At 72.1% G+C, this 46,783-nt stretch carries 43 protein-coding genes; 19 read left to right on the top strand and 24 right to left on the bottom strand.

Features of this window, described 5'->3' with window-relative positions:
- From ACWEGE_RS28655 to ACWEGE_RS28630, 6 genes are all read right to left on the bottom strand, one after another.
- The coding region (locus ACWEGE_RS28655) for a DUF5134 domain-containing protein (protein ID WP_449663545.1) at positions 1 to 588 on the bottom strand (588 nt) is incomplete at its 3' end.
- Positions 589 to 669: 81 nt separating this feature from the next.
- The gene (locus ACWEGE_RS28650) at positions 670 to 1,839 is read right to left on the bottom strand and encodes a lipid-transfer protein (protein WP_449663544.1); all 1,170 of its coding nucleotides are present in this window, start codon (positions 1,837 to 1,839) and stop codon (positions 670 to 672) included.
- The gene (locus ACWEGE_RS28645; protein WP_354852774.1) at positions 1,836 to 2,222 is read right to left on the bottom strand and encodes a MaoC family dehydratase; all 387 of its coding nucleotides are present in this window, start codon (positions 2,220 to 2,222) and stop codon (positions 1,836 to 1,838) included. Before ACWEGE_RS28645 ends, ACWEGE_RS28650 begins: the two co-directional genes overlap by 4 nt.
- Positions 2,219 to 3,127 carry a bifunctional MaoC family dehydratase N-terminal/OB-fold nucleic acid binding domain-containing protein gene (locus ACWEGE_RS28640; RefSeq protein ID WP_449663543.1) on the bottom strand — a complete coding sequence of 303 codons (909 nt, stop codon included), beginning with the start codon at positions 3,125 to 3,127 and terminating at the stop codon, positions 2,219 to 2,221. Before ACWEGE_RS28640 ends, ACWEGE_RS28645 begins: the two co-directional genes overlap by 4 nt.
- Positions 3,124 to 4,278 carry an acyl-CoA dehydrogenase family protein gene (locus tag ACWEGE_RS28635; RefSeq protein WP_449663542.1) on the bottom strand — a complete coding sequence of 385 codons (1,155 nt, stop codon included), beginning with the start codon at positions 4,276 to 4,278 and terminating at the stop codon, positions 3,124 to 3,126. The genes ACWEGE_RS28640 and ACWEGE_RS28635 overlap by 4 nt, the downstream gene beginning before the upstream one ends.
- 5 nt (positions 4,279 to 4,283) lie before the next feature.
- A complete protein-coding gene (locus tag ACWEGE_RS28630) occupies positions 4,284 to 5,333 on the bottom strand; it encodes an acyl-CoA dehydrogenase family protein (protein WP_449663541.1) in 1,050 nt (349 codons plus the stop codon).
- An 87-nt stretch (positions 5,334 to 5,420) separates the two neighbouring features.
- On the opposite strand from ACWEGE_RS28630, the gene ACWEGE_RS28625 reads away from it, so the two are divergent.
- A complete protein-coding gene (locus ACWEGE_RS28625) occupies positions 5,421 to 6,272 on the top strand; it encodes an alpha/beta fold hydrolase (RefSeq protein ID WP_449663540.1) in 852 nt (283 codons plus the stop codon).
- Positions 6,272 to 6,769: a nitroreductase family deazaflavin-dependent oxidoreductase gene (locus ACWEGE_RS28620; protein WP_449663539.1), complete on the top strand. Its 498-nt coding sequence runs from the start codon at positions 6,272 to 6,274 to the stop codon at positions 6,767 to 6,769. The genes ACWEGE_RS28625 and ACWEGE_RS28620 overlap by 1 nt, the downstream gene beginning before the upstream one ends.
- On the opposite strand, the gene ACWEGE_RS28615 is transcribed toward ACWEGE_RS28620, so the two are convergent.
- The gene (locus ACWEGE_RS28615) at positions 6,753 to 8,138 is read right to left on the bottom strand and encodes a WS/DGAT/MGAT family O-acyltransferase (RefSeq protein WP_449663538.1); all 1,386 of its coding nucleotides are present in this window, start codon (positions 8,136 to 8,138) and stop codon (positions 6,753 to 6,755) included. The genes ACWEGE_RS28620 and ACWEGE_RS28615 overlap by 17 nt on opposite strands.
- 64 nt (positions 8,139 to 8,202) lie before the next feature.
- Here ACWEGE_RS28615 and ACWEGE_RS28610 point away from each other — a divergent pair, with 64 nt between their 5' ends.
- Genes ACWEGE_RS28610 through ACWEGE_RS28600 form a run of 3 tightly spaced genes read left to right on the top strand, consistent with a single transcriptional unit; the run spans position 8,203 to position 10,502 of the window.
- Positions 8,203 to 9,438 carry an alpha/beta hydrolase gene (locus ACWEGE_RS28610; protein WP_449663537.1) on the top strand — a complete coding sequence of 412 codons (1,236 nt, stop codon included), beginning with the start codon at positions 8,203 to 8,205 and terminating at the stop codon, positions 9,436 to 9,438.
- Between the two features lie 56 nt (positions 9,439 to 9,494).
- On the top strand, positions 9,495 to 9,725 hold the full coding sequence (locus tag ACWEGE_RS28605) for a hypothetical protein (protein ID WP_449663536.1): 231 nt from the start codon (positions 9,495 to 9,497) through the stop codon (positions 9,723 to 9,725).
- Positions 9,726 to 9,743: 18 nt separating this feature from the next.
- Positions 9,744 to 10,502: a hypothetical protein gene (locus ACWEGE_RS28600; RefSeq protein ID WP_449663535.1), complete on the top strand. Its 759-nt coding sequence runs from the start codon at positions 9,744 to 9,746 to the stop codon at positions 10,500 to 10,502.
- A gap of 57 nt (positions 10,503 to 10,559) precedes the next feature.
- Here the strand turns inward: ACWEGE_RS28600 and ACWEGE_RS28595 are convergent, their stop codons facing one another.
- The 3 genes from ACWEGE_RS28595 to ACWEGE_RS28585 all read right to left on the bottom strand — a co-directional run bounded on the left by ACWEGE_RS28595 (position 10,560) and on the right by ACWEGE_RS28585 (position 16,978).
- On the bottom strand, positions 10,560 to 11,720 hold the full coding sequence (locus tag ACWEGE_RS28595; protein ID WP_449663534.1) for an SWIM zinc finger family protein: 1,161 nt from the start codon (positions 11,718 to 11,720) through the stop codon (positions 10,560 to 10,562).
- A complete protein-coding gene (locus ACWEGE_RS28590) occupies positions 11,720 to 14,758 on the bottom strand; it encodes a DEAD/DEAH box helicase (protein ID WP_449663533.1) in 3,039 nt (1,012 codons plus the stop codon). The genes ACWEGE_RS28595 and ACWEGE_RS28590 overlap by 1 nt, the downstream gene beginning before the upstream one ends.
- Before the next feature lie 165 nt (positions 14,759 to 14,923).
- Entirely contained in the window at positions 14,924 to 16,978 is a 2,055-nt protein-coding gene (locus ACWEGE_RS28585) for an acyl-CoA dehydrogenase family protein (RefSeq protein ID WP_449663532.1), read from the bottom strand.
- Between the two features lie 147 nt (positions 16,979 to 17,125).
- On the opposite strand from ACWEGE_RS28585, the gene kstR reads away from it, so the two are divergent.
- A complete protein-coding gene (gene kstR / locus ACWEGE_RS28580) occupies positions 17,126 to 17,746 on the top strand; it encodes a cholesterol catabolism transcriptional regulator KstR (protein ID WP_167441729.1) in 621 nt (206 codons plus the stop codon).
- Between the two features lie 420 nt (positions 17,747 to 18,166).
- Here the strand turns inward: kstR and ACWEGE_RS28575 are convergent, their stop codons facing one another.
- Positions 18,167 to 18,997, bottom strand: coding sequence for an LLM class F420-dependent oxidoreductase (locus tag ACWEGE_RS28575; RefSeq protein WP_449663531.1), 831 nt, complete (start codon positions 18,995 to 18,997; stop codon positions 18,167 to 18,169).
- 77 nt (positions 18,998 to 19,074) lie between these two features.
- On the opposite strand from ACWEGE_RS28575, the gene ACWEGE_RS28570 reads away from it, so the two are divergent.
- Together ACWEGE_RS28570 and ACWEGE_RS28565 are read left to right on the top strand one after the other, a co-directional pair.
- Positions 19,075 to 19,764 (top strand): class I SAM-dependent methyltransferase, encoded by a 690-nt coding sequence (locus tag ACWEGE_RS28570; protein ID WP_449663530.1) that lies wholly within the window; start codon positions 19,075 to 19,077, stop codon positions 19,762 to 19,764.
- Positions 19,761 to 20,546, top strand: coding sequence for a hypothetical protein (locus tag ACWEGE_RS28565; RefSeq protein ID WP_449663528.1), 786 nt, complete (start codon positions 19,761 to 19,763; stop codon positions 20,544 to 20,546). The genes ACWEGE_RS28570 and ACWEGE_RS28565 overlap by 4 nt, the downstream gene beginning before the upstream one ends.
- Before the next feature lie 28 nt (positions 20,547 to 20,574).
- On the opposite strand, the gene icmF is transcribed toward ACWEGE_RS28565, so the two are convergent.
- Positions 20,575 to 23,808: a fused isobutyryl-CoA mutase/GTPase IcmF gene (gene icmF, locus ACWEGE_RS28560; RefSeq protein WP_449663527.1), complete on the bottom strand. Its 3,234-nt coding sequence runs from the start codon at positions 23,806 to 23,808 to the stop codon at positions 20,575 to 20,577.
- A 137-nt stretch (positions 23,809 to 23,945) separates the two neighbouring features.
- Here icmF and ACWEGE_RS28555 point away from each other — a divergent pair, with 137 nt between their 5' ends.
- Genes ACWEGE_RS28555 through ACWEGE_RS28545 form a run of 3 tightly spaced genes read left to right on the top strand, consistent with a single transcriptional unit; the run spans position 23,946 to position 25,343 of the window.
- The gene (locus tag ACWEGE_RS28555; protein ID WP_449663526.1) at positions 23,946 to 24,275 is read left to right on the top strand and encodes an ArsR/SmtB family transcription factor; all 330 of its coding nucleotides are present in this window, start codon (positions 23,946 to 23,948) and stop codon (positions 24,273 to 24,275) included.
- A complete protein-coding gene (locus tag ACWEGE_RS28550; protein WP_449663525.1) occupies positions 24,268 to 24,708 on the top strand; it encodes an SRPBCC family protein in 441 nt (146 codons plus the stop codon). Before ACWEGE_RS28555 ends, ACWEGE_RS28550 begins: the two co-directional genes overlap by 8 nt.
- Positions 24,705 to 25,343, top strand: coding sequence for a DUF899 domain-containing protein (locus ACWEGE_RS28545; RefSeq protein ID WP_449663524.1), 639 nt, complete (start codon positions 24,705 to 24,707; stop codon positions 25,341 to 25,343). Before ACWEGE_RS28550 ends, ACWEGE_RS28545 begins: the two co-directional genes overlap by 4 nt.
- Before the next feature lie 42 nt (positions 25,344 to 25,385).
- On the opposite strand, the gene ACWEGE_RS28540 is transcribed toward ACWEGE_RS28545, so the two are convergent.
- From ACWEGE_RS28540 to ACWEGE_RS28525, 4 genes are read right to left on the bottom strand one after another with little or no spacing between them, the layout of a single operon-like run.
- On the bottom strand, positions 25,386 to 25,997 hold the full coding sequence (locus tag ACWEGE_RS28540; protein WP_033261921.1) for a GTP-binding protein: 612 nt from the start codon (positions 25,995 to 25,997) through the stop codon (positions 25,386 to 25,388).
- Positions 25,978 to 26,694, bottom strand: coding sequence for a DUF742 domain-containing protein (locus tag ACWEGE_RS28535; RefSeq protein ID WP_449663523.1), 717 nt, complete (start codon positions 26,692 to 26,694; stop codon positions 25,978 to 25,980). Before ACWEGE_RS28535 ends, ACWEGE_RS28540 begins: the two co-directional genes overlap by 20 nt.
- Before the next feature lie 7 nt (positions 26,695 to 26,701).
- The gene (locus ACWEGE_RS28530) at positions 26,702 to 27,154 is read right to left on the bottom strand and encodes a roadblock/LC7 domain-containing protein (protein WP_004561253.1); all 453 of its coding nucleotides are present in this window, start codon (positions 27,152 to 27,154) and stop codon (positions 26,702 to 26,704) included.
- Positions 27,151 to 31,191, bottom strand: coding sequence for a nitrate- and nitrite sensing domain-containing protein (locus ACWEGE_RS28525; protein WP_449663646.1), 4,041 nt, complete (start codon positions 31,189 to 31,191; stop codon positions 27,151 to 27,153). Before ACWEGE_RS28525 ends, ACWEGE_RS28530 begins: the two co-directional genes overlap by 4 nt.
- A 1,029-nt stretch (positions 31,192 to 32,220) precedes the next feature.
- On the opposite strand from ACWEGE_RS28525, the gene ACWEGE_RS28520 reads away from it, so the two are divergent.
- Positions 32,221 to 32,658 (top strand): DUF485 domain-containing protein, encoded by a 438-nt coding sequence (locus tag ACWEGE_RS28520; RefSeq protein WP_449663522.1) that lies wholly within the window; start codon positions 32,221 to 32,223, stop codon positions 32,656 to 32,658.
- Positions 32,655 to 34,247, top strand: a complete 1,593-nt coding sequence (locus ACWEGE_RS28515; RefSeq protein ID WP_449663521.1) for a solute symporter family protein — start codon at positions 32,655 to 32,657, stop codon at positions 34,245 to 34,247. The genes ACWEGE_RS28520 and ACWEGE_RS28515 overlap by 4 nt, the downstream gene beginning before the upstream one ends.
- Before the next feature lie 19 nt (positions 34,248 to 34,266).
- On the opposite strand, the gene ACWEGE_RS28510 is transcribed toward ACWEGE_RS28515, so the two are convergent.
- Entirely contained in the window at positions 34,267 to 34,827 is a 561-nt protein-coding gene (locus ACWEGE_RS28510; RefSeq protein WP_449663520.1) for a TetR/AcrR family transcriptional regulator, read from the bottom strand.
- Positions 34,828 to 34,962: 135 nt separating this feature from the next.
- Between ACWEGE_RS28510 and ACWEGE_RS28505 the strand changes: the two genes are divergently transcribed.
- Positions 34,963 to 36,387, top strand: coding sequence for an MFS transporter (locus tag ACWEGE_RS28505; RefSeq protein WP_449663519.1), 1,425 nt, complete (start codon positions 34,963 to 34,965; stop codon positions 36,385 to 36,387).
- On the opposite strand, the gene ACWEGE_RS28500 is transcribed toward ACWEGE_RS28505, so the two are convergent.
- The 5 genes from ACWEGE_RS28500 to ACWEGE_RS28480 form a co-directional block, all read right to left on the bottom strand.
- Complete coding sequence (locus ACWEGE_RS28500) at positions 36,365 to 36,706, bottom strand: DUF3817 domain-containing protein (protein ID WP_449663645.1); 342 nt, start codon at positions 36,704 to 36,706, stop codon at positions 36,365 to 36,367. The genes ACWEGE_RS28505 and ACWEGE_RS28500 overlap by 23 nt on opposite strands.
- A gap of 26 nt (positions 36,707 to 36,732) precedes the next feature.
- A complete protein-coding gene (locus ACWEGE_RS28495; protein ID WP_449663518.1) occupies positions 36,733 to 37,125 on the bottom strand; it encodes a hypothetical protein in 393 nt (130 codons plus the stop codon).
- A gap of 65 nt (positions 37,126 to 37,190) precedes the next feature.
- Positions 37,191 to 38,105 (bottom strand): lytic transglycosylase domain-containing protein, encoded by a 915-nt coding sequence (locus tag ACWEGE_RS28490; RefSeq protein ID WP_449663517.1) that lies wholly within the window; start codon positions 38,103 to 38,105, stop codon positions 37,191 to 37,193.
- Between the two features lie 124 nt (positions 38,106 to 38,229).
- Positions 38,230 to 38,712 carry a hypothetical protein gene (locus tag ACWEGE_RS28485; RefSeq protein ID WP_013224355.1) on the bottom strand — a complete coding sequence of 161 codons (483 nt, stop codon included), beginning with the start codon at positions 38,710 to 38,712 and terminating at the stop codon, positions 38,230 to 38,232.
- A 360-nt stretch (positions 38,713 to 39,072) separates the two neighbouring features.
- Entirely contained in the window at positions 39,073 to 39,240 is a 168-nt protein-coding gene (locus tag ACWEGE_RS28480) for a hypothetical protein (protein WP_410588771.1), read from the bottom strand.
- A 101-nt stretch (positions 39,241 to 39,341) separates the two neighbouring features.
- Here ACWEGE_RS28480 and ACWEGE_RS28475 point away from each other — a divergent pair, with 101 nt between their 5' ends.
- Both ACWEGE_RS28475 and ACWEGE_RS28470 read left to right on the top strand, forming a co-directional pair.
- On the top strand, positions 39,342 to 40,115 hold the full coding sequence (locus ACWEGE_RS28475) for a crotonase/enoyl-CoA hydratase family protein (protein WP_449663516.1): 774 nt from the start codon (positions 39,342 to 39,344) through the stop codon (positions 40,113 to 40,115).
- Positions 40,116 to 40,329: 214 nt separating this feature from the next.
- A complete protein-coding gene (locus ACWEGE_RS28470; protein WP_449663515.1) occupies positions 40,330 to 40,860 on the top strand; it encodes a GNAT family N-acetyltransferase in 531 nt (176 codons plus the stop codon).
- On the opposite strand, the gene ACWEGE_RS28465 is transcribed toward ACWEGE_RS28470, so the two are convergent.
- Together ACWEGE_RS28465 and ACWEGE_RS28460 are read right to left on the bottom strand one after the other, a co-directional pair.
- On the bottom strand, positions 40,857 to 41,993 hold the full coding sequence (locus tag ACWEGE_RS28465) for a CaiB/BaiF CoA transferase family protein (RefSeq protein WP_449663514.1): 1,137 nt from the start codon (positions 41,991 to 41,993) through the stop codon (positions 40,857 to 40,859). The genes ACWEGE_RS28470 and ACWEGE_RS28465 overlap by 4 nt on opposite strands.
- 11 nt (positions 41,994 to 42,004) lie before the next feature.
- Entirely contained in the window at positions 42,005 to 43,156 is a 1,152-nt protein-coding gene (locus tag ACWEGE_RS28460) for an acyl-CoA dehydrogenase family protein (protein ID WP_449663513.1), read from the bottom strand.
- A 103-nt stretch (positions 43,157 to 43,259) separates the two neighbouring features.
- Between ACWEGE_RS28460 and ACWEGE_RS28455 the strand changes: the two genes are divergently transcribed.
- From ACWEGE_RS28455 to ACWEGE_RS28445, 3 genes are all read left to right on the top strand, one after another.
- Positions 43,260 to 43,877 (top strand): TetR/AcrR family transcriptional regulator, encoded by a 618-nt coding sequence (locus tag ACWEGE_RS28455; RefSeq protein WP_449663512.1) that lies wholly within the window; start codon positions 43,260 to 43,262, stop codon positions 43,875 to 43,877.
- Between the two features lie 84 nt (positions 43,878 to 43,961).
- Complete coding sequence (locus ACWEGE_RS28450; protein ID WP_449663511.1) at positions 43,962 to 44,867, top strand: hypothetical protein; 906 nt, start codon at positions 43,962 to 43,964, stop codon at positions 44,865 to 44,867.
- Between the two features lie 102 nt (positions 44,868 to 44,969).
- Entirely contained in the window at positions 44,970 to 46,580 is a 1,611-nt protein-coding gene (locus ACWEGE_RS28445; protein ID WP_449663510.1) for a succinic semialdehyde dehydrogenase, read from the top strand.
- Positions 46,581 to 46,783: the final 203 nt, after the last annotated feature.

Raw genomic sequence — 46,783 nt, 5'->3', positions numbered from 1 at the left:
CGAGCCGGCCCCACCCGAACCCGCCGCCACCGAGCCCGGGCCACAGCGAACCGCAGCCGAGCCGGAGCCAACCGCGGCCGCCGCCACCGAGCCCGGGCCAGAGCGAACCGCAGCCGAACCGGCGCCACCCGAACCCGCAGCCACCGAGCCCCGCACCACCAGCACCCCCGACCAAGCCGCGTCGACCACGAAGTACCCCGCCGCGACCACCGCCACCAGCGGCAACGCCAGCCGCGCGTCCATCGCCGGCATCGTCAGCCACGGCCCGTGGTCGCCGGCGTGGGGCATGGCCGTCACCATGTACAGCATCGCCGCCGCCGACAAGGCGTGGTGGGCGCAGGTGCGGTTGCGCCACCAGGCCACCGCGAACCAGCCCGTCGTCAGGAGCAGCACCGCCTGCCAGCCCGCCGCCGGGATCGGGCCGCCGACCGGGGAGAACATCGCCACCATCGCCACCACCAGCAGCAGCTCCGCCAGGTCGCCGTGGCGGACGCCGCGCCCGAGCCGCGCGTAATCCAGGCGGACCAGGCGCAGCACGCACGGCAGCACCAGCGCCGCGAACACTGCCGTGAGCACCCAGCCGGCCATCGGTCTCACTCTCCGTCGTGGTTCGTGTCTCCACCGTGACACCCACGACGGCCGGGCACCAGCCATCAATGAGGTGACGCCTCAGTCACCCGTCAGGACCAGTCCGCTGGTCGGCACGCCCGTCCCCGCCGTGACCAGCACCCGCGAAGCGCCCGCGACCTGGTTGGCCGCCGTCCCGCGGAGCTGCCGGACGCCCTCCGCGATGCCGTTCATACCGTGGATGTACGCCTCGCCGAGCTGGCCGCCGTGCGGGTTGAGCGGCAACGCGCCGTCGAGCTCCAGCGCCCCGTCGGCGATGAAGTCCTTCGCCTCCCCGCGGCCGCAGAAACCCAGCTCCTCCAGCTGCATCAGCACGTACGGCGTGAAGTGGTCGTACAGCACCGCGACGTCCACATCGGACGGGGCAAGCCCCGACTGGCCCCACAGCTGCCGTCCCACGACCCCCATCTCCGGCAGCGCGGCCAGGTCGTCGCGGTAGTAGCTGGTCATCACGTACTGGTCCGGCCCGCTCCCCTGCGCCGCCGCCGCGATCACCGCCGGCGGCCGCGCCAGATCACGTGCCCGCGAAACGCTCGTCACGACCAGCGCGACGCCGCCGTCGCTCTCCTGGCAGCAGTCGAGCAGGTGCAGCGGCTCGGCCACCCAGCGCGACGCCTGGTGCTCCTCGAGGGTGATGGGCCGCCCGTGGAACCACGCGTTCGGGTTGGTCGCCGCGTGCTTGCGGTCGATCACCGCGACCCGCCCGAAGTCTTCGCTCGTCGCGCCGTAGTCGTGCAGGTAACGCCGCGCGACCATGGCCACCGTCGCCGCCGGGGTCGCGATGCCCATCGGGTAGTGGAACGCGTTGTCCACGCCCGAGGAGTTCACCTGCCCGGCCGCCGCGGACGACACCTGGCCGAAGCGGTGCCCGGACCGCTCGTTGAACGCCCGGTACGCGACGACGACGTCCGCGACGCCGGTCGCCACCGCCATCGCGGCCTGCTGCACGGTCGCCGCCGCGGCCCCGCCGCCGTAGTGGATGCGGCTGAAGAACTTCAGTTCCGGGATCCCCAGCTCGCGCGCCACCGCGATCTCCGCGTTGCCGTCCATGGTGAACGACACCAGTCCATCCACATCGGACGGCGTCAGCCCGGCGTCGGCCAGCGCGTGGGAGATGCATTCGGCGGCCAGCCGCAGTTCGCTGCGCCCGGAGTCCTTCGAGAACTCCGTCGCGCCGATCCCGGCGATCGCCGCCTTGCCCGAGAGCGTCACGGCAGGGTCACCTCCACCGTCCCGGCGACGTGCTCCCCGAGACTGTCCACACCGGACACCGAGACGACGACGTCACGTCCCGAAGCCGAAACCACCCGGCCGGTGAACGTCAGCGTGTCGTAGGCGTAGCAGGGCACGCCCAGCCGGATCTTGATCGACCGGATCAGCGCTTCCGGCCCGGCCCACTCCGAGACGAACCGCTGGACCAGGCCGGTGTCGGTGAGGATGTTGAGGAAGATGTCCTTCGAGCCGCGGGCCACCGCCGAATCCCGGTCGTGGTGGACGTCCTGGAAGTCGCGGGTGGCCAGCGCGGTGCTGACCACGAACGTCGGCGTCGCCTCGATCGTCAGCGGCGGCAGCTCGGTCCCTTCGGCGACGGTCATCGGGCCACCTTCCACGCGGGCAGGGTCAGGTCGTCGTCCACGCGGACGAACGCCGCCACCACCGGCAGTCCGATGTGGACTTCCTCCGGCGCGGCGTCCAGCAGCTCGGCCATCACGCGCACGCCCTCCTCCAGTTCCACCAGGGCCACCACGAACGGCAGCTGCTTGCCCGGCACCGCCGGGTGGTGGTGCACGACGTAGGAATACACGGTTCCCCGGCCGCTCGCGACGACGTAGTCGGGCTTGGTGTCCAGCGAGCCGTCGGGCGGCATCGGCCCAGGCGGGTGCCGCAGTGTTTCGCCCCAGCGCTGGATCCGCAGCTCGCCCTCGCGCAGGCCGTCCCAGAAGAACTCCGTGTCCCGGCTGACCACCGGCCGCAGCACCGGTGCCGGCGGCGGCTTCGGGGCGGGCGGACGGAACTTGAGCACCCGGAACATCATCTCCGCGACGGCCTCGTCGCCGACGTACCAGGTCGTCCGCGTCGTCACGAACCAGCCTTCGCCCAAGGCGGTCTTCTTCGGCCCGACGACGCCGTCCAGCCGGGTCGTCGCCGCGACCTGCTCGCCCGGCCGGAGGTAGCGGTGGTAGGTCTGCTCCGAGTTCGTGGCCACCACGGAGGTGAACCCGGCCTCGTCGAGCACCGCCATCATCGCGCCGAGCGGGTCGTCGTCGGCCCGCGCACCGTGCAGGCCCTTCATCGTCCACACCTGGGCCATCGCCGGCGGCGCGACCAGTCCCTTGTGGACACTCCCGGCGGCGAACTCCGGATCGGTGTAGACCGGGTTGGCGTCCCCGATCGCCTCGACCCAGTTGTGCACCATCGCCTGGTTGACCGGATCCCGCGCCAGGCTCGGCGCGGATTCGCCCTTCGCGGCGATGGCGTCGGCGGCTTCCCGGACGTTCATCGTGGCACCCTCGGCAGACCCAGGCCGATCGAGGCGATCAGCTCCCGTTGGATTTCGCTGACGCCCCCGCCGAAGGTCAGCACGATGTTGCGCTTCGCGGTGAGGTCCAGCCATTCGGCCAGCTCGGCGGTGTCCGGATCGGCCAGGTCGCCGTGGCGGCCGACGACCTCCTCCAGGTTCCGGCCGATCCGCTGGATGGCCTCGGAGCTGAACACCTTGGTCGCCGACGCGTCGGCCACGCCCACCGGCGCGCTCGCCGAGGACACCGCGACCTGCCAGTTCAGCAGCTCGTTGACCCGGGTGACGGCCAGCGCCTCGGCCAGCACGGCCCGCACGTCGGCGAGGTCGAGCAGGCCGTGCGCGGCCGCCCAGGCGCGGACGCGGTCGTACAGGCCGCCGATCCGCCCGGCCGGCCCGAGCATCACGCGCTCGTGGTTCAGCTGCGTCGTGATCAGCCGCCAACCGGCGTTTTCTTCGCCCACCAGGCGGTTCGCCGGCACCCGGACGTCCGAGTAGTAGGTCGCGTTGACGTGGTGGGCGCCGTCGCAGGTGATGATCGGTGTCCACGAGTAGCCGGGGTCGCTCGTGTCGACGATGAGGATCGAGATGCCCTTGTGCTTGGGCGCGTCCGGCGCGGTGCGCACGGCGAGCCAGACGTAGTCGGCGTCGTGGCCGCCGGTGGTGAAGATCTTCTGGCCGTTGACGACGTACTCGTCGCCGTCGCGCACCGCCGTCGTCCGCAGGGACGCGAGGTCGGTGCCCGCTTCCGGTTCGCTGTAGCCGATCGCGAAGTGGATCTCCCCGGCGAGGATCTTCGGCAGGAAGAAGGCTTTCTGCTCCTCGGTGCCGAACTGCTGCAGGGTCGGCCCGACCGTCTGCAGCGTGACCGACGGCAGCTGGACGTCGGCGCGGGCGGCCTCGTCGACGAACAGGTGCTGTTCGATCCCGCCGAAGCCCTGGCCGCCGTATTCGACCGGCCAGCCGACGCCGAGCCGTCCGTCGCGGCCCATCCGGCGGACGATCTCGCGGAACACCGGCCCGTGCCGCTCGCGCCGCATCGCCCGGCGCTCCTCGGGGCTGACCAGCCCGGCGAAGTACTCGCGCAGCTCGGCACGCAGCTGCCGTTGCGCGGTGGTCAGTTCGACGTGCATCCGGCTCACCCCGCCACTCGTTCGCCGAGCCGGCCGAGCCGGTGCGCGGCCCCGCCGAGCGTCCGGCCCAGGTCCTTGACCGCCGACGAATACCGGTGCAGCGGATAGGTTTCGTCGACGCCGACGCCGCCGTGCAGGTGGTGGCAGGTCGCCAGCGCCTGCGGGGCCTGCGCGGTGAACCAGTAGGCGGCGACGTCCAGCTCGGCGTCGGCGTCGAGCCCCGCGGCCAGCCGCCACACCGCGGACGTCGCGGCGAGGTGGACGGTCCGCGCGGCCACGTAGACGTCGGCGATCTGACCCGCCACGGCCTGGAAGGCCGACAGGGGCCGGCCGAACTGGGTCCGCTCGCCGACGTGCTTCACGGTCAGCGCGAGCGCTCCGGCCAGCAGGCCGTCGCCGAGGGCGAGGGCACCGGCCAGCGCGAACCGGTGCAGCGCCGCGACCGCGCCGCGGTCGAACAGGAGGTCCGTTTCCTCGACCGCGACGTCGTCGAGCCGGACGGTGAACTCCGGCGTCCCGGCGGAAGTGGGGGTCGGGACGAGCGTGACGCCCTCGGCCTGCGGGTCGACGAGGTAGACGGCGCTGCCGTGCGCGGTGCTCACCGGCGTCAGGATCCGGGTCGCTTCGGCGGCGTACGGGACAGCGGTCTTCACGCCGCTGATCAGCCATTTCCCGTCAGCGGGTCGCGCGGTCACGGCCGGCTCGGCGGCCAGTGGCGCGGACGGCTCGTGCAGGGCCGCGGTGAGCAGCGCGTCCCCGGCCGCCACGGGCGGCAGCAGTTCCGCGCGCTGGGCGGGGGTGCCGAGCGACTCGATCGGCAGGACGCCGAGGGCGAGCGCGGCGTAGGCGGGCACCGGCGCGGCGGCCCGGCCGACCTCGGTCAGGACCTGGGCGACCTCGGCGACGCCGAGGCCGTCGCCCTCCAGCTCGGGGGGCAGCGCCAAGGCGAGGAGGCCGGACGCCGCCAGGGCGCGCCAGGGGTCGTCCGGCGACCCGAGCACCTTCGCGGCGAGGCCGGCGATCTCGGTCTGCGTTTCGTCAAGGGCGAAGTCCACGCCTGTCCTCCGGATCGGGCGCAATATTGAAACCTGTTCTAGTCTTAACCGGAAAGGGCGGGCACGGCAACCCCCGGGGGTGGCGCGATGGCGGGGAGACGGCGGCGGATCACCGTGCCGCCGACCGCGGGCGTGCCCGAGCCGGTCCCCGTGGAGCTGCCGGGCCGCGGCCGGACCGTGGTCACCGACGTCGGCCCCCGGGACGCGCCGGCCATCGTCCTGCTGCATTCGGTGGCCTGCACCGGCCTGCTGACCTGGTATCCGGCCCTCGCGCGGCTGGCGCGGCAGCACCGCGTCGTCGTGTTCGACCAGCGCTGGCACGGCCGGGGCATCCGCTCGCCGGAGTTCCGGCTCGCCGATTGCGCGGAAGACGTCACCGCGGTCGCGGACGCGCTGGGCGTCGGCCGGTTCGCGATCGCCGGCTACTCGATGGGCGGGCTGGTGGCGCAGCTGGCGGCCCGCGCGGAACCAGAACGTGTTACCGGGCTGGTGCTGTGCTCGACCGCCGGCCACTTCGGCCGCGGGGTCCGGCAGCGCGTCGCCCTCGAAGTCTTCGGCCGGACGCTGCGGCGGCTGCGCGAGCACGTGCCGCCGCCGGTCCTGCCCGCCGCGCTCCCCCGCGAACGCGTCGCCGACCACCGGTGGGGACTGCGGGAGTTCCGGTCGACCCGGCCGTGGGAGATCGCGGTCGCCGTCGACGAGATCGGGCGGTTCGACTCGAGGCCGTGGCTGCACACGCTGCGGCAGCCGGCCGCGGTCGTGGTGACCACACGGGACCGGTTCATCGCGCCCGCCCACCAGCGGTCGCTGGCCCGCCGGATCCCCGGCGCGGCCACCTACGAGGTCGCGGCCGGGCACGCCGCCTGCGTGCTGGCCGCCGACCGCTGGGTGCCCGCCCTGCTCGCCGCGGTCGGCTCCCTCCGAGGAAGGACTCCATGATGGGACGCTTCAGCCTGCCGGACGCCAGGCCCGACGGCCTCGACTCGCCGGTCACCGCGAAGGCCATGAAGTACCTGGCAAAGGCGCAGGTGGCGGTCTTCCGGCTGACCGGCGGCCGCGTCGGCGGCAAGTGGCGGGTCGGGGCCGGGTTCCGCAAACCCGTGCCGACGCTGCTGCTGGAACACCGCGGCCGCCGGTCCGGGCGGCTGTTCACCACCCCGCTGCTGTACCTGCGCTCCGGCGAAGACGTCGTCGTCGTCGGCTCGCAGGGCGGGCTGCCGCGGCACCCGCAGTGGTACTTCAACCTGCTGGTGCACCCGGAAACCCGGGTGCACCTCAAGGGCAGGCGCGGGGTTCCGGTCACGGCGCGGGTCGCCGAGGGCGCCGAACGCGCGCAGCTGTGGCCGCGGCTCGTCGAGCTCTACGCGGACTTCGCGAAGTACCAGGCGTGGACCGACCGGGAGATCCCGGTGGTGGTGCTCAGCCCGCGGCCTTGACCAGCTCGGCCAGGGCGTCCGGGAGCGCGTCGGCGAGCGGCCACAGGTCCTTGACCAGCTCCCGCGCGCCGAGCAGGCCGACGTGCACCTTCCCCGCGTTGGACAGCACCGTGACGTTCAGCCCGGCGCCGTGGAAGACCGGGCCGAGCGGGTAGAAGCCGGTGATCCGCGCGCCGAGGAAGTACAGCGGCATCGGCGGGCCGGGCACGTTCGAGACGACCAGGTTGTGCACCACCGGGTGCTTTTCGGCCAGGCGCAGCGCCGAATACGCGCGCACGGCGAGCCCGAACGCCGTCGCGGCCGAGAACTGCGCCCAGTCCTGCAGCATGTCGGCGTCGATTTCGTGGTGGTGGTCCTTCGAGCGCCGGTTGGCCTCGGCGAGGAAGAACACCCGGGCGGCCGGGTCGGGCAGGTGCGTCGGCAGGGAGGCGAAGAACGCCGAAACCTTGTTGCTGCCGTGCTCGCGTTCGGTGCGGTCGTGCACCGAAACGGGGACGGTCGCCACCAGCGGATCGTCCGGCAGCTCGCCACGGGCGGCGAGGAACTGCCGCAGCGCGCCGGCGACGAGCGCGAGCACGACGTCGTTCACCGTGACGCCGAAAGCGTTCTTGACCTCCTTGACGTCGGCCAGGTCGAGCTGGGCGAAGGCGACGCTGCGGTGCCCGGTGATCGTGCCGTTGAGCGAGGTCCGCGGCGCGGTGAACGGGACCGGCATCCCCTTGCCGCGCAACGCCCGGCCGACCCAGCGCGGCATCAGCCCGAGCAGGTCGGGCAGCAGCCGCGCGACCTCGGCGGGCCGCTTCACGACGCTCTCGACGCCGGAGCGGATCAGGTCCAGCGGCGAAGGTGTGCCGGCGTTGCGTGGCTCCTCGATCTCCGGCATCGGCCCGTCGGGTTCGAGCCCGGCCAGGTAGGTGATCAGGCTGGCGCCGCTCACGCCGTCGACGCTCGCGTGGTGCATCTTGAGCAGCACGGCGAGCTTCCCGTCGGCCAGGCCTTCGATGACGTACAGCTGCCACAGCGGGTGCGCGCGGTCGAGCTGCTGCCCGGCGATGTGGGCACAGAGCTCGGCCAGCTCGACGCGGTCGCCGGGGGCGGGCACGCCGATGCGGTGCACGTGGTGGTCGAGGTCGAAGTCCTCGTCCTCGATCCACACGGGATGGCTGAGGTTCCAGAGCGGATTGTGCAGTTTGCGACGGAACGCCGGGATCAGCCGGACGCGCTCGTCGAGCTTTTCCTGCAGCTTCGCGAAGGTGTAGCCGCCGGGGACGGTCGAGCCGTCGAGGACCAGCAGCCCGCAGACGTGCAGGACCTGCGACGACGTCTCCAGGTAGAGGAAGCTCGCGTCGAGGCCGCTCAGTCTCTGCATGACGCCAGGGTAGGCCACGTCCGGTGAGCGGCGCGTCACCCTACTCGCCGGTATCATCGCGGTGGTGCAGCCGAATTTCCTGATCCGTCGCGCGGTCCAGCTCGGTCTCACCGCCAACGCCCTCCGCCCGCTGCGGGCCCGGTCCACGACGATCCCGGTGTTCTTCGCCGGGTGGCTGACCGGCGAGCTGGCGCCCCAGTTCCTGGCCCTGACGGCGGCGGACACCGCGTGGCACGTGGCCCGCCACGGCGTCGGCGACCGCTCGACGAAGGTGGGCCTCGCCATGGCGGCGGCGTCGGCCGCGGGGCTGGCCACGCTGGTCCGCACCGGCCACGGCGCTCGCGAGGAGATCGAGAAGGCGCTGACGTCGGCGCTGGGTGAGGACTACGCGTCGGAGCTGGGCCGCTCGGATCTGGGCCTGCCGTGGGGCGAGCTGGCGCTGCCGTTCCGGATGGGCGCCCCGGACGTGCGGGTCGACCGCAACATCGCCTACGCCCCGGGCGGCAAGAGGTTCCTGCTGGACGTGTACCGGCCGTCTTCCCCGGTTTCGGGTGCCCCCGTGCTGCTGCAGGTGCACGGCGGCGCGTGGGTGATCGGCAACAAGGAGGAGCAGGGCCGTCCGCTGATGCGCTACCTGGCCCGCCGCGGCTGGGTGTGCGTCGCGATCAACTACCCGCTCTCGCCGACGCACCGCTGGCCGGCGCACATCGTCGCGGCGAAGCAGGCCCTGGCGTGGATCCGCTCGTCGATCGCTTCGTACGGCGGCGACCCGCGCTTCGTGGCGGTGACGGGCGGCTCGGCGGGCGGCCACCTGTCGGCGTTGCTGGCGCTGTCCCAGAACGACCCGGCGTTGCAGCCGGGCTTCGAGGACACGGACACGAGCGTCCAGGCGTGCGTCCCCCACTACGGGGTGTACGACTTCGCGGCGACTTCGGGCGCCCCGGCGAGCAAGTACCGCCTGGAGAGCCTGATCGCCCGCCGCGTGTTCGCCCCGGACCGCGACCCGGTGTCCCATTTGGACGACTACATCGCGGCATCACCGCTGGACCGGATCACGTCGGACGCCCCGCCGTTCTTCGTGATCCACGGCCGCGACGATTCGCTGGTCCCGGTCCGGGAGGCCCGGGAGTTCGTCGCCCGGCTGCGGGAGAAGTCGCAGCAGCCGGTGGCGTACGCGGAGCTCGCGGGGGCACAGCACGCGTTCGACGTGTTCACGTCGGTGCGGTCGGCGCACGTGGTCCGCGGCGTGGCCCGGTTCTTGGACTTCACGTACAACGCCTGGAAAGCCGAGCACCGGTAGGCGCAAATGCCCCGATATGGCGTTGGTCGGCCGTGGCGCTGCAGTACGTTCAGGTCGTGGACGGCAACACTACCGTATCCGGGCAACCCGACTCGCTCGCCGGAGACGCCATTCGACGACATCTGCTCCGCGATCCGCTCGGCCGCAGGCTTGCCCGCAGGTTGCACGCAAGACAGCAGATCATCCAGGAATTTTCCGAGCTCACCCCACTTTTGACGACTGCCCAACACGAAGAAGCGTCGCTGCGTGTGGCGATTCGCGAAGTGCAGCAATCGATTGTTGCCTGAGCACTGACGACCATTCAGATGGCCGCCATCGTGGCAGGCTTCGTCACCCTTACCGGTCCACTCTCATCCTGGCCGGAGCCGGTCGAGTATTTAATTGCGCTACTGATTCCATTTCTGGCATTCTCTTTGACCTACGCGATCCTGCGACTATACATTCGAGCCACACGATCGAGATTCGTGCCGTATGCCATCGTGCGACGGGTCCATCTATGCGCAATCATGATCGTGGCAATTGATCAATCGGTGGAGTGGCTCACGCGGTTCGATCGCAAGCATAGAGTCGCCATCGTGGGGCAGAGGTGGCTCCTTCGACACTGGGGTCCCCCACGAGCCGGCCACCCACAGCAAGATGCCACGCCGTTGAGTCGCATCGAGTTCGGGCGGACTGTTCGATTGCGCACGCGCAACAGGCTGGACTCGGATGCCGTGGAGTTACTCCGGCAGCTAGCCTATCTGAACGGGCACAAATCGGTCAAGAATTGCGCCATGGCCGAAGGCATCGGCAAGAAGCTCACTTGGATCTCCCACGACCTGGAGGATCCAGCTCGACGACAATATGCACTGGAAGTTCTCGCAGCGATCGTTCGCCAGTGCGTGAGCGCCGAGCCGTATCGCCCTCCCGAAGTTCCCCAGATTCCCTTCGGTAAGGCCCCGGAATTCGACGTGAGTCGCTCATCCCGGAGTCGCTTGCGCGATATTCCCGGCCATCCCCTCCTGATCGGCTCGGTCGGGCTGATCGGTGCAATCATCGGGGTGGCTTCCAAGTTGTTGCAGTAATTGCACTTCAGGCGTGGTCGCGAGCGAAGCGCGCCAGAACCAGTGGCGTTCACCCAGTCAGTAGACGAGGTCCACGGGGCTTGCCGACGGCGGGCCGTCGAGACGCCACTCCGTCCCCTCTCGGACGAAGCGGTACCAGCGGGCGTCACGGCCGTAGCGCAGTTGCAGCTGTCCCTGGGTCAAGCGGTTGCGCCAGATCTTGGCTGTGCCGGGGATTCCCGCCTCGGCCAGGACCTCCTGTGCTCCGGCAAGCGGACCCGGTCCCGGCTGCCAGGGTTCCCGCAGCGCGGCCAAGCCGCCGCGGCCGGCTTCGCGCCAGGCGTCGGCCCAGCGGGTCAGGTCTTTCGGAGACACCTCCGCCGCTGCGGCCAGGGTGGTGATCTCCGCGCTCGTGCGGCCGGCCGCGCGGCGGGCGAGGTCTTCTTCGAACGTCAGCTCCGCCGGCGGCGGTCCGCCGGTCAGGAGGTCGCGGGCCAGGGCGGCCGCGTCGGCCGCGAGGCTGGCCAGCGCCGCCGCCGTCCAGCCCGTGGCCGGGGGCGGGTCGAGGTCCAGAACCGCCGGTGGCCCGGGGACGCGGGGTGGTGGCGGCAGAGCGGGGATCGCGCCCGGCCGCCGGGCGTAGGCGGCGCGGGGGGTGAGGCCCTCGTCGGCGGGCTTCGGGAGCTTCGGTTTCTCGCCGCGGGCCGGCGACCGGCGGGCGCGGAGTTCGGCCAGCACGTCCGCCCGCGGACGGCCGCGCAGGAGGAAGAGCGTGAACGGGTCGCGGTCCACCTCGTCGGCGACCAGGTAGTACACCGCGGCGACGTGCTTGCACGGGTTCGCCGAGTCCGGGCACGAACACCGCGGCCGCAGGTCGCCGGGGCCCGGGAGCAGGTCGACGCCGGCCTCGCGCGCCTGCTCGGTGAGCGCGCCGGGCAGCTCGCCGTCGAGCAGCGCCGCCGCGTGGCCGAGCTGGGTGCCGACCACGCCGAGCAGGGTGTCCCACTCGCCTTCGGTGAAGGTGCGCATGGTGATCGTGACCTTGTACGGCTCGGGCCGGCTGCCGAGCACCCGCGCCGTCATCCCGCCGGCGCCGAAGTGCAGCTCGCTGACGGTGCCCTTGCGCGCGTACGTCCGCCCGCGGGGCAGCCGGTTCGGGTCGAGCTTCGCGCGCCGCTCCAGCGCCTCGACCCAGGCGCGGCCCCACCACGTCGTGCCGAAGTTCCGCCTCGGTGGCATCACCCGCCCCCGAGCCGGACCAGGTCGGCGAGCTCGTCGTCGGACAGCTCGGTGATCCAGTCCTCGCCCGCCCCGACGATCGACTCGGCGAGGCCCCGCTTCTTTTCGAGGACCTGCGCGATCCGCTCTTCGAGGGTGCCTTCGGCGATCAGCCGGTGCACCTGGACCGGCCTGTCCTGGCCGATCCGGTAGGCGCGGTCGGTGGCCTGGTCTTCGACCGCCGGGTTCCACCAGCGGTCGTAGTGGATCACGTGGGTGGCGCGGGTCAGGTTGAGCCCGACGCCACCGGCCTTGAGCGAGAGCAGGAACACCGGGATCTCGCCGGCCTGGAACCGGTCGACCATGTCCTGCCGGTTCGCCGGGGAGCTGTCGCCGGAGAGCAGTTCGGTGGGCAGGCCGCGGTCCTTCAGGCGGCGTTCGAGCAGGCGGCAGAGCTGGACGTACTGGCTGAAGACCAGGACGCTCTCGCCCTCGTCGAGGATCACGTCCACGAGTTCTTCGAACGCCGCGAGCTTGCCGGAGCGGCCGGTGAGCGCGCCGTGCGGTTCCTTGAGGAACTGCGCGGGGTGGTTGCAGATCTGCTTGAGCTCGGTGAGCAGCCGCAGCACCTGCCCACGCCGTTCGACGCCCTGCTTTTCCCGGATTTCGGCGAGGTTCTCCCGCACCACGGCTTCGTAGAGCGTGGTCTGCTCGGCGGTGAGCGGGACGAACCGGTCGGTCTCGGTCTTGGGCGGCAGTTCCGGGGCGATGTCCGGGTCGGTCTTGCGCCGCCGCAGCAGGAACGGCCGGACGGTGGTGGCCAGCCGTTCGGTGACCGCCTTGTCGCGATCGCGCTCGATCGGGCGCGCGACGGTGCGGCGGAAGCGGTCGAGCGGGCCGAGCAGACCGGGGGTGGTCCAGTCCACAATGGACCACAGCTCGGTGAGCCGGTTCTCGACCGGGGTGCCGGTGAGCGCGACCTTGGCCCGCGCGGGAACCTTGCGCAGCTCCTTGGCGGTGGCGGAGAGCGGATTCTTGACGTGCTGCGCCTCATCGGCGGCGACGAGCCCCCAGTCCACTTCGGACAGCGTTTCGCGATCACGGCGGAGGACACCGTAGGTGGCGAGGACGACCTCGTCGGGGGCGAGGTCGTCGAGGTGGCGGCCGCCGCCGTGGAACCGCCGGACGGGGATCTCGGGGGCGAAGCGGGCGAACTCGCGCTCCCAGTTGCCGAGCAGGGAGGTGGGACAGAGGACGAGGGTCGGCCCACCACCGGCACGCTCGGGTTCGGCACCGGCCGACGGGAGTTCGGCGAGCACCGGCTCCTGCCCCGCCGGGGAAGGCTCGGAGCCCGGCTGCGCGGCCGCCGAGCGGGCGGCTCCGCCGGGCTCCTTCGCACCGGGCTGCAGCTCGACCATCGAGCGGGCGGCCTCGCCACGCTGCCCCTTGCCGGACTGCGCCGAACCAGACTCCGGCAGCCCACCCGCCGACCCGGCCACCCCGCCAGACTCCGCCGCCGGTGCGGCCACCCCGCCGGACTGTGCCAAGCCCGGCCTCAGCTCCCCCACCCGGGCCAGCTCCCGCCGGTGCAGGTGGAGGGCGATCAGCTGGATCGTCTTGCCCAGCCCCATGTCGTCGGCCAGGCACGCACCCAGTCCCAGCCCCGTCATCGTCGCCAGCCAGGACAGCCCCGCCTGCTGGTACGGCCGCAGCGTCGCGTGCAGGCCCGGCGGTGGCGCCACCAAGGCGTCCGCGCGGTCGCGGATGCGCGACACCAGCCCACCGAGCACCGGCGGCGCCGCGAACTCCACCCGCTCGCCGTCGAGCTCCAGCTCGCCCGTCAACGCCGCCGCCAGCGCCTCGCCCGCCTCGAGTTTGCGGGTGCGGCCCCGGACCCTGGCCAGCAGCTGCGGGTCCACCCGGACCCACTGCCCGCGCAGGCGGACCAGCGGCCTCTTGGCCTCCGCCAGCGCCGCCACCTCGGCCTCGGTCAGCTGCTCGCCACCCAGGCTGAGCTGCCAGCGGAACTCCAGCAGCGAACGCAGGGCGAACTCCGCATCCGTGACGCTCGCCGGCGCCTGGGTCGCGCTCGCCCGGGCCTTCACCTCGCCCGCGAACAGCCCCTTCGACCACAGCACCTCGATGCCGGCGCCGCCGAGGTCGCGGGCGCCGTCGATGAGCAGGTCGACCACCTCGTCGTCGGACAACGCCAGCGAAGCCGGTGACGCCTGGGTCAGCACCCGGCCCAGTGGCGCCCACGCCCGTGCGCCGCGACGCAGCCCGAGCAGCAGCTGCGTCTCGACCTGGTCGCCGAGGCGGTTCAGCACCGCGTCCGGGGCGTCCCACAGCGTGGCCGCCTCCACCACCAGGCTCGGCTCGGCCATGCTGCGCACCGCCAGCACCCCGGCGAACGAGTCGTCTTCGCGGCCCTCGACCCGCAACAGCACCTGGACCCCGCGCGGCTCGCGGGCCTCCAGCTCCGCCAGCCAGGCCGCGCCGTCCGGGCCGAGCAGGGCCGGTTCGCGCGCCGCGAACGCCGGGTCGCCCGCGCCGACGGGGGCCGCCGGGCTGCGCACCAGCAGGTCGGCCGTCGCGTCCCAGAGCGCGCGGACCAGCGAGTCCGGCGAATGGAGGCGGATGCGTTTCAGCCCCGTCAGCGGCAGCGCGTACGCCTCCGGCGGCAGGGCGCCGGCCAGCCCCCGCAGCAGTTCCTCGTCGGCCGCGTCGAGCGGGCCGATCCGCCAGGCCGCCGCGCCGCCCGGTGAGGCGGCCGGCCTCAGCCGCCCCCGCGCGACGAGGTTCACCCCGGCGTTGACCGCCGCCGACCACGCCGCGACCGCCGGGCTCGCCTGCTCCCCCACCGACAGCAGCCGGGGCAGCGCCCGCTCCAGGGGGACCAGCTCGGCCTCGACCTTCGTCCGCGCGAACTTCGCTCCCCGGGGCAGCACGAGCTCGATCGTGGTCCCGCCCGCCACGTCCTCGCCCCACAGCGCCAGCACCCCGTCCCGCGGGGGATCCGCGGGGAGGTAGGTGGCCTGGGTGTCTGCTCCGAACTCCACGACCGCAACGCTAGAACACGACCCCGACAGTTTTGCCCTCGGCGGCGCGAACGGTCCGTTCGCACCGTTGCCCAACGCAACCCACCCGGGCGACGACGGGCATCACCCGTGTTCAGGAAGGCATCACACGTGACGGGGAGGGCATCACGCGTGCTCGGCGGGGCATCAGCCGCGGGGCAGGCCCAGCAGGCGTTCGGCCGTGAGGGACCGCAGGACCTGCGTCGTGCCGCCCGCGATGGAAAGGCAGCGGGTGAGCAGGAATTCGTGCTGCGGCGAGCCGCCGGCGAGCAGTGCGCCCGAGCCGGCCAGCTCCAGCGCGAACTCCGCCACGTCCTGCCGGTGCTGCACGCCGAGCAGCTTCCGGACGCTCGACTCCGCACCCGGGTCCTGGCCCTCCAGCCGGCGCAGGGCCGCGCGCAGGTCCAGCACCGAACCCGCGACGCCGTCGGCCACCAGCGAGCCGAGCCGCTCCAGCGCGACCTCGTCCACCGCCGACGCGTCCATTGTGGACACCAACGCCTGCACGCTCTCGCCGACCGCCGACCCGCTCCCGATGGCCACCCGCTCGTTGGCCAGCGTCGTGCGCGCCAGCCGCCAGCCGCCGTCCGGCGGGCCGACGACGTCGGCGTCCGGCACGAACACGTCGTCGAGGAACACCTCGTTGAACACCGCGTCGCCGGTGATCTCGCGCAGCGGCCGCGTCGTGATCCCCGCGGCGCGCATGTCGACCAGGAAGTAGGTGATGCCCTTGTGCTTGGGCGCGTCCGGGTCGGTGCGGGCCAGGCAGATGCCCCAGTCGGCTTCGCGGGCCAGCGACGTCCACACCTTCTGCCCGGACAGCCGCCAGCCGCCGTCGACGCGCCGGGCCGCCGTCCGCAGCGCCGCCAGGTCGGACCCGGCGCCGGGCTCGCTGAACAGCTGGCACCAGGTGATCTCGCCGCGCAGGGTGGGCCGGGCGAAGCGCTCCCGCTGCTCGTCGCTGCCGTGCTCGAGGATCGTCGGCACCGCCCACGCGCCGATCACCAGGTCCGGACGGCGGACACCGGCGGCGGCCAGCGCGGAGTCGATCCGCAGCTGCTCCGCGGCGTCGGCGCCCCGGCCGTAGGGCGCCGGCCAGTGCGGGGTCAGCAACCCCGCGTCCGCCAGGGCCACCCGCTGATCGCCGGGCGGCAGCGCGGCGATCCGGGCGACCTCGTCCCGCAGCGCGGGATCGTCGCCGACGTCGACGCCCAGCGTGCGTTCGGTCCCTGACAGCGCCAGCGACGCCGCCCGCCGCCGCCACGCCCCGCCGAGCCACTGCCGCAGGGCCACCGCCCGGCGCAGGTACAGGTGCGCGTCGTGCTCCCAGGTGAAGCCGATCCCGCCGAGGACCTGGACGCAGTCCTTGGCGTTGGCGACGGCCGCGTCCAGGGCGACGACGGCCGCGCTCGCCACCGAAAGCGGGTGCTGCCCGGACGCGGCGTCCCAGGCCAGCGCCTCGGCGGCTTCGGCGCGGCAGAGCATCTCGGCACACAGGTGCTTGATCGCCTGGAACGCCCCGATCGGCTTGCCGAACTGCTCGCGGACCCGGGCGTACTCGACGGCGACGGTCAGGCACCGCCGCGCCACGCCTGCCGCCTCGGCCGCCGCCAGGGTCGCGGCCGCCGCCTCGACCGGCGGCAGGGTGAGGACGTCGGCGCGAACCCCCGAGAAGCGGATGCGCGCCAGCGGGCGCGAGAAGTCGAACGCGGCCAGCGGCTCGACGGTCACGCCGGGGGTGCCGGGCGCGAGCAGGACGTGGCCGCCGCCGACCGGGACCAGCAGCCAGGCATCCGGATGCGCCCCGGGCACGGGCCCGCTGACGCCGTCTTCGAGAGAAACGGCCTCGAGCAGCACCGCGACGGTGGCTTCGCCCTCGGCGAGGGCCGGGAGGAGCTCCTTCGCGTCGGGGACGTCGGCGAGCAGGAGGCCGGCGAGCGCGGTGCCCAGCACCGGCCCGGGAACGAGTTCTTCCGCCGCCGCGGCGAGGCCCGCGGCGAGGTCGGCGAGGCTCCCGCCGGCCCCGCCCGCCGCTTCGGGCAGCGCGACGCCGAAGAGGCCGAGCCCGGCGAAGCCCGCGGGAATTCCCGCGCCTGCCCCGGTTTCCGCCGCGCGCACGGCCTCTCTCGGGTGGTGCGCCGCGGACCAGGCGTGGACCGCCTCGGCCAGCGCGAGCTGTTCCTCGGTGAGCGCGACCGGCATGGGGCCTCCTCGCGGATGAGCGACACTACTCGCGAGTGTAGAACGTGTTACAGTTTTCCGGCCAGTGGGTCAATTGTCGCGAGGTTCGCCAGGCCAGGTAATCTACGTCGTGAACTGGAACAAGTTCCGAAGGACGGGGGAACGCCGATGCCAGGCAAGACCAAGGCCCGCGGCAACGGCCTGAGCGCGATCGGGGCCGACGAACTCGGCTCGGCCGCCCAGCGCGACCGCCGCCGCCGGATCATCGACGCCACCCTCGCGCTCGCCTCGAAGGGCGGCTACGACGCCGTCCAGATGCGGGCCGTCGCCGAGAAGGCCGACGTCGCCCTCGGCACGCTGTACCGGTACTTCCCCTCGAAGATCCACCTGCTCGTCTCCGGGCTGGCCCGCGAGTTCGAGCGCGCGCAGGAGAAGCTGGAACGCCAGGCCATCCCGGGCGACACGCCCGCCGAGCGGCTGATGTTCGTGCTCGGCCGCAACACCCGCATGATGCAGCGCGACCCCCACCTGACCGAGGCCATGGTGCGCGCGTTCATGTTCGCCGACACCTCCGCCGCCGCCGAGGTCGAGCAGGTCGGGCGGCTGATGGAGAACATGTTCGCCAAGGCGATGGGCATCGCCGAACCGACCGAGGCGGACCGCGACATCTTCCACGTCGTCGCGGACGTCTGGATGGCGAACCTGGTGGCCTGGGTGACCCGCCGCGCCTCGGCCGCCGACGTCGCCAACCGCCTCGAGCTGTCAGTGCACCTGCTGCTGGACAAGTAGCACGCCCGGGTGATGCCTCAGATCACGGAGCTGGGTGGTCATCCCGTCGCCTGAGGCCGTCAAATCACTTTGAGCCGGGCCCGCAACCCACAGACCAACACGAGATGACAGCGCAAGCTTGCGGGCCCGGCTCAAAGTGATAGGCCTCAACCAGGCGACGGGATGACCACCCAGCGGCCCACCTCCAGAAGGCGAGGTGGCAGCGGTAGGTGCGGTCATCCCAGAGCCTGCCCGTCCGGCGAGGACATGCTTTTTCTTCCAAGCCGCGGCAGAAGTGTCCTCTCTGCCGCGGCAGAACGGGAACAGCCGAGCAACCGCAGCCATCGCGCCTCGGAGGTGAACAGGATCGTTCACCAACCGGACCTACACATCACTCGTCCAGCGCCCGGCACCGACAGTTTCCGGTGCCGGGCGCGTGCGTCAGCGGTGCGCGGCGGCCACCTTCGCCAGCTCGTCGAGCGCCTTGAGCGTCTCCGCTTCCGGCAGCGTGTCCAGCAGGAACGTGTACCGCTCGACGCCGGCCTCGCGGAAGCCGTCGATCACCTTCGGTGTCGTCGGGCCGCCGAAGACCGCGAACGGGACGTCTTCGCGGCCCTGGTCCGCCAGCCAGCCGCGGACGCGCTGCGCCTCCTGGTACTTCGTGTAGCCCCGGAGCAGCCACCCGTCGCCGTACTTGGCCAGGCGGTTCAGGGCGGCTTCGCTCTCGCCGCCGATGTAGATCGGGACGTGCGGCTTCTGCACCGGCTTCGGCCAGCTGAAGATCGGGTCCAGGTCGATGTGCTCGCCGTGGAACTCGGCCTCGTCCTTCGTCCAGATCTCCTTGAGCGCGGCCAGCTGCTCGTCGATCAGCGCGCCGCGCGTCTTCGGGTCGGTGCCGTGGTTGCGCATCTCCTCCCGGTTCCAGCCGACGCCGACGCCGAACAGCGCCCGGCCGTCGGAGATCAGGTCCAGCGACGCGACCTCCTTGGCCGTGTGGATGAGGTCGCGCTGGATCAGCAGCGCGATCCCGGTGCCGAGCAGCAGCTCCGACGTCGCGGTGGCCGCGGCGGTGAGCGCCACGAACGGGTCGAGGGTGCGGTAGTACACGCGCGGCAGCTCGCCGCCGCCCGGGTACGGCGATTCCCGGCTCACCGGGATGTGCGAGTGCTCGGCCAGCCACAGCGAGTCGAAGCCGCGCTCTTCCAGCGCCGCGCCCAGCACGTCCGGCCGGATGCCCTCGTCGGTCACGAACGTCGAGATCCCGAATTTCATGCCTCCAGGACTACCACCGGGGTGACATCGGGTGCAGGATGAAGTCATCTCATCATATGTTGAATAAGGGGGCAGTGATGGACGTACGGGACGTCGACTTCGAAGAGCTCTACCGCGGCACCACCCCGATGGGCCGGAAGATGCCGTGGGACCTCGGCGCGCCGCAGCCGGCGGTCGTCGCGCTGGCCGACGCCGGCGAGTTCACCGGCGAGGTGCTCGACATCGGCTGCGGCCTCGGCGACAACTCGGCCTTCCTCGCCTCGCGCGGCCTGCGCGTCACCGGGCTGGACGGCGCGCCCTCGGCCGTCGAGCAGGCCCGCACGCGCGCGCCGGGCGCCACCTTCGCGGTGGCCGACGCGACGAAGCTCGAAGGCTACGAAGGCCGCTTCGACACGGTTCTCGACAGCGCGCTGTACCACTGCCTGAGCGAGGACGAGCGACGCGAGTACCTGGCCGCGCTGACCCGCGCGACACGCCCCGGCGCGCGGCTGCACCTCTTCGCCTTTTCGCCGGAGATCCCCGACGGCTTCCCGGCGCCGTACCTGATCACCGAAGCCGACCTGCGCGAGACGGTCGGGAAGGACTGGACGATCGAGCGCCTCGAACCGGCCGTCTACACGACGTCGATGACGCCGGAAGAGCTGCGGCAGAGCGTCCGGGCGATCCTGGGCCGGGACCCGGCCGAGCTGGACCGCCTCGGCACCGACGACGACGGCCGCGTCCTCGTCCCCGTCTGGCAGCTGAAGGCGGTACGTTCGGCCACGTGATCGTCGAGTCGGCGGTGGTTCCGCGGACCTCCGCCGCGCCCTGCGCCGACCGGTTGATCCTCGGTGAGCACGTGCTGGGCGTTGCCGACGGCGCGACCGGCAAGCCGTGGGACCGGGGTCCCGACGGCGCGGTGCTCGCCGAAGCGGTCGCCGGGCACCTGGCCGCCACCGACGCCCGCGCGGCCACGGCCGGCACCACCGCGCTGGTCCGGTCGCTGCTGGCCGAAGCCGGGGCAACCGCCGGTGCGGGCTCGGCGGTGACGTTCTGCGTCCTGCACCGGCCGCGGCGCGAGGTCTGGCGCGTCGGGGAAGGCCGTGTCCTGCTGGACGGCACCCCGGTACCGCCGCGGCCGACCGGCGAACGGGTCGTCGCGGAAGCCCGGGCTCTCGTGCTGCGGCGCCACCTCGCCGACGGCGTCCCGGAAGCAACGCTCCTCGCCGAGGACCCGGGACGCGCCGCGGTGCAGGACCTGCTGCGCGCGCTCACCGGCCTGCGCAACCGGCCGGTCCCCGGATACGGCTACGGCGCTGTCGATGGGCAGGACGTCCCGGACGGCTTCGTCGAAGTGATCCCCATCCCGGCCGCCGTCCACGAAGTCGTGCTGACCACCGACGGCTACCCCGAGCCGGCGCCCGACCTGGCCGAAAGCGAGCGTTCGCTGGCCGTCCGGCTCGAGCGCGACCCGCTCATGCTGGCTCCGCCGGAGACCAAGGGACTCCGCCCCGGCGCGAACTCGTTCGACGACCGGGCGTACCTGCGAGTGACGCTGAGCCCGGCTTGAGCCAGGCCGCGGCGCCCGCTCCGCACCGCTAGACGTTGCGCCGGTACTGGCCGCCGACCTCGAAGAACGCCTCCGTGATCTGGCCCAGCGAGCACACCCGCGCCGCGTCCATCAGGACGCCGAACAGGTTGCCGCCGCGGGTGGCCGCTTCGCGCAGGGCCTTCAACGCCTGCTGGGCCTCCTCGTGGTGGCGGTGCTGGAAGTCCGCCAGCCGGTCCAGCTGGGACTTCTTTTCGTCCTCGGTGGCCCGCGCGAGCTCGACCTCGACGTCGGATTCGCCCTCGTGCGGGTTGCGGAACGTGTTGACGCCGATGATCGGCAGCGAACCGTCGTGCTTCTTGCGCTCGTACAGGATCGACTCGTCCTGGATCTTGCCGCGCTGGTAGCCCGTCTCCATCGCGCCCAGCACGCCGCCGCGCTCGGAAATGCGGTCGAACTCGGCCAGCACGGCCTCCTCGACCAGGTCGGTCAGCTCGTCGATGACGAACGAACCCTGCAGCGGGTTCTCGTTCTTCGACAGGCCCCACTCCTTGTTGATGATCATCTGGATGGCCATCGCGCGGCGCACCGACGACTCCGACGGTGTCGTGATCGCCTCGTCGAACGCGTTGGTGTGCAAGGAGTTCGCGTTGTCGTACAGCGCGCAGAGCGCCTGCAGCGTGGTGCGGATGTCGTTGAAGCTCATCTCCTGCGCGTGCAGCGACCGGCCGGACGTCTGCACGTGGTACTTGAGCTTCTGCGACCGCTCGTTCGCGCCGTACCGCTCGCGCATGGCGACCGCCCAGATCCGCCGCGCCACCCGGCCGAGCACCGAGTACTCGGCGTCCATGCCGTTGGAGAAGAAGAACGAGAGGTTCGGCGCGAAGTCGTCGATGTCCATCCCGCGCGCGAGGTAGGACTCGACGTAGGTGAAGCCGTTGGACAGCGTGAACGCCAGCTGCGAGATCGGGTTCGCCCCGGCCTCGGCGATGTGGTAGCCCGAGATCGACACCGAATAGAAGTTGCGGACACCGTGCTCGATGAACCACTCCTGGATGTCGGCCATCATCCGGAGGCTGAACTCGGTGGAGAAGATGCAGGTGTTCTGGCCCTGGTCCTCCTTGAGGATGTCGGCCTGCACCGTGCCGCGGACGTTCTTCAGCACCCATTCGCGCAGCTCGGCGGCTTCGGCGTCGGACGGCTCGCGGCCGTGCTCCTCGCGGAACGCCGTCAGCTTCTGGTCGATCGCCGTGTTGAGGAAGAACGCGAGGATCGTCGGCGCCGGGCCGTTGATGGTCATCGATACCGACGTGTTCGGCGCGGTCAGGTCGAAGCCGTCGTAGAGGACCTTCATGTCCTCGAGCGTCGCGATGGACACGCCCGACGTGCCGACCTTGCCGTAGATGTCGGGCCGCGTGTCGGGGTCGTGGCCGTAGAGCGTCACCGAGTCGAACGCCGTGGAGAGCCGCTTGGCCTCCGAGTCGGCCGAAAGCAGCTTGAAGCGCCGGTTGGTGCGGAACGCGTCGCCCTCGCCGGCGAACATCCGGGCCGGGTCCTCGCCGTCGCGCTTGAACGGGAAGACCCCCGCGGTGTACGGGAAGTAGCCCGGCAGGTGTTCGCGGCGCAGGAACGACAGCAGCTCACCGGACTCGGCGTACCGCGGCAGCGCGACGCGCGGGATCCGGTTGCCCGACAGCGTGTCGCGCCACAGCTGCGTGCGCAGCTCCTTGTCGCGGATCTTCACGACCAGCTCGTCCTGGCGGTACTCCCCGGCCAGCTCGCGGAACCGCGCGAGGAGCTTTGTCGACTCGCCGTCCACATCGGACTCGGCCGCGGCGAGGAGGCCGTCCAGCGCGTCGGTCGAGGCGCCCGCCTTGGCGAGTTCCTCGCGGGCGACGGCCAGCGCCTCGTGCTTGCGGATCGCGGCGACCTGCTGCGCGGTCTTCGCGTGGTAGCCGCGGACGGTCTCGGAGATCTCGGCCAGGTACCGGGACCGGTTGCCCGGGATGATCGTCGACGCGTCGGTCGACACCTTGCCCTCGACCTGCGGCAGCGTGCCCGCGGACACGCCGAGGCCCCGTTCGGCGAGCATCCCGCGCAGGTGCTGGTACAGCGCGGTGACGCCGTCGTCGTTGAACTTCGCCGCGCTCGTGCCGTACACAGGCATGTCTTCCGGCGCCGACGAGAAGGCCTCGCGGTTGCGCACCAGCTGGCGCGCGACGTCGCGGCGGGCGTCCTCGGCGCCGCGGCGCTCGAACTTGTTGATCGCGACGACGTCGGCGAAGTCGAGCATGTCGATCTTCTCCAGCTGCGACGCGGCGCCGAACTCCGGCGTCATCACGTACAGCGACTCGTCCACGAAGTCGACGATGCCGGCGTCGCCTTGGCCGATGCCCGGCGTCTCGACGATCACCAGGTCGAACCCGGCGGCCTTGCAGGCCAGGATCGACTCGCTCAGCCCGGCCGGGATCTCCCCCAACGTCGTGCGGGTGGCCAGCGAGCGGAAGTACACCGGCGAGCCGTCGAGGCAGTTCATCCGGATGCGGTCGCCGAGCAGCGCGCCGCCGCCCTTGCGCCGTGACGGGTCGACGGCGAGCACCGCGATCCGCAGCTTGTCCTCCTGGTCGAGGCGGAAGCGGCGGATCAGCTCGTCGGTGAGCGACGACTTGCCCGAGCCGCCGGTGCCGGTGATGCCGAGCACCGGCACCTCCCGCTTGCCCGCGGCCTCGGTGATCCCGCCCAGCAGGTCGCCGGGCAGCTTCGAAGCCTGCAGCTGGGTGATGACCCGCGAGAGCGCGGCGACGTCCCCGGAAAGCACCTTGTCCAGCGAGGGCGCCTCGGCCGCGAGGTCGACGTCGCAGGCCTTGATCATGAAGTTGATCATGCCCGGCAGGCCCATCTCGTAGCCGTCCTCGGGCGAGAAGATCCGGGCGACGCCGCGCGAGTGCAGCAGCTCGATCTCCTCGCGCACGATCACCCCGCCCCCGCCGCCGAAGACCTTGATGTGCCCGGCGCCGCGCTCGCGCAGCAGCTCGACCAGGTAGGAGAAGTACTCGACGTGCCCGCCCTGGTAGGCAGAGATGGCGACACCCTGGACATCCTCGGCGATGGCCGCGGTGGCGACCTCGTCGACCGACCGGTTGTGGCCGAGGTGGACCACCTCCGCGCCCTGCGACTGCAGGATCCGCCGCATGATGTTGATCGACGCGTCGTGGCCGTCGAAGAGGCTCGACGCGGTCACGAAGCGGACAGGGTGCACGGGGCGGTACAGCTCGCTGCTCATCCCCCCAAAATACTTTGACTTCCTACTATTGGAAACCCGAGGACCCGTGATGCGGATCTCAGGGCAGCCCAGGAGAACTTGACATCGGCCAGCTCGGCGCTATGTTTAACCAGCCCGTTAATTAACAAGGTGCTGAAATGACGACTGACCAGTTGAGCCGGACGTTCTCCGCGCTCGCCGACCCGACCCGGCGGGCCATCCTCGCCCGGCTGTCGGCAGGCGAAGCGACGGTCAACGAGCTCGCCGAACCGTTCACGATGAGCCTGCCCGCCATCTCGCGGCACCTGAAGGTGCTCGAACAGGCCGGCCTGATCACCCGCGGCCGCACCCGCCAGTGGCGGCCCTGCCGGCTGGAGGCGAAACCCCTGGCGGACGTCGCCGACTGGGTCGCCACCTACCGCCGGTTCTGGGACGGCGGGTTCGACCGCCTCGAAGAGCACCTGAGGACCCTGACCGGCGATGCCTGAGCTGACCATCACCCGCGTGTTCGACGCCCCGCGCGAGCTCGTGTTCACCGCGTGGACCCGGCCGGACCACCTGGCGAGCTGGCTGGGCCCGCGCGGCTTCACCGGCGCCGCCGTCACGCTCGACCCCCGCCCCGGCGGCCGCTGGCGGGCCTGCATCCGCTCCCCCGAAGGCGAAGAACACTGGATGCACGGCGTCTACCGCGAGGTCCGGGTCCCCGACCGGCTGGTGTTCACCTTCGCCTGGGACGCCGAAGGCGACCTGCGCGCCGAGACGCTGGTGACGATCGGCTTCGCCGACCTCGACGGCAAGACCGAGATGACCTTCGTCCAGACCGGCTTCCCGGCCGCCGCCGACCGCGACGGCCACCACGAAGGCTGGATGTCGGCCTTCGACGACCTGACCGGCTTCATCCGAAGAAAGGACGACCGATGACCGCGATCGTTTCGCCGGAGGAATGGCAGGCCGCGCGCGACGCGCTGCTGGTCAAGGAGAAGGAGCACATGAAGGCGGCCGACCGCCTCGCCGCCGAGCGACGGCGGCTGCCGATGGTCCGCTTCGACGCGAAGTACGAGTTCGAGGGCCCGGACGGCCCGGTCAGCCTGCTCGACCTGTTCGAGGGCCGCCGCCAGCTGATCGTCTACCACTTCATGCTGCACCCCGGGGACGAGGCGGGCTGCCCCGGCTGCTCCCTGCTCGTGGACAACATGCCGCACCTGGCGCACCTGCACGCCCGCGACGTCACGCTCACGGTCGTCGCGCCGGCGACGCTGCCGGAGATCGAGCGGTACAAGGCGCGGATGGGCTGGGACGTGCCGTGGGTGTCCGCGCACGGCAGCGGCTTCACCGAGGACTGCGGGGTCGGCCGGGGCTTCGGCGTGAGCGTCTTCCTCCGCGAAGGCGACGAGGTCTACCGGACGTACTTCACCTCGGGCCGGGGCGGCGAGATGTTCCTGGCCTCGCACCGCTACCTCGACATCACGCCGCTGGGCCGCCAGGAGGCCTGGGAAGAGGAAAGCCGCGGCGACGACGCGCCGAGCTCCTGGTGGCGCCGGCACGACGAGTACTGACCCGCGCTGGGGCCCCTGGGACGGCCCGGGGCCCCGGCGGCGTCAGCGGGCGTTGGCCGCCCGCAGGGCGATCCACTGCCGCATGGCGTACTCGACCAGCGTGATCAGCGTCTGCTTGGTCGACTCGCGGTCCCGGGCGTCGCAGCGGACGATCGGGATGTTCGGGTCGATCGACAGGGCCTCGCGGACGTCGTTGATGTCGTGCTCCAGCACGCCGTCGAACGTGTTGATGCCGACGATGTACGGCAGCCCGCGGTCCTCGAAGAAGTCGATCGGCGCGAACGAGTCGGCCAGCCGGCGCGTGTCGGCCAGCACCACCGCGCCGATGGCGCCGCGGACCAGGTCGTCCCACATGAACCAGAACCGCTGCTGCCCGGGCGTGCCGAACAGGTACAGGATCAGGTCCGCGTCCAGCGACACGCGGCCGAAGTCCATCGCCACCGTCGTCGTCGACTTGCCCGGCGTGTGGTCGAGGTTGTCGACCCCCACGCTGGCGTCGGTCATCATCGCCTCGGTGGTCAGGGGCACGATCTCCGACACCGACCCGACGAAGGTCGTCTTCCCGGCGCCGAACCCGCCGGCCACCACGATCTTGGCCGAGGTCATGGTCGGGGGCGCGGTGTCCCGCGGTGCCTTATAGCCGACGGAGTCCACTCAAAACCCTTTCCATCAACACCAGATGTGCCTCGGCGCCGTCATTGCCCGTAATCGTCTTGTGCACCGTGACCAGCCCCGCGTCGGCCGCGTCGCTGATCAGCACCCGGGCCACGCCCAGTGGCACCCGCAGCGCCGAAACGATCTCGGCGACCGAACGGGGGGTCCGGCACTCTTCCATGATCGAGATGCACTCGATCTGCTCCGCGGCCACCTCGGGGAAGCCACCGGTGGCAGCGTAGTCCTTCGCGGAGATCAGTGTCTCCAGCTCCAGGGCGTAATTGGCCTTGGTGCGGCCGCCGGTCAGCGCGTAGGGCCGGACGATCGCCGTCAGCTCCTCCGGCGCGGGCGGCTGCTCGAACACCGCGGGCATGACGAACTCGCCGCTGGGCGGGCCCGGGTCGAACAGCCCGCCCGGCCTGGGGCTGTCCCCGTCGGTACTGCCGGGTGGCGAGACTAAAGAGGTCACACGATCTCCTGGGTCGGCCGACGGCGCGGGCGCCGGCGGATCCGCGGCCGCGTGTGCACCGGCGGCCGGGGGTTGCGGGGACTCCTTGCTCTTCTTGCGCTTCCGGCGGGCACGGCCGGAATCCAGCGTGAACCCGTTGAGGACGTCGGCGAACGTGCCGTCGTCCCCACTCCCGGCAGGGCTGTGCCCCGCGGGTGGCTCCCCGTCGAATCCGGACCCCGTGCTCATCGCGCCATCATCCCACCGGTTCGCCGATCAGCGACCCCCCGGAGCCCTGAAGTTGAGCGCGCAACTCCGGGGTGAGGATCTGACCGACCCGGTCGACGAGCATCGTCATCTCGTAGGCGACCTGTCCGATGTCGCAGTTGGGGGCGGCGAGCACGGCCAGGCACGAGCCGTCGCTGATCGACATCAGCACCATGATGCCGAGCTCCATCTCGACGACGGTCTCGTTGACCGCGCCGGCCTCGAAGCAGCGGGCCGCGCCCTGGGTGAGGCTGACCAGCCCGGACGCGACCGCGGCGAGCTGGTCGGCCCGGTCGAGCGGGAGCCGGTTCGACGCGGTCAGCAGCAAGCCGTCCGCCGAGACGACCACGGCGTGGGCCACGCCGGGCACCCGCTCCGCGAAGTCGTTCACCAGCCAGCCGAACTGGTTCTGCGTCGGCTGAGCGCTACTCGGCGAGGTCATTCACCCTCCAAGGTCTCGTGGTTGTTCTCGGCCGCCTGAGCGGTGCGGTGGCGTCCGCGCTCGATGCCCTGCTGGAAACTCCGCAGGCGGCCGCGCACGTCGTGTGCGTCCCGTTGTGGTCGGGGGGCCGTGGCCCCGGTGGACGGTCCGGCACTGCCCGGGAGCAGCTGCTCCCCGCGACGGCGCCGGGGCAATCCTGCCGAAGTGAAGGTGGAGGGTGTCGACTGGGACACCGCTTGCACCGCGCGCCAGCCGTCGTCGGTGCCGAAGTTCCATTCGGCGGTGGCTTCGACGACGGTCTCTTCGCGGCGCGGAGCGGGTGTCTCCGGGGCCTTCCTGCTGGGCAGGGACGACGGCGGGACAGCGGGACGGCCGTTGGCGAGCGGGAGCTGCCCGGACTCCTGCTGCCGCCCGTCGAGCTGCGGCAGGGTGCCAGAGGTGGACCCGGCCGCAGCCGGACGGCGGCTGGGGAGCACGCCGCCCACGGGCGGACGGGACGCCTGGTCCGGGTGCGGGGTGGCCGACGGGGGTGCGGCCTGCTCGGCGCCGCCGGGCCGGTGCTGGTCCCCCGGCTCCGCCGTGGGCTGCGCCGGGGCCGGGCTCGCCGCCGCGGCCTGCCGGCCCGCGCCGGCCTCCGGACCGGCCGGGGTCGAGTTCTGCGGGGTTGCCGTGGGCTCCGGCCCGGGCTGCCCGGAAGCCTCCGGAACGGCCTGCGCCGAACCTGCCGGGCCGCCGGTCGCGCCCGGTGCAGCCTGCGCCGCCCCTGGTCCGGCCGCCTCGGGCACGGCCTGCCCGGACCCCGAACCGGCAGCCTGCTGGGCAGCAGTCGAACCTGCCGCCTGCCGATCCATCCCCAGCGCCTGACCGGCCGCCGATCCCGCCGACTGCTGCACGCCCGCCGAACCCGACGCCTGCCGATCCGACCCCAGCGCCTGGCCGGCCGCCAGTCCCGCCGACTGCTGCACGCCCGCCGAACCCGACGCCTGCCGATCCGACCCCAGTACCTGACCAGCCGCCGACCCCGCCGACTGCTGCGCGCCCGCCGAACCCGACGCCAGCGGGTCCGACCCCGGCGCCTGGCCGGCCGCCGGCTGCCCCGCTGTCTCCGGCGTCGCCGGGCCGGCCTGGCCCGCCTGCTGCTGGGCGGCCTGGGCCGCCTGGCCCGCGGACTGGGCGGTCCCCAGTCCCGGCCCCGCCGAAGTGCCCGGGACCGGCTGGGCCGGGCGGGTCCGCTTGGCCGCGGCCTGGCGGCGGCCGCGGTTCACGCCCTGCTGGAAGCTGCTCAAGCGGCCGCGGACGTCCGCCGGGTCGCGGACCGGGAGGTCCGGGCGGGCCGGGGCCGGCTTCGGCGTCGCCGCCGGGGACGCCGGGGTGGCGCTGCCCGGGAGCAGCTGCTCGCCGCGGCGGCGGCGCGGGAGGCCCGCCTCGGTGAACGCCGTCGGCTCGGCCTTCGTCCGCTCCTGGACCGTGCGGAAGTTCTCGTCGCTCGCGAAGTCCCAGCTGCGGCGCTCCTCCGGCGGCGCCTCCTGCGCCGCGACCGGTTCTTCCTCCGCCGGCGGCTTGTCCTCGCGGAACCAGGCCGACAGCATCTCGTCGAAGATCGGCGTCGTCTCCGAACGGTCCGGCGCCGGGGCCGGCGGGGGCGGCTCCGACCCCGCCGTCGCCTCCTGCCACCAGTCGCTCAGCGTCGTCTCGTTGGCCGTGAACAGGTCCTTGCCCGCCGGCAGGTCGTCGCCGCGCGGCGGCGGGCTCGGCGGCAACGGCAGCACCGCGGGCACCTGCGGCAGGGCCGGGCGCTGCGGCGGGACGTCGTCCTTTTCGACCGGGCCCTTCTCGATCGGGGCGAACAGCGCCGTCCCCGAAATCTCCAGGTCCGACGGCGGGCGCGTGCCGGACAGCCCGGCCAGGTCGCTCGCCGACGGCCAGCGCTCCTCGCCCATCGCCGGCTGCTGCGGCACCACCGGCCGCGGGCGGGCCGCGCCGTTGACCGGGCGGCGCGGCAGCCGGTTGCCCGCCGCGGGGCTCGCCGGGTGCTGCTGCAGGGCGCCGATCGGGCCGGTCGCCGGGCCGTCGGTCACCGGCATCACCAGCTCCGCCGGGACGACGACCGTGGCGCGGACGCCGACGATGTCCTTGCCGCCGTGCAGCGACACCCCGATCCGGTGCCTGCTGGCCAGCCTGCCGACGACGAACAGGCCCATCCGCCTCGACGTCACCAGGTCGACCGACCCGGCCTCGGTCAGCCGGGTGTTCGCCTCGATGACCTCGCACTCGTTCATCCCGATGCCCTTGTCGAGGATGTCGATGTGGAGCGAGCCGTCTTCGCCCAGCCGCGAAGCCACCGTCACCGTGGTTTCCGGCGCGGAGAACGCGGTGGCGTTGTCCAGCAGCTCGGCGACCAGGCGCATCAGGTCGCTGGCGGCGTAGCCGACGATCCGGGCCGGGGGCGGCGGCTGCACCTGCACGCGCTGGTACTGCTCGATCTCCGACACCGCGGCGCGCAGCATGTCGGTGGTGCCGACCGGCTTCCCGGACCGGCGGCCCGGCTCGGCACCCGAGAGCACCATCAGGTTCTCGTTGTTGCGCCGCATCCGGGTGGCGAGGTGGTCGAGCTGGAACAGCGTCGCCAGCTGGTCGGCGTCCTCCTCGTCCCGCTCGAGCTGCTCGATCAGCTGCAGCTGCCGCTGCACCAGGCTCTGGCTGCGCCGCGAGAGGTTGACGAAGACGCTGCCGTAGCCGGTGCGCATCGCGGCCTGCTCGGTCGCCAGCCGCAGCGCCTGGTGGTGCACCTTGTCGAAGGCCCGCGCCACCTCGCCGACCTCGTCGTCGGTGTGCACCCCGACCGGCCGGACGTCGGTGCCCTGCGCGCGGCCCTCCTGGATGTTGCGGACCGCCTCCGGCAGCGCGGTCTCGGCGACGTCGAGGGCGCTGCGGCGCAGCACCTTCAGCGACCGAAGCAGCTGGCGGGTGATGAGGAAGACGACCGCGACGGCCAGCACCATCGCGGCGAACAGCACCACCGCGAGCAGGCCGGCCCCGCTGCTGGACTCGTCGACCAGGTCCGCGGCGGTCTGCGACGCCGACGCGCCGAGCCGGTCGGCGAGCCCGCCGATCTGCGTGCGCATCGCCGCGGACGCGGTGGTCCAGTCGGCGGCCGACAGCGCACGGAGCGCGTCGTCCACCGCGCCGCTCTGCGCGTTCAGCACCGTCTCCACCATCCGGGCCCGGCTCTGCGCCTGCGTGCCCTCGGCGATCGCGGCGAAGTCGCGCTGCAGCGTGTCACCCGCCGCCGAACGGAAATCGACCAGCCGGTCGGCGAGCCGCTGCTCGGCGGCGCGCAGGATGGCCAGCTCACTCGGCGTCAACCCGGCCCGGCCGATGCCGTAAGAGACGATCGCCTGGCTGAGCGACACCTGCTCACCGGCCACCAGCAGCTCGTGCAGGCCGGCGGGCATACCGCCGAGGGTGCCGTCACCGGCACCCGCGGTCGCCGCGGTGTCGAGGCTGATCAGCGACCCGGTCAGCGCCGAGTACGCGGTGATGGCCTGGCTCGGGTTGAGCTGGCCGCCGTCGACCTGGCGGCGCAGGAACGCCAGGTTGCCGACCTGCGCCGACGCCGCGCCCGCGGCTCCGGAAACACCGGGCTCGGCCTGCGCGGCACGGGCCTGCTCCGCGGTGAACGGACCGGCGGCGGCGTCGGTGGCCTTGCGCGCCGCAGCCAGTTCGGGGGTACCGCCCACGGTGCCCTCGGTCAGCATCGCGGAGGTGACCGTGCGCTCCTGCTGCAACGCGGTGGTGAGCGTGCGCACCCCGCCGCCGAGCGCGACCAGCCGGTCGAGCCGCTGGTACTCGTCCGAGCGGCCGACCTGCGCGGCGATCGTGGCGACCCCCAGCACGAGCGCCAGGACGATGGGCACGACCGTGACGGCCGAAAGCTTGACGGGCAGGCTCCAGTCGCGCCACTGCACGAGCGCGCGCCACACGGCCTTTCCCTTCGACCGCCGGGGCGCTCGGCCGAGCAGTTCCCCGACGGGCACCTGACCTTCTCCTGCAACGGTCACGTGAGTGACTCCCTGTCCGGCGTCATGGATCCGCGTCGGCGGCGCGGCGTCCCGGTTCGCGACGGGCGCTCGGACGGCCGTGCCGTCCCCACCCTGCCGCTTCCCCGGCGCCCTCGCTCGTCCCCGGTCGCCCCGCCGTCCGCGCGCCCGTCACCGGGCCGGCACCGCCTCGCCGTCTCGGCCCCGGGAACCCGCTGCCCGGGACTCTGCACGTGCATGTCGCAAGTTGCGTTGTGCACGGTGATCGAGATCAACTTTATCGGTGCCAATCGATCGCTGCGGTCAGCTGGGCCAAAGAATCGTACCCCCGATGCCGTGCCGGTCAATTGTGTTCCCCGTTCGGGCGCTGACCTGCGAAAAGTGCTTTCGCGACCGGACACGGGCCAAGACATTCCGCCACCCCGCCCCCGAAGCGGCAATCCTGGTTACCGGACCGAGGACCGGACGCATCCGGTCGTCACCCGATTAGCCCAGGCAGCGTAGCAGCATCCCTCGGTCGATCTACACTCCGTACCACCAACGGGTGGGTCAAGCCTCAAGGTGTGCCCGATGTTGTGGCGTTGCGCGTTTCCTCGCCCCGACCCGGTGATTTCTTTCGGAACCCGGCGCTGACCAGTGGATCCTCGCCGCGTCATTCGACCATGGAGCCACCCGCGAGCAGGATCAAGTCCCGAATTCGGCTACTTTCCGTGACCGGGTCGGCAAGTTGACCAGCAGCATTAGCCCGTTCGTCGCAGCGCACTTCGGCGTCGACAACTTCCCGTCACAATTCTTTTCGGCATTGCGCGCGTTCTCCGTACCCGCGTTGTCGCCGGTCACCCATTCGACGCGAGCGCCCGGAAAACGAATACCGCCGCCCGAACCGACCGGACGGTCCGGCCACCTTCGGGTGCGGCCGGATGGCGTAGTTACGATGTGCCCTCGCAGTCCGCAAGGGCGGCCCGGCGACCCTGCCCCGCAGGCGCCCCGGGCCCGCCGCCACGGAGGCACCCCGCCGGAGGCACCATGTACGACGTAGCGCGGCCCACGCCGGGCAACGCCCTCGAGGAGACGAGCCGGATCCCGGCCCTGCCCGCCGGGTCCGGCCCGGCCGGGGTTCCGCCCCACCGGTCCGCCACCCCCGCGGGCCCCGACTACACCGCGATCCAGGCCAGCCCCGAGTTCGTCTCGCTGCGCCGCCGGTTCCGCGGCTTCGTCTTCCCGATGAGCTTCGCCTTCTTCGCCTGGTACATGACGTACGTGCTGCTGGCCGCGTACGCGCACGACTTCATGAGCCGCAAGGTGTGGGGTCAGGTCAACGTCGCCATCCTGCTCGGCCTCGGCCAGTTCGCCAGCACCGCGCTGATCACCGCCCTCTACCTGCGCTACGCGCGCCGCCGGCTCGACCCGCGGGTCGCCGAACTGCGGGCGCGCGCGGGCCTGGCGGAAGAGAAGCGCCGATGACCGCCCTCGCCGCGGGCGGGCCGGCCGCCGGCGACCCCGTCATCAACATCGTCGTGTTCGCCCTGTTCGTGGCGATCACCCTGTACGTCGTCTACCGGGCCGGCAGCCGGACCTCTTCGACGTCGGACTACTACGCCGCGGGCAGCGCCTTCACCGGCCGCCAGAACGGCATCGCGCTCTCCGGCGACTTCCTCTCGGCGGCTTCGTTCCTCGGCATCGCGGGCGCGATCGCCGTCCACGGTTACGACGGCTTCCTCTACTCCATCGGCTTCCTGGTCGCCTGGCTGGTCGACCTGCTGCTGATCGCCGAGCTGCTGCGCAACACCGGCCGGTTCACCATGGGCGACGTCGTCAGCTTCCGGATGAACCAGCGCCCGGTGCGGGCCGCGGCGGCGACGTCGACCCTGGTGATCTCGCTGTTCTACATGCTGGCGCAGATGGCGGGCGCCGGCGGCCTGGTCGCCCTGCTGCTCGACATCCACACCCGGCTCGGGCAGGCGCTGGTGATCGGCGTGGTCGGCCTGGTGATGGTGCTGTACGTGCTGGTCGGCGGGATGAAGGGCACCACGTGGGTGCAGATCATCAAGGCCGGCGTGCTGATGCTCGCCGTCGTGCTGATCGCGGTGTTCCTGTTCGGCAAGTACGGCTTCAGCTTCTCGAACCTGCTCCAGGCCGCGACCGAGAAGAGCCCGCTGGGCGAGCACCTGCTGGAACCGGGCGGCTCCTACGGCAAGGACGACACCACCAAGCTCGACTTCGTCTCGCTCGCGCTGGCCCTGGTGCTCGGTCTGTCTTCGCTGCCCCACCTGCTGATGCGCTTCTACACGGTGCCGAACTCCCTCGAAGCGCGCCGCTCGGTCGTCTGGGCGACGGTGTGCATGCTCGTCTTCTACGTCTGCACGCTGGTGATCGGCTTCGGCGCGGCCGCACTGGTCGGGTCGGACGAGATCAAGCGCGCCCCGGGCGGGGAGAACTCGGCGGCCCCGCTGCTGGCGCTGCACATCGGCGGGACGCTGCTGCTGGGCGTGATCGCCGCGGTGGCGTTCGCGACCATCCTCGCGGTGGTGGCCGGGCTGACGATCACCGCGTCGGCTTCGTTCGCCCACGACGTCTACGCGAACATCTTCAAGCGCGGCAAGGCGGAGCCGGCGGACGAGGTCCGGGTGGCGCGGCTGACCGCGGTCGCGGTGGGTGCGCTGGCGATCGTCGGCGGGGTGCTGGCGAACGGGCAGAACGTCGCGTTCCTGGTGGCGCTGGCGTTCGCGGTGGCCGCGTCGGCGAACCTGTCGACGCTGCTGTACTCGTTGTTCTGGAAGCGGTTCAACACCACCGGCACGCTCTGGGGCATGTACGGCGGCCTGATCGCCTGCCTGCTGCTGGTGCTGTTCTCGCCGGTCGTCTCGGGCGCGCCGGACTCGATCTTCAAGAGCATCGACTTCGCCTGGTTCCCGCTGAAGAACCCGGGCCTGGTCTCGATCCCGTTCTCGTTCCTGTGCGGGTTCGTCGGGACGCTGGTGGGCCGGCCGAAGGCGGACGCGGAGAAACAGGCCGAGATGGAGGTCCGCTCGATGACCGGCATCGGCGGCTGAGGCCGGCCGGCGGCCGGCGTCAGGCGCGCAGGCCGTCCAGGATCACGGTCAGCACGCGCTTGCCGTCCTCCGGGCTGCAGTTGCGCACGGCCATCCCGGCGCCGTGCCCGAGCCGGAGGACGTCGGCGCCGACGACGTCCGGCCGGACCAGCCCGGCCTCCTGCGCCGCTTCGACGAGCACGCCCGTCGCTTCGCGGAGCCGTTTCTGGCAGTACAGGAACGTCTCCGAACCCGAGTCGATCGACTCCTTGAGGATCGTCGCCAGCTTGTGCCGCTCGACGACCCAGGTGACCTGGGCGAGCAGCCACGCTTCGAGCGCTTCCCACGGCGGCAGCTCGTCGTGCAGGACGAAGGCGCGGTCGGCGAGCACCGTGATCTCGTCGCGGTAGACCGCTTCGAACAGCTTTTCCCTGGTCGGGAAGTGCCGGTAGAGCGTGCCCGCGCCGACGCCGGCCGTCTTGGCGATGTCGTCCAGCGGCACATCGGCGCCGTGGGCGGTGAAGAGGTCCTTCGCCGTCGCGACGATGCGTTCGTAGTTGCGCCGCGCGTCCGCGCGCATCGGACGCTCGCTGTCCGGCATCCCGGCCTCCTCGCCACTTAACCGGAGAGATTCTCCGAATTCACTTGCGCATCCGGAGACACTCTCCATATTATCGGATCGCCCGCAAGTGGAGAACCTCTCCGCTTCATCTCTTGCTCCTCGGGGGAGTATTCCTTGTCGCAACAGACGCTCGACCGCGCGCCCGCACCGGCGCGCCCCCACCGCAGCGGGCTGGTCCTCGCGATCATCCTGACCTGCCAGCTCATGCTCATCCTCGACGCGACGGTGATCAACGTCGCGCTCCCGCGCATCCAGGCCGACCTCGGCTTCACCCCCACCGGCCTGTCCTGGGTGATGACGGCCTACAGCCTGGTCTTCGGCGGCCTGCTGCTGCTCGGCGGCCGGGCCGGCGACCTGTTCGGACGGCGGCGCATGTTCGTCGCGGGCACCGCCCTGTTCACGCTCGCCTCGCTGGCCGGCGGGCTCGCCGACTCGGCGGCGCTGCTCATCGCCGCTCGCGCGCTGCAGGGCGTCGGCGCCGCCATGGCCGGCCCGAGCACCCTGGCGCTGATCACCACCACGTTCACCGAGGCCAAGGCACGTGTCCGCGCGCTGGCGCTGTTCTCCGCGATGTCCAGCGGCGGCTTCGCGATCGGCCTGATCGTCGGCGGCCTGCTCACCGAGTGGATCTCGTGGCGCGCCGCGCTGTTCATCAACGTCCCGTTCGGCCTGGCGATCGCCCTGCTCGCGCCGCGGTTCGTGGCCGAGCCCGAACGCCGCCGGGCGCACCTGGACCTGCCCGGCGCGATCACCGGCACCCTCGGCGTCGGCTCGCTCGTGTTCGCCTTCACCCACGCCGCGTCCGACGGCTGGGGCAACGCGGTGACACTCGGCTCGCTCGCCGCCGGCCTAGTGCTGCTCGCCGGCTTCGTCGCCATCGAAGCCCGGACGGCGCTGCCGCTGGTGCCGCTGCGGCTGTTCGCCGACCGCAACCGCAGCGCGGCCTACGTCAACTTCTTCCTCGGCCCGATGGCGATGATGTCGATGTTCTTCTTCCTGACCCAGTTCATGCAGGACATCCGGCACTTCGCGGCGCTGGCGACCGGGTTCGCCTTCCTCCCGATGGCGGCGCTGATCTTCACGATGAGCCGGCTCGTGCCGCGGCTGCTCCCCCGCTACGGGCCGAAGCCGCTGGCCGTGACCGGCTCGATCCTGATGGTCTCCGGCGTCGTGTGGCTCACGTTCCTCACCACCGGCAGCACGTACTTCCCGGCCTTGCTGGGCCCGCTGCTGCTGATGGGGCTCGGCGCCGGGCTGTCGTTCGCGCCGCTCAACGTGATCGTGATGGCCACCGTGCCGGGCGAGGACGCGGGCGCCGCGGGCGGGGTGCTGCAGACGATGCAGCAGGTCGGCAGCACGCTCGGGCTGGCCGTGCTGGTCACGGTGTTCGGCTCGGTCACCCGCTCGGCGGGCACGACGGGCGCACAGCTCACGGTCGACGGCATGACGGCGGCGTTCGGCACGGCCGCGGCGTTCGCGGCCTGCACGGTGCTGGTGGCGCTGACCTTCCGGCGCGCTACAGCTTCTGCCCGGCCTTGACCTTGTGCGTCACCCGGCGCTCGACGAGGAACGAGACGAACGGGACGCAGCCGGCCAGCAGCACGAGCACGGTGCCCTTGATCGACCAGCGAGCCTTGATGGCCAGGTCGATGGTGAGCACGAGGTAGATCATGTAGAGGACGCCGTGGATCGGCGAGTAGACCGCGGACGGCGTCGGGTTGCCGAAGGCGTACCGCAGCACCATGACGAAGCAGAGGCCGAGCAGGCCGACACCGGTGACGTAGGCGGCGGTGCGGAAGCGGACCAGGGGGCCGGCGAGGGGAACGGCGGTCCGGGCGCCTTCGGTGCTGGTGGTCATCGGGTCGTCGTCCTCACTCTTGCTCTTCACTCTGCGGCCTGCTGGTCGCGGGCGTTCAGCTCGCGCAGGTAACGGTTGTAGGCGGCCAGTTCCTCGTCCTCGTCCGTGACCTTGGTGTCCGGGCGGGGACGGGGGGCGGGCACCTCGGGACGCTTCTCCGCGGCGGGCGGCGGTCCGGGTTCGGCTTCGGCCTTCAGCCGCAGTTTGCGGATCCGCCAGAACATGAAGGCGGGGAAGAGCCCGAACAGCGGCCACTGCAGGACGTAGCCGAGGTTCTGGAAGGTGCCGTTCGCGGAGGTGAAGCGGTCCCACTGCCACCAGGCGAGCCCGCAGCAGACGAGCAGGCTCACCAGGCAGGTCGCGACGATCGCGATCCGGCGCCCCCAGGGGGACACCGCCGGCGGGTGAGGGTCTGGCACGGAGTCGACGCTAGCACTGGCCTGCTGAGAGCCGGCGCGCGGTCGCGGCCGGGGTGGCCGGGCTCTCAGCCCTGCTTGCGCGCCGCCTGGGCGGCCTTCGCGTAGCCGTCCGCCAGGCCGAACACCTTCTGGGCGTACTCCGTCGAGTTGTTGTAGGACAGGATCCCGGCCCACCACCCGCTCGGGCTCGCCATGTCCCGCCCGCCCGCGCACAGGTACCGCGCCGCCGCCAGGGCCGCGTCGTCGATCTGCTGGGGGTCGCCCAGGCCGTCGCCGTTGCCGTCGGAGGCCCATTTGCGCCACGTGCCCGGGATGAACTGCATCGGGCCCACCGCCCGGTCGACTCCCGTGTCGCCGTCGTAGCGGCCGCCGTCGGTGTCGCCGATGGCCTGGACCCCGGCCGAGCCGTCCAGCGGCACGCCGATGATCGGCTTGGACGGGCGGCCGTCGGCGCCGAGGACCGCACCCGCGTACTGGCCGTGGTTGGACTCGATGCGGCCGATGCCCGCGAGCGTCGCCCACGAGATCTTGCAGTTCGGCTGGTCCGCCCGCATCGCCAGCTCGGCGTTGCCGTACGCCTGCAGGGCACGGGCCGGGACGCCGGTGGCCGCCGCGACCTGCGCCGCCCACTGGGACAGTGTCGCCGGGCCCGCTTCGCGCGGGTGGGCCTGCTGCGGGCTCGTCTGCTGCTCGGCTCCGCCCGCCACCGCGCCACCGGCCGGGGCGACCGAGCCCGGGCGGACGTCGGCCGCCTTCACCTGGAGAGCGGGGATTTCGGTGGTCGTCGGGCTCGCCTCTGGCGTCGAGGCCCGGGTGACCAGCCAGATCCCGCCGCCGGCCACGGCCAGCACGGTGAGGACCACGAGCAGCCGGGTGAGCACGGCGACGCCCGGAGAGCGCGGTGCCGGTGCGGCGGGGGCGGCTTCCTCGGCGGCTGCGCCGATCGGGTCGTCCTCGGTCTTTCCGGTCCTGGTGCGCACGAAACTCCGGTCCTCCAGCGTGGTGTCGACGAAACTGTCAACGAGCCCGCGCAGGTTAGCGTTACGCGGGCCGTCGCCATCGTCTCACCGCGCCGGGTCACCCGGCCGAGTGGAAAACGTCTCGTCAGGCGGATTTCTGCTGCCGCGCGAGCCGCGCGACGCACCAGGCCGGGGCACTGCCGCGGCGCAGGTGCTGCAGGACGGTCATCGGCCCGAGCCGGCGGCTCAGGTCGGACGGCGCGAGCCCGGCCGCCCGGTAGTCGAGGGCCCGCTGGTCGAGCGGGCTGATGCCGGCGTCCCACCACTCCTCGGCCTCGGCGACGCCGCCGACCATCTGCCACCAGCCCGCGGCGGCGGTGAGGAGCTCTTCGGGCACTTCCGGCAGCCGGCTGCGCATCGCGGCGAGGTAGCCGGGGTCGGCCGACTCCACCGGGACGAACCGCGACTGCCCGGTCCGGGCCCGCTGGCCGGGAATGCCCGGAGCCTGCGCGGGTGCGTCGGCCAGCCACGCGGAAGCGATGCGGTCGACCTCCTGCTCCTCGGGAGTCCTCTCGCGCTCGGCGGCCCACTGCCGGATCAACGCGTCCACTCCGGGATCTCCGGTCATCCCTGCCTCCTTGTAGGTCCCCGACGGACAGGCCCTGACGCCTGTCCCACGCGGTGGTGCCGCACGCACCAACCTGCACCTTGCTGAGTGGAAACTGCCTGCGTACCGGGGTTCTCCGGGGGGATGGCGAACCACCCGATCACGCAATGTGAGCACCGTAGGGCCGGGGTGGTCCCCTTCGCCAGACCCCGGGTGGTACGAATTCGACGACCTGCGCGTTTTCCGCCGCAATCCACCCGGATGGTCGAGTGTCCGAGTCCGAATTCCGGGATTGGTGACACTGGGTGATTTACCGTCCGTTTGCACGCAGGGTAGTCACCGGCACCGCCCGTGGCGGCGCCGGTACGGAGAAGCACCAGGTCAGGAGAAGAGCGTCCGGAAGAACGTGACGATCGCTTCGGCGCCGTCCTTGAGCCAGCCGAGCACGCGGTGCACGAAGTCGGCCGACTGCGTGGGCTGGGTGATCAGGAGAAAGAGGACGAGCGCGACCACGCCCACGATGAGAATCTTCTTCACGCCGCCCGACATGCGCTTCCTCCCCGGCTCGCCGTCCCCGTCCTGGGAGTGGCCACCCCAATACTGTAGGGAAGGCGTCCACGGAAGACACCTCGATCAGCCCAGGAGCGGCCATGTCCCGGAACGTGCTGGTGCGGCGGGACGCCGCGGTGACGACGATCACCATCGACCGCCCGGCGGCGCGCAACGCCGTCGACGGGCCGACGGCGGCCGAGCTGGCCGACGCCTTCCGCGCGTTCGACGCGGACCCGGACGCGGCCGTCGCGGTGCTGACCGGAGCCGGCGGCGCGTTCTGCGCGGGTGCCGATCTCAAGGCGATCGGCACCGACCGGATGAACCGCACTCACCCGGACGGGGACGGCCCGATGGGGCCGACCCGGATGGCACTGGGCAAACCGGTGATCGCGGCGGTCCACGGCCCGGCCGTCGCGGGCGGGCTCGAGCTGGCGCTGTGGTGCGACCTGCGGGTCGCGGACACCACGGCGGTGTTCGGCGTGTACTGCCGCCGCTGGGGCGTCCCGCTGATCGACGGCGGGACGGTGCGGCTGCCGCGCCTGATCGGCCAGTCGCGCGCGATGGACCTGATCCTCACCGGGCGGCCGGTCGACGCTTCGGAGGCCTTCGAGATCGGCCTGGCCAACCGGCTGGTGCCGGCGGGCGAGGCGGTGACGGCGGCCCAGGAGCTGGCCCGGCAGCTGGCGGCGTTCCCCCAGGCGTGCCTGCGCGGCGACCGGCGCTCGGCGCTGGCCCAGTGGGGCAGGTCCGAAGAGGACGCACTGACCGCGGAGTTCACCGCCGCGATGGGCACGGGCGTCCTGGCGGCCGAAGCGGTCGACGGCGCGGCCCGCTTCACCGCCGGCGAAGGCCGCCACGGCACCTTCACGTGATCCAAGGGCCGACTCGCGTGATTCGGTAGCCGACACGCGTGATTGGCGGGTCGACACGGCCGGGCCCTTCCGGATGCGCCGTGTCGACCTCCGGATCACGCGTGTCGACCCTTGAATCACGCGTGTTGACCTCTCGGTCACGGTCAATGCTTCTAGTGAGCTGTCTTGCGGGAAGCCCTGCCGGTTCCGGTCAAGCGGCCGATAAGGTCGTCCGATGGATGACGACGGTGTCGGAGTCGAGCTGCGGCCGGTGGCCGAAAGCGATCTGGGCCTGCTGGAACGGCTGACCAACGATCCCGTCGCCGCCGGGGAGCACCAGTGGTTCGGCTGGCACGATCCCGGCTACCTGCGCCGCCGGTGGCAGGAAACCGGGATGCTCACCGCCGAGACCGGCATGCTCGTCCCGACGCTCGGCGGCCGCGTCCTCGGGCTCGTCTCCTGGCACCGCACCCGCACCGGGCCGACGTCCTACTGCTGGAACGCCGGCCTCGTCCTGGCGCCGGAAGCGCGTGGCCACGGCTACGGCACCGAAGCCCAGCGCCTGCTCGTCCGCTACCTCTTCGCCCACACCCAGCTCAACCGGGTCGAAGCGACGACCGAGGTCGGCAACCGCGCCGAACAGCGCTCGCTCGAGAAAGCCGGCTTCACCCGCGAAGGCGTGCTTCGCGGCTACGGCTTCCGAGACGGCGAGTGGCGCGACCACGTCGTCTACTCGGTCGTGCGCTCCGACCTGGCCGAGAGTTAGGCGATCACCCCGGCCGCGCGCAGGGCGTCCAGGTCCGTGACGCCCAGCTCGGCGAGCACCGCTTCGGTGTCGGATCCCTTGGCCCGCGGTGCTTCCGGCGTCGACGGCGGCGTCCGGTCGAAGCGCGGCGCGGGGGCCGGCTGGACCATGCCGCCGATCTCGACGAACGTGCCGCGCGCCGCGTTGTGCGGGTGCGAAGCCGCCTCTTCGGGTGACAGCACCGGCGTCAGGCACGCGTCGGTTCCGGACGCGCGGGCGACGAGCTCGTCGCGCGTGTGCTTGGCGATCGCCCCCGCCACGATCTCGCGCAGGCGCGGCCACTGCGTCCGGTCGACGTGCAGCGGCAGCTCCGCCGGGTCCAGCTCGAGCACCTGCACCAGCGAACTCCAGAACCGCATTTCGATGGCGCCGACGGCGACGTACTTCCCGTCCGCGGTCTCGTACGTGTCGTAGAACGGCGCGCCGCCGTCGAGCATGTTCTCGCCGCGCCCCTCGGACCACAGCCCGGCCGCCTTGATGCCGTGCAGGCTCGTGGTGAGCAGCGCGGCGCCGTCGACCATCGACGCGTCGACGACCTGGCCGCGGCCCGAGGTGTTCCGTTCGTACAGCGCGGCCAGGACGCCCATCGCCAGCAGCAGCCCGCCGCCGCCGAAGTCGCCGACCAGGTTCAGCGGCGGCACCGGCCGCTCGCCCGCGCGCCCGATCGGCTCCAGCGCACCGGCGATGCCGATGTAGTTGATGTCGTGGCCGGCCGCCGATGCCAGCGGCCCGTCCTGGCCCCAGCCGGTCATCCGGCCGTAGACCAGCCGCGGGTTCCGGGCGTGCACGACGTCCGGGCCGAGCCCGATCCGCTCGGCGACCCCCGGCCGGAAGCCCTCGATCAGGACGTCGGCCGTGTCGCACAGCTTCAGCACCAGCTCGACGCCCTCGGGCGTCTTGGTGTTGATGCCGACCGACCGGCGGCCGCGGGCCAGCGGGTCGGTCCCGATGCCGAGGACGTCCTCCCCCGGCTGGGCGCGGTCGACGCGGACGACGTCGGCGCCGAGGTCGGCGAGGACCATCGTGGCGAACGGCCCGGGCGCGAGACCGGCGAGCTCCACCACCTTCAGGCCGCTGAGCGGACCTGCCTTCATAGTCGGGCCTTTCAGAGCGAACGGGAGATGATTTCCTTCATGATCTCGCTGGTGCCACCGAAGATCCGGGAAATCCGGACGTCGGCCCAGGCGCGCGCGATCGGGTACTCGGTCATGTAGCCGTAGCCGCCGAACAGCTGCACGCAGTCGTCGATCACCTTGTTGACGCGCTCGGTGGTCCACAGCTTCGCCATCGCCGCGCCCTGGACGTCCAGTTCCCCGCGCAGGTGGCGCTCGATGCACTGGTCGAGGAACGCCCGCGCCACCGCGGCCTCGGTCGCCGCCTCGGCGAGGGTGAACTTGGTGTTCTGGAAGGAGAAGATCGGCCGGCCGAACGCCGTGCGCTCCTTGGTGTACTCCAGCGTGAGGTCGACCGCCGCCTCCAGCCCGGCGACCGCGGTGACGGCGATGATCAGCCGTTCCTGCGGCAGCTGCAGCATCAGCTGGAAGAAGCCCTGGCCTTCGGCGTCGCCGAGGAGGTTCGCGGCGGGCACGCGGACGTCGTCGAAGAACAGCTCGGCGGTGTCCTGGCCCTTGAGCCCGACCTTGTCGAGGACGCGGCCGCGGCGGAAGCCCGGCGTGTCCGTCTCGACCACGATCAGCGAGACGCCCTGCGCGCCCGCGTCCGGGTCGGTCTTCACCGCGACGACGACGAGGCCCGCGTGGAGACCGTTGGTGATGAACGTCTTGGCGCCGTTGATGACGTAGTGGTCGCCGTCGCGGACCGCCCGCGTCTTGATGCCCTGCAGGTCGGAGCCGGTGCCGGGCTCGGTCATCGCGATCGCGCCGACCAGCTCGCCGCTGGCCAGCTTCGGCAGCCACTCGCGCTTCTTCTCTTCCGAGGCGTAGGCGAGCAGGTAGTGCGCGACGATTCCATTGTGGACGGTGACGCCCCACGCGCTGTCGCCGGCCCGCGCCTGCTCTTCGTAGAGGACGGCTTCGTGGGCGAAGGTGCCGCCGCCCCCGCCGTACTCCTCCGGGATGGACAGGCAGAGCAGGCCGACGTCGCCCGCCTTCGTCCAGAGCTCGCGGTCGACCTTCTTCTCCGCCGCCCAGCGCTCCTGGTGCGGGACGGCTTCCTTCTGCAGGAACGACCGCGCGAGCTCGCGGAGGTCATCGAGCTCGGTCGTGCTCCACGAGCTCTTCGGCAGTTGCAGTGGCACGGGACCCTCCTGCTGACGGTACTGGCAAACATGACGATCGGCATGTAAGTTCTGATCGGAATGTACATCCATTCCGTCCGGTAGGTAAAGCAGGGAGGCCGCGGTGACCGAGACGGCGCACCGGACCCAGGCGCAGCGGCGCGAGCAGACCCGCACGGCGCTGCTCGACGCCACCATCGACTGCCTGGTCGAGGTCGGCTACGCGCGCACCTCGGTGCAGGAGATCTGCGCCCGCGCGGGCGTGTCGAAGGGGGCGGTGCAGCACCACTTCACCGCGAAGGCCGAGCTGATGGCGGCCGCGGTCGAGCACCTGACGACGAAGCTGCGCCGTCAGCTCGCGGCCTCGCTCGAAGACCTGCCGAGCGGCGGTACCGGTGTCGCCGCGGCGATCGACCTGCTGTGGGCCGGCTACTCCGGCACGCTCTCCACCGCCGTCACCGAGCTGTGGGTCGCCGCCCGCACCGATCCCGAGCTGCGCGCGGCCATCCGCCCGGTCGACCGCGCGCTCGGCCGCGCCACGCTCGAGCACGTCACCCAGGTGGCGGGCGAACTCCCGCCGGAACGCGCGGAGATGCTGTTCTGGCTCACCGTCAACCTCACCCGCGGGCTGGCGCTGGACGCCGAGCTCGGCGGCGACCCGAACCGGCGGCGGCAGCTGCTCGAGGAATGGAAGCGCATCGCCGTTCTGCTCTACCAGGACGCCACCGCTGCGCCGAGCTGACCAGCGCGGCGCCGCCAGGGTGCTTTGCCCCTTATCCCCACGCGGATTTCGTGGTCCAATCCCCTCCGAACGAGGGGAGTTCCGATGACCGCCGCCCCGTACCCGTACTCCTACGGCCCGCCGCCCACGCCGCCGCCGGCCGACCCGGGCGCCGTGTTCCGGTTGTTCGCCGGGATCCTCGGCGTCCTCGCTGCGGCCCTGGTGATCGCCGGGTCGTTCCTGCCGCAGACGTCCTTCGAGCAGGTGGTGGACGGCAAGACCGACAGCAGCCAGACGATCAGCGCCTGGTCGCGCTCGTTCGCCGTCGAGCCCACCGGCGAGGCGAAGAAGTTTTACGACAACACCCATGTGGCGCGGTACGGCATCCCGCTCACCGCGGGCGCGGTGGTGCTGCTGGCCGGCGCCGGGCTGGCGTTCGCCGGGGCGCGCCGCTCGGCGAAACCGGGCGTGCGGTCGGGCGCTCGGACGGCCTTGGTCGCGGGGGCCGCCGGGGTGGCCGCGGCGGTGTGGATGCTCGGCATGGACGTCTCGGCGACCTTGAGCTACGAAACCGACGAAGGAACGATCAAGTCGCACTACACGACCGGGATCGGGTTCTGGCTGCTGATCGGCGGCGGGATCGTCGCCGTGCTGGTGCTGGTGTCCGCGGCGCTGGCCGGGCGGCAGCCGGCGGCCACCGCGGCCCCGGCCGGGGCACCACCGGGGCCGTACCAGCAGCCGTCCCGGCCGTACCCGGTGCCGCAGCAGCAGTTCGGGCAGCCCTATCCGGGATATCCGCCGTCGCAGCCGTTCCCCGCCCAGGCCCCGCCACCGCAGACCGGCCCGCTGCCGCCCTCCTTCGGCGGCCCGCCGTCGCAGCCGTTCCCGGCGCAGCAGCCCGACGCGCCCTACGGCGGCGCGACGCAGGCCCAGCCGCACCCCGGGCAGCAGCAGCAGGACCCGACCGAGCCGAACTACCAGCTGCCGCCGCTGCACCCGCCCAATACGTGAATCTGATTCACATCACGCTGGACAGCTGACGTACCGACGGTATGGTGTACTCGTCGGTAACCTCTGCGCGACGTCGCGCGGACTCCGCGGAACGGAGACGTCATGACCAGCACGACCCCCGCGAACGCAGTCGAAGACACCACGCTGCCGCCGACCGTCGGTGGCGTCGCCGGGGCGCCCGCCGCCGCGCGGGCGGCCCGGCTCGTCGCCCGCGTGACCGGCGGCGCGGACTCGGCGCCGATCCGGATGCGGGCACCCTTCACCGGCCTGCCGATCGCGACCCTGCCGCAGGCCACCGACGCCGACGTCCGCGCGGTGTTCGCCGACGCGCGCACGGCCCAGCGGGCCTGGGCCGAGCGCTCCCCCGCCGAGCGCGCCCGCGTCCTCACCCGCCTGCACGACCTGGTGCTCGCGCGGCAGGACGAAGCCCTCGACCTGGTCCAGGTCGAGGCGGGCAAGGCCCGGCTCGACGCGTTCGACGAGGTCAGCGCGACCGCGCTGGTCGCCGCCTACTACGGCAAGCACGCGGCGAAGATCCTCGCGCCCCGCCGGGCCGGCGGCGTCATCCCCGGGCTGACCCGCGCGGGCGAGGTCCGCCACCCCAAGGGCGTCGTCGGGATCATCTCGCCGTGGAACTACCCGCTGGCCCTGACCGCGATGGACGTCCTGCCGGCGCTGGCCGCGGGCAACGCCGTCGTGCAGAAGCCGGACAACCAGACCGCGCTTTCGGCACTGTGGCTGCACGAACTGGCCGAGGAGGCCGGGCTGCCCGCCGGGACCTGGCAGATCGTGCTCGGCCGGGGTTCGAAGATCGGCACCGCGCTGGTCGAGGAGTCGGACTACCTGTGCTTCACCGGCTCCACGCCGACCGGCAAGGAGCTGGCCGGGCAGGTGGCGAAGCGGCTGACGTCGTACTCGCTGGAGCTCGGCGGCAAGAACCCGATGGTGGTGCTGCCCGACGCCGACGTCGCGAAGGCGGCGACGGGCGCGGTGACCGCGTGCTTCTCCTCGGCCGGGCAGCTGTGCGTGTCGGTCGAGCGGATCTACGTCCACGAGGACATCCGCGACGAGTTCACCCGCGCGTTCGTCGCTCGGACCGCGGCGCTGCGGCTCGGCGGCGCGTTGGACTACCAGGCCCAGATGGGGTCGCTGACGTCGGAAGAGCAGCTGGCGGCGGTGTCGGCACACGTCGAGGACGCCCGCGCGAAGGGCGCTTCGGTGCTCACCGGCGGCCGCGCGCGACCCGACCTCGGGCCGCTGTTCTACGAGCCGACGGTGCTGTCCGGCGTCACCCCGGACATGCTGCCGTTCGCGGAGGAGACGTTCGGGCCGGTCGTGTCGATCTACGGCTACACCGACGTCACCGACGCCATCGAGCGGGCCAACGACACGCCGTTCGGGCTCAACGCCAGCGTCTGGTCCCGCAACGGCCGCGCGGGCTGGGAGGTCGCGGCCCGGCTGAAGGCCGGGACGGTCAACGTGAACGAGGGCTACGCGGCGACGTTCGGCAGCGTCGGCGTCCCGATGGGCGGGATGAAGGACTCCGGCGTCGGCCGCCGCAACGGCGCCGAGGGCCTCCTGAAGTACACGGAGTCCCAGTCGATCGCGCTCCAGCGCGGCCTGGCCCTCCGCCCGCCCCGCGCGATCCGGGGTTCCCTGTGGTCCCGAGGCATGACCCTCGGCCTCAAAGCCCTCCGCCGCCTCCCCCGTTGACCCGTAACTCGCGTGATCCAGCAGGCATCACGCGTGACTGGAGGGGCATCACGTGTGATTGGCGGGGCATCGGGCTGATGCCTCCCCAATGGAGTTGCCCCGTGGGGCCGGACACCTTGATTCCAGACGGTGGTCTGGAGGGAGGATGTCTTGGTGTCGCGCAGGTCGAAGTATCCGGAGCAGTTCCGTCGTGATGCGGTCGA

It is taken from the genome of Amycolatopsis sp. NPDC004747, assembly GCF_053601335.1.
The sequence above is the reverse complement of the archived record's forward strand: the minus strand, read 5'-3'. Positions and strand labels throughout refer to the sequence as shown.

Coding starts and splice junctions, on each gene's coding strand:
- ACWEGE_RS28645 (WP_354852774.1), bottom strand. CDS start 2,222: ATGACCGTCGCCGAAGGGACCGAGCTGCCGCCGCTGACGATCGAGGCG.
- ACWEGE_RS28640 (WP_449663543.1), bottom strand. CDS start 3,127: ATGAACGTCCGGGAAGCCGCCGACGCCATCGCCGCGAAGGGCGAATCC.
- ACWEGE_RS28635 (WP_449663542.1), bottom strand. CDS start 4,278: ATGCACGTCGAACTGACCACCGCGCAACGGCAGCTGCGTGCCGAGCTG.
- ACWEGE_RS28625 (WP_449663540.1), top strand. CDS start 5,421: ATGGCGGGGAGACGGCGGCGGATCACCGTGCCGCCGACCGCGGGCGTG.
- ACWEGE_RS28620 (WP_449663539.1), top strand. CDS start 6,272: ATGGGACGCTTCAGCCTGCCGGACGCCAGGCCCGACGGCCTCGACTCG.
- ACWEGE_RS28615 (WP_449663538.1), bottom strand. CDS start 8,138: ATGCAGAGACTGAGCGGCCTCGACGCGAGCTTCCTCTACCTGGAGACG.
- ACWEGE_RS28600 (WP_449663535.1), top strand. CDS start 9,744: ATGGCCGCCATCGTGGCAGGCTTCGTCACCCTTACCGGTCCACTCTCA.
- ACWEGE_RS28595 (WP_449663534.1), bottom strand. CDS start 11,720: ATGCCACCGAGGCGGAACTTCGGCACGACGTGGTGGGGCCGCGCCTGG.
- ACWEGE_RS28585 (WP_449663532.1), bottom strand. CDS start 16,978: ATGCCGGTCGCGCTCACCGAGGAACAGCTCGCGCTGGCCGAGGCGGTC.
- kstR (WP_167441729.1), top strand. CDS start 17,126: ATGCCAGGCAAGACCAAGGCCCGCGGCAACGGCCTGAGCGCGATCGGG.
- ACWEGE_RS28575 (WP_449663531.1), bottom strand. CDS start 18,997: ATGAAATTCGGGATCTCGACGTTCGTGACCGACGAGGGCATCCGGCCG.
- ACWEGE_RS28570 (WP_449663530.1), top strand. CDS start 19,075: ATGGACGTACGGGACGTCGACTTCGAAGAGCTCTACCGCGGCACCACC.
- icmF (WP_449663527.1), bottom strand. CDS start 23,808: ATGAGCAGCGAGCTGTACCGCCCCGTGCACCCTGTCCGCTTCGTGACC.
- ACWEGE_RS28555 (WP_449663526.1), top strand. CDS start 23,946: ATGACGACTGACCAGTTGAGCCGGACGTTCTCCGCGCTCGCCGACCCG.
- ACWEGE_RS28550 (WP_449663525.1), top strand. CDS start 24,268: ATGCCTGAGCTGACCATCACCCGCGTGTTCGACGCCCCGCGCGAGCTC.
- ACWEGE_RS28545 (WP_449663524.1), top strand. CDS start 24,705: ATGACCGCGATCGTTTCGCCGGAGGAATGGCAGGCCGCGCGCGACGCG.
- ACWEGE_RS28535 (WP_449663523.1), bottom strand. CDS start 26,694: ATGAGCACGGGGTCCGGATTCGACGGGGAGCCACCCGCGGGGCACAGC.
- ACWEGE_RS28530 (WP_004561253.1), bottom strand. CDS start 27,154: ATGACCTCGCCGAGTAGCGCTCAGCCGACGCAGAACCAGTTCGGCTGG.
- ACWEGE_RS28520 (WP_449663522.1), top strand. CDS start 32,221: ATGTACGACGTAGCGCGGCCCACGCCGGGCAACGCCCTCGAGGAGACG.
- ACWEGE_RS28515 (WP_449663521.1), top strand. CDS start 32,655: ATGACCGCCCTCGCCGCGGGCGGGCCGGCCGCCGGCGACCCCGTCATC.
- ACWEGE_RS28510 (WP_449663520.1), bottom strand. CDS start 34,827: ATGCCGGACAGCGAGCGTCCGATGCGCGCGGACGCGCGGCGCAACTAC.
- ACWEGE_RS28500 (WP_449663645.1), bottom strand. CDS start 36,706: ATGACCACCAGCACCGAAGGCGCCCGGACCGCCGTTCCCCTCGCCGGC.
- ACWEGE_RS28485 (WP_013224355.1), bottom strand. CDS start 38,712: ATGACCGGAGATCCCGGAGTGGACGCGTTGATCCGGCAGTGGGCCGCC.
- ACWEGE_RS28480 (WP_410588771.1), bottom strand. CDS start 39,240: ATGTCGGGCGGCGTGAAGAAGATTCTCATCGTGGGCGTGGTCGCGCTC.
- ACWEGE_RS28475 (WP_449663516.1), top strand. CDS start 39,342: ATGTCCCGGAACGTGCTGGTGCGGCGGGACGCCGCGGTGACGACGATC.
- ACWEGE_RS28470 (WP_449663515.1), top strand. CDS start 40,330: ATGGATGACGACGGTGTCGGAGTCGAGCTGCGGCCGGTGGCCGAAAGC.
- ACWEGE_RS28465 (WP_449663514.1), bottom strand. CDS start 41,993: ATGAAGGCAGGTCCGCTCAGCGGCCTGAAGGTGGTGGAGCTCGCCGGT.
- ACWEGE_RS28450 (WP_449663511.1), top strand. CDS start 43,962: ATGACCGCCGCCCCGTACCCGTACTCCTACGGCCCGCCGCCCACGCCG.
- ACWEGE_RS28445 (WP_449663510.1), top strand. CDS start 44,970: ATGACCAGCACGACCCCCGCGAACGCAGTCGAAGACACCACGCTGCCG.